The sequence below is a fragment of the Streptomyces sp. NPDC101234 genome (genome assembly GCF_044767525.1).
Classification (GTDB): domain Bacteria; phylum Actinomycetota; class Actinomycetes; order Streptomycetales; family Streptomycetaceae; genus Streptomyces; species Streptomyces sasae.
The window spans coordinates 337,427-393,722 of record NZ_JBIWOA010000001.1 but is presented as its reverse complement, the minus strand read 5'-3'; the positions used below and the strand labels follow the sequence as shown (position 1 = coordinate 393,722).

The window sequence follows — 56,296 nt, the reverse complement described above, 5'->3', positions numbered from 1 at the left end:
CCGGAGCAGTTGCTGAGCGAGACGGTACCGGCGAAGTTGACGGTCACCGCCGCGGCCGCCTTGGCCTGCGGCGCGGCGACCGCCGGTGCCACGCCGATCCCGGTGATGGCCAGGGAGGCGAGCGCGGCGACGAGAGGCTTGTTCATGTGGGGGTCCCCTCTATACGACGAGGGTGACCGGAGATCTTCCGGCCACCCGCATTCTTGTCATGCACATTCTCAACACAACAAGGTGCGGGGGCAAGATGCTGTTTCCGGTCGACCGGAGCCGCCGGGACCTCCTGACACGGATGACGACGAACCACCGCGGCCGGTTGGCCGGTTGACCGGTTGCGTCACCCGGCCCAGCCCGGCCCGAACGGGGCGACCCGCACGGCGCCGGCCTCATGGCCCCCCAACGCCCCCCAACGCCCCCTAACGCCCCCTGCCGCCACCCCTCCCGTGCCCCCAGCCGTGCCCGCCGTACGTCGGGGTCGTGGTGACGGCGGTCGGCGAAGGTGTCCCACTCGCACTGCGGGTCGGGACGGTGCTCGGCGAGGGGTTCGCCGATGCCGACGACCCGGCCGTGGCCGTGGCGGCGGACCCGGATGCCGCGCCGGTCGCCGGCGACGCCGCGTCCGACTTCGGGGACGGGGTGACGGACGCGCCGCGCGGGCTCTCCTGCGGCGACTGCGACGACTCGCCTGCCGTGTGCTTCGTACGGTTCTGCTCGCCCCGCGTGCCGTCCGGCGACGAGGAGAAGGCGAAGCCGGCGATCAGCGCGGCCACGGACGCGGCCCCCACCGCCCCCACGGCGACCGCCACATGCTTCGCACGCGGGCCGCCCGTGCCACGAGCCGCCGCCCGGCGCCGCTCCGCCCGGCCCGGCCCCGGTGCGGCGGGCGCGATCCGGGGCAGCTCGCTCGTCTCGTCGTATGCGTTGAGCCAGCCGTGCGCGAACGCCGGATCCCGGTACTCCTCGTACTCGGGGGCCGGTCCGCCCTGGTGCTGGTAAACGCTGGGCGCTCCGGTCTCGTCCTCGGCAGGTCTCGGCATGGACGCGAATTCTAGGGAGGGTGGGCACCTTTGAGACAGCTACCGGCGATAACAGGCCAAATCATCGGGTCGTATTCATGTCCCACCAGTGCTCCTCCCGTGTCTCACGTGGTGGAAAACACGACCCGACGGGCGTTACCGCACCGTAAGCTCACGGACATGCAGGTGATCCAGTCGACCAAGCTCGCCAATGTCTGTTACGAGATCCGGGGCCCGGTTCTCGAGGAGGCGATGCGGCTTGAGGCGGCGGGACACCGCATCCTCAAGCTCAACACCGGAAACCCGGCCGCCTTCGGTTTCGAGTGCCCGCCGGAGATCCTGGAGGACATCCTCCGCAACGTCTCCACGGCCCACGGCTACGGCGACGCGAAGGGCCTGCTGGCCGCCCGCCGCGCGGTGGTCATGCACAACCAGACCATCGGCATCGAGACCGACGTCGAGCACGTCTTCATCGGCAACGGCGTCTCCGAGCTGATCGTGATGGCGATGCAGGGGCTGCTCGACGACGGGGACGAGGTGCTGGTCCCGGCGCCGGACTACCCGCTGTGGACCGCGGCGGTCTCCCTCTCCGGCGGTACGGCCGTGCACTACCGGTGCGACGAGCAGTCGGACTGGATGCCCGACCTCGCCGACATCGAGCGCAAGGTCAGCGACCGCACCAAGGCGATCGTCATCATCAACCCGAACAACCCGACGGGCGCGGTGTACGACGAGGCGATGCTGCGCGGGCTGACCGACATCGCCCGCCGCCACAACCTGCTGGTCTGCTCGGACGAGATCTACGACAAGATCCTCTACGACGACGCCACGCACACCTCGACCGCCTCCGTCGCCCCGGACCTGCTCACACTCACCTTCAATGGCATGTCCAAGGCCTACCGGGTGGCCGGCTACCGGGTCGGCTGGATGTCCATCTCCGGTCCCCGCGCACACGCCGACTCCTACATCGAGGGCCTGACGATCCTCGCCAACATGCGACTGTGCGCGAACATGCCAGGTCAGCACGGTGTCGTGGCCGCGCTGAGCGGTCGCCAGACGATCACCGACCTGGTGCTGCCGGGCGGGCGGCTGAAGGAGCAGGTGGACACGGCGTACGAGCTGCTCACCCAGATCCCGGGCGTGAGCTGCGTCCGGCCCAAGGGCGCCCTCTACCTCTTCCCGCGCCTCGACCCCCAGGTCTTCAAGATCAAGGACGACCGGCAGATGGTCCTGGACCTGCTGCGGCAGGAGAAGATCATGGTGGTCCAGGGCAGCGGCTTCAACTGGCCGGAACCGGATCACTTCCGGGTGGTGACGCTGCCGGCGATCGGCGACCTACGGGACGCGATCACACGGATCGGGCGGTTCCTGGACGGGTACAGCCAGCGATAGGCGCCAGCCGTAGGTAGCCGCCGGGGCACCATCCGTGAACGTGGTCAACTTTAGACGAGATCCAAGCTAGGATGGCTTCCTGTCAGAGCACAGGAGGCCATCTCCCATGTACGAACCGATCCGCACCCCTTCTTCCCACAAGGGGTCCGTCCACAGCACGATGGCCGGCACGCCTTCCGACTTCCCCCACCGGACGCGCGAGGAGGAGCTGGACATCCAGCTCGCCGGACATCTCGCGGCGCTGCTCGCCGTCACCGACGAGCTGCGGGCCCTCGCGCCGTCCACCGACCTCGACGCCGCCGCGACCCGGCTGGCCGAGCAGGTGACCCGGCTACGGAGCGGACGTACGCCGGTCCGCGCGTCGCTGACCGCGGTCCAGGAACCGGCCGCACTCCACGAGCGCGCGCACGCGCTCGCCGGCCGCGCCCTCGTCGTCGCCGCGTCCCGCGCGGACACGGCGGCGGCGATCCTCGCAGCGGAGCGCATGGACGCACACGCGGCAGCCACAGAACTCACAACGACAGGCTGACCCGCCCACCGGCCACCCACCGCCAAGCCGACCCGAACCGCCCACCGACCACAGCCGGGCCGACCACCGGCCACCCACCACCGCCGGCCGACCCGAACCAACCAACGGCCACCCACCGCCTGGCCGGCCCGAACCGGCTACCACCGGGCCGACCACCGGCTACCCACCACCGCCGGCCGATCCGACCGCCTCTGCCGGTCCACCCCTCCCCCGAACGGCCCCGGTCCGCGCGCTCCCGCAGCGACGCGCGGACCGGGTTGCCACAACCCCCTCCCCTCTCCACAGCGCAGCCCTCTCCCCTCCACCTCCACAGCGCAGCCCCCTGCGCCCTCCGCAGCACAGCGCTCCTCCCCCTCCACAGCCCCGCCCTCTTCTCCGCCGCGACAGATCTCTTCCGCCGCGACGGCGATCAGCCACGACGGCGCAGTCCGGCGGTGCCGATCCGGCCGTGGTTCCGCGGTGCCGTGGTCCCGCGGTGCCGCGGCTCCCGGCATCGCCGGACCACGCTGCGACGGCCGCGCGCCGTTGGCGTGGGTGGTGCTGCCGGCGTCGGCCCCGCCTCTCACCCGCCCCCTCCCCGCCGCACCCCTGATCGATCTTCGTGGCCCCGTTGTATTCCGGGACGTCCGATTCACCCCCCGTTCACCCTGGTCGCCCAGGAACGTGGGGTTCCGCGAGCACGCTCCCCCGCGTGAGACGTATCGCGGGAATCGTCCTCGCGGTGCTGCTGATCGGTGGCGTGGTGGCTGCCGTCGTCGCAGGCCGGAACGGGGATGGCAAGGGCACGGCAACGAAGACCGTGCGCGGTGTGATCGGTTCGGAGAAGTCGGACTTCTTCGCCGATCCCGATGTGGTGAAGGCCCTCGCCGCCAAGGGCTACACCGTGAAGACGGAGTCGTCGGGGTCCTGGGCCATGGACGGCCTGGACCTGAAGGGGTACGACTTCGCCTTCCCCTCCAGCTCGGCGCCGGCCGACCAGCTGGCCGCGAAGTACCACGCGCGCCAGCCGCTCCCCCGGCCCTTCTACTCGCCCCTGGTCGTCGTGGCCCACCGCAGCGCGGCCGACGTCCTGGCGGCGAACGGCCTCGCCGTGCTCGACGGCAAGGGCCGGGGCACCCTGAGGATGGCCGCCTATCTGGACGCCGCCCGGCACGACCGGACCTGGCAGCAGCTCAAGGGCGCCACCGTGCACGGGGAGTTGACCGGGACGCTCTACATCACGAGCACCGACCCGGAGACCTCCAACTCCGGCGCCCTCTACCTCGCCGCCGCCTCCTACGTGGCCAACGGCGGCCAGGTGGTGGCCAGTACCGCCGACGTCGCCAGGACCGCCCCGCTGCTGCACAAGCTCGTCAGCGTCCAGGGCGCCCAACAGCCCAGCAGTGACTCGGTGTTCCGGGACTTCATCAGCGGCGCGGGCAACCCGCTGGTGTGCCTGTACGAGTCGCAGGTCGTCTCGCTGCTCGCCGACCGGCACGGCGCCGACGACCTGGTCGTCCTCTATCCGGACACCACGGTGAACAGCGACCACACCATCGTGCCGCTCGACGACGCCGGCCGGGCGCTCGGCGAACTCCTCAGCACCGATCCGACCCTGCGCAAGCTCGCCGTGCGGCACGGTTTCCGGCCGCAGGGCGATTCCGCCGAGTTCGTCAGTGCCACCGCCGGCCAAGCCGCCTACCTCAACCAGACACTGACCGGCGTCCGGCAGGCGCCCGTGCCCACCTACGCGGTGCTGCACGAGATGGCCCGCCGGGCGCGCGGCTGACGGGGGGATCCTGTGAGCAACTTCGACAAGATGGTGCCGAGCGGCGGTGAGCACCCGCCCACCCTCAGCGGTGAGGACGTGTTCACGCTGACCCCGCCGGAGGCCGTCGCGCCCGTGCCGCGGGAGAAGGCCGGCGGACTCGTGCCCGTCGACGACGGCGTCCGTACGGACATGGCGCGCAAGGCCGACGACTACGTCCGAGGCCTCGCCGCCCTGGACGCACGGTCGCCGGAGTTCGCAAGCAAGGTCGGCGAGATCACCGGCCTCGGCGCCGGCGAGATGCGCACCGCCGCCTCGCAGTCCAACCGCATGCTGGAACGTGCGGTGCGCAGCCTGCCCGACAAGGGCGGCGACGCCCAGGCCAAGGTGGCCGGCTCGCTGGTCGAACTCCGCCGGGTCGTCGAGGACCTCGACCCGCGCGACCTGCCGACGGGCAAGGGCCGCAAGTTCCTCTCCCGGCTGCCGGGCGGGAACAGGCTCCGCGACCACGTCGCCAAGTACGCCTCAGCGCAGGGGACGTTGAACAAGATCGTGGGGTCGCTGCGCGGCGGCCAGGACGAACTCCGGCGGGACAACGCCGCGTTGCAGACCGAGCGGGTGCGGCTCTGGGAGACCATGGGCAAGCTCCAGGAGTACGTCGTCCTCACCCAGGCCCTGGACACCGCCGTGGAGCAGCACATCACCCGGCTCCCCGACCCCCAGGAGGCCGACGCCCTGCGGTCGGACGTGCTCTTCCCGGTCCGGCAGAAGCACCAGGACCTGCTCACCCAGCTCGCGGTGTCCGCACAGGGCTACCTGGCGATGGACGTCGTACGGCGCAACAACGACGAACTGATCAAGGGCGTCGAACGCGCCGCCACCACCACGGTCTCGGCGCTGCGGATCTCGGTGATGCTGGCCTCCGCGCTCGACAACCAGAAGAAGGTCATCGAGCAGGTCAACGCGTTGCGCGGGACGACCGAGGACCTCATCCGGGGCAATGCCGAGATGCTCGCGACCCAGAGCGGCGAGATCCAGCGCATCGCCGCCGACCCGGCCGTAGGCGTCGAGACCCTGCGCGCCGCCTTCCAGCAGATCTACCGCACCCTCGACGCCATCGACAGCTACAAGGCGCAGGCGACCGAGGCGATGGCCGGCACCGTCCAGTCCCTCACCGACGAACTCCAGCAGGCGAGCGCCTACTTGGCGCGCAGCCGCTCGAAGGGCGCACTGGAGGACGGCCTCGCATGAACAGACGCACGCTGCTCGCCCTCCTGGCGACGACGGCCGTCGTACTGACCGGCTGCACCTCCCAGGACCACGACGACGACTCCACGGCGCCGAAGCCCGGCACCCTCCGGGTCCTCGCCTCCTCCGAACTCAGCGACATGAGCGCCGTCTTCGACCGGGTCCGCAAGGACACCGGTGTCACGGTCCGTCCCACCTACATGGGCACCCTGGACGCCGTGGACCTGCTGGCCAAGGGGCAGGCGGACGGGAAGTACGACGCGCTCTGGCTGTCCTCCGACGACTATCTGCGGTTGCGCCCCGAGGCGGCGAAGAAGGTCGTCTCCGAGACCTCGATCATGTCCAGCCCGGTCGCGATCGGCGTGAAGACGGCCACCGTGCAGTCCCTCGGCTGGAAGCCCGCCGACGTCACCTGGTCCCGGATCGAGCAGGCCGTGGAAGCCGGGAAGCTGACGTACGGCATGACCGACCCGGCCCGCTCCAACTCCGGTTTCTCCACGCTGGTCTCGGTGGCCTCCGCGCTCTCCGGGGCCCAGTCGGCGCTCACGGACGGCGACGTCACCAAGGCGACCCCCCGGCTGAAGAGGTTCTTCAAGGGCCAGACCCTGACCTCGGGCTCCTCCGGCTGGCTGGCCTCGGCCTACAAGCGGCGCGGCAACGTCGACGCCCTGCTCAACTACGAGTCCGTCCTCATGGGCATCCCCGGCCTGACGGTGATCCGTCCGACCGACGGTGTGGTCACCGCCGACTACCCGCTCTCCTCCCTGGCCGCCACCTCCTCGGCCACCCGCGAGGACGTCCGCAAGGTGACGGAGGACCTGCGCACCACGGCCGTGCAGAGAATCGTCACGGACACCACGCACCGCCGCCCGGTGGTCGCCTCCGTCCCGCCCGCCTCCGGCCTGGACACGACCCGCCGCCGCGAACTCCCCTTCCCCGGCAGCCGGTCCGTGGCCGACGGGCTCATCTCGGCGTACGAGAACGACCTGCGCAGGCCCTCCCGCACGGTCTACGTCCTGGACACCTCGGGCTCGATGGAGGGCGACCGGCTCTCCCGCCTGAAGAAGGCCCTCACCGGCCTCACCGGCGACTTCCGCAACCGCGAGGAGGTCACCCTGATGCCGTTCGGCTCGGACGTGAAGAGCGTGAGCACCCACGTGGTCGACGACAAGGCCGACCTCGACGCGATCCGCAAGGACACCGACGCCCTGAACGCCGACGGCAACACGGCGATCTACACCTCTCTGGAGAAGGCGTACGCCCAGCTGAACCCCTCCCAGGACACCTTCACGTCGATCGTGCTGATGACCGACGGCGAGAACACCACGGGCGCCAAGGTCGGTGACTTCGACGACTTCTACGGCAAGCTCTCCGCCGACCGGCAGCAGATCCCCGTCTTCCCCATCCTCTTCGGCGACTCGTCCCGCGCCGAACTCCAGCACATCGCCGCCCTGACCGGCGGCCGTCTCTTCGACGGCCGGCAGGACTCCCTGGACGGCGCCTTCGAGGAGATCCGTGGCTACCAATAAGCTCCTCGGCTACCTGGAGTCCCGCAAGAACCTCACCGGCTCGGCGGGCGGCCTTCTCGGCCTGGTCCTGACCTTCACGGACGTGGCGGGCCCGTACTGGCCGGTGGTGGTGGCCGGCCTCTACGGCGCGGGCGCGCTGATCGCCCCGCCGGAACGCCCGCCGCTGCCGGACTTCCCCACCCCGTCGGCCCAGCTGGAGGAGGTCCGCGCCGACTTCCGCAAGCTGGAGACCTACCTGGCGGAGGTCGGCCTGCCGGCCTCCACCGAGGCCCGCCTGACCGAACTGACGGACCTGCTGACGGCGTTGCTGGACCCCGGGTGGGCCTCCGAACTGCTCGCCCAGGACCCCGAGGGCGTACACGTCCTCTCGCGGGCGGTACGGCAGGACATCCCGGAGGCGGTCGACAGCTTCGTACGGACAAGGTGGTGGACCCGCCTGACCCCCGGCCAGGAACCCCCCGAACGCCACTTGGAACGCCAGCTCACGGTCCTCAAGGAAGAGGCGGAGCACCTGGCAGCAGCCCTGAGGGACACAGAGGCCAGACGCCAGGAATCCCACACCCGCTACTTGGAAGAAAGGGGCAACTGAACGCCCCTGAAAAGGGGCGCGGGGCTGTGTCGATGTGCGGCTACCGCCGCGTGGGCGCGACCGGCCCCCACCGGCCGCAAGCCAAAAACGCACCCCCACAGGCGAAGGCCTGCCGCCGCCAGAGCTCCCGTCGGGGCGGACGGAAATAGGCGACGACAGGCCCACAAGCCCCGCACCCCATTGTGCGCGGCCTCGCCGGTTCACACCGCGGCCGGTCGTGACGATCGCTGGTCAGGGCACTCCCCCACTGCCTTAGGGGCGTGGGAGGTACCCCCAGGACCGGCCGCGGAGATCGAACGGGAGTTATCCCAGCCGCTCGACCAGCGCCTGGTACTCGTCCCACAGCTCCTTCGGCGTGTGCTCACCGAAGGTGTTGAGGTGGTCGGGGATCAGCGAGGCCTCCTCCCGCCAGACCTCCTTGTCGACGGTCAGCAGGAAGTCGAGGTCGCTGTCGGCCAGGTCGAGGCCGTTGGTGTCCAGGGCCTCGCGCGTCGGGAGGACACCGATCGGCGTCTCCACACCGGCCGCCTTGCCGTCCAGCCGCTCCACGATCCACTTCAGGACACGGGAGTTCTCGCCGAAGCCCGGCCAGACGAACTTGCCCTCGTCGTTCTTGCGGAACCAGTTGACGTAGTAGATCTTCGGCAGCTTGGCCGCGTCCGCGGACTGGCCGACCTTGATCCAGTGGGCCATGTAGTCGCCCATGTTGTAGCCGCAGAACGGCAGCATGGCGAACGGGTCGCGGCGCAGCTCGCCGACCTTGCCCTCGGCGGCGGCGGTCTTCTCCGAGGCCACGTTCGCCCCCAGGAACACGCCGTGGTTCCAGTCGAAGGACTCGGTGACCAGCGGTACGGCGCTGGCCCGGCGGCCGCCGAAGAGGATCGCCGAGATCGGCACGCCCTTCGGGTCCTCCCACTCCGGCGCGATGATCGGGCACTGCGCGGCGGGGACGGTGAAGCGGGCGTTGGGGTGGGCGGCGGGCTCCGCGGACTCCGGGGTCCAGTCCCGGCCCTTCCAGTCGGTGAGGTGGGCGGGCGTCTCCTCGGTCATGCCCTCCCACCAGATGTCGTCGTCGTCGGTGAGAGCGACGTTGGTGAAGACGGCGTTGCCCCAGAGCGTCTTCATCGCGTTGGCGTTGGTGTGCTCACCGGTGCCGGGCGCGACGCCGAAGAAGCCGGCCTCGGGGTTGATCGCGTAGAGGCGGCCGTCCGCGCCGAACCGCATCCAGGCGATGTCGTCGCCGATGGTCTCGACGGTCCAGCCGGAGACGGTGGGCTCCAGCATGGCGAGGTTCGTCTTGCCGCAGGCGCTCGGGAAGGCCGCGGCGACGTACTTGGACTCGCCCTGCGGAGGCGTGAGCTTGAGGATCAGCATGTGCTCGGCGAGCCAGCCCTCGTCGCGCGCCATGACGGAGGCGATGCGCAGGGCGTAGCACTTCTTGCCGAGCAGGGCGTTGCCGCCGTATCCGGAGCCGTAGGACCAGATCTCGCGCGACTCGGGGAAGTGCGAGATGTACTTGGTCTGGTTGCACGGCCAGGGGACGTCCGCCTCGCCCTCCGCGAGCGGGGCGCCGAGGGTGTGCACGGCCTTCACGAAGAAGCCGTCGTCGCCGAGTTCGTCGAGGACCGCCTGGCCCATGCGCGTCATCGTGCGCATGGAGACGGCGACGTACGCGGAGTCGGTGATCTCCACGCCGAGCGCGGAGAGCGGGGAGCCGAGGGGGCCCATGCAGAACGGGACGACGTACATCGTCCGGCCCTTCATCGAGCCGCGGAACAGGCCCTTCTCGCCGGAGAAGATCTCCCGCATCTCGGCGGGGGCCTTCCAGTGGTTGGTCGGGCCCGCGTCCTTCTCCTGCTCGGAGCAGATGAAGGTGCGGTCCTCGACCCGGGCGACGTCGGTCGGGTCGGAAGCCGCGTAGTAGGAGTGGGGGCGCTTGATCGGGTCGAGCTTCTTGAAGGTGCCCTTCGCCACGAGCTCTTCGCACAGTCGCTCGTACTCGGCCTCGGATCCGTCACACCAGACCACGCTGTCCGGTTGCGTCAGTTCGGCGATCTCGTTGACCCACGAGATCAGTTCCTGATGGTTGGTGGGGATGACGGTGGGAGCCGCGATGTCGCGCGCCACGATTGCTCCTAAATGAGGGATTTTTGATCTTGCGGCCCTGTTTCAGGCCTTGTTGCCCCGTGGGGGCTGCGACCCGGATGCTTCGTAGCCGCTCATCCGGTGCCGACCGCACTCATTTGATCCTCCGACTCGATCTCCCATCTGTCCAGAGGGAGTCACAGATGAGCGACGTGAGGAAGGCCACGGTTTCCGTGTTTTCCTGCGTTTCTTTGCGTCCACGTTGAGTTCAACTGGAGATCTTTTTGCACGCCCCTGCCTGTGCAACAGGCGGGCATGAGACGATGAGTGCGGTCGAGTGGTCGTCGTGCCGTACTGACGCGTAACCTACGGTTCCGTAGGTACGATGCGAGACATGACTGCGTCCGCCCCCGACGCGCCCTCGGAACCGCCGGCCGCCGGCCGTGGCTCCTCGGCGCTGTCCTCCCTGTCGCACCAGGTCAAGCCCAAGTTGCGCGGCTGGCTGCATCTGGGCATGTTCCCGGCCGTACTGATCGCGGGCCTCGTCCTCACCGCCCTCGCCGACTCACCGCGCGGCCGCATCGCCTGCGGGATCTACGTCCTGACGGCATGCCTGCTGTTCGGCGTGAGCGCGCTGTACCACCGGGGCAACTGGAGTCCGCGCATGGACGGCATCCTGCGCAGACTCGACCACGCCAACATCTTCCTGATCATCGCGGGCACCTACACACCCCTGACCCTGCTGCTCCTGCCCGGGGCGAAGGGGCTGTGGCTGCTGTGGGGCATCTGGGGCGCCGCGGCCGCCGGCATCGTCTTCCGGGTGTTCTGGGTCGGCGCCCCGCGCTGGCTGTACACGCCCTGCTACATAGCGATGGGCTGGGCGGCGGTCTTCTTCCTGCCCGACTTCATGCGCACCGGCGGTATCGCGGTCCTGGTCCTGGTGATCGTCGGCGGCCTGCTCTACAGCGCCGGCGGCGTGATCTACGGCATCAAGCGCCCGAACCCGTCACCGCGCTACTTCGGCTTCCACGAGGTCTTCCACTCGCTCACGCTGGCCGCGTTCGTCGTCCACTACGTGGGGATCTCCCTGGTGGCGTACCAGCACGCATAGCTCCACCGCCCCTCCTTCGAGTGGCCACGGCTCCCGAGCCGTGGCCACTTTTTCATGCCCTGACATCGACTCCCCATTGACAGTCTCTAGATTTTGAGAGCTACTCTCATTTCATGGCTACTGTCACTCAGCTTGAAGAGACACAGCAGAACCCCCGCCGCTGGTGGGCCCTGGGCGCCCTGGTCGCGAGCATGCTGGTGCTCGGCTTCGACATGACGATCCTCAACGTGGCGCTGCCGACCATGGCCGAGCAGCTCGGCGCCACGACCGGCCAGCAGCAGTGGATGGCCGACGCCTACGTGGTCGTCTTCGCGTCGCTGATGCTCCCGGCCGGCCTCCTCGGCGACCGCTTCGGCCGCCGCCGGATGCTCATCACCGGCCTCGCGGTCTTCCTGGCCGGGTCCGTGATCGGCGCCCTCGCCGGCGATGTGAACTGGGTGATCGCCGCCCGCGCGGTGATGGGCGTCGGCGCGGCACTGGTGATGCCGCTGGCGCTGTCCGTACTGCCCTCGCTGTTCGGACCGGCCGAGCGCACCCGGGCCGTCGGCATCATCTCCGCCGCCTCCGCGCTCGGCCTGCCGCTCGGCCCGATCATCGGCGGCTGGCTGCTCAACCACTTCTGGTGGGGCTCGGTCTTCCTGATCAACGTCCCGATGGTCGCGATCGGTGTCACCGCCTGCGTCTTCCTGCTCCCCGAGACCAGCGACCCAGCCTCCCCCAAGGTCGACGCCCTCTCCACCGCGCTCACCGCGACCGGCCTCGGCGCCCTGATCTACGCGATCATCGAGGCCCCCGACCGCGGCTGGGGCGACCCTCTGGTCATCGCCCTCTTCGCGGCGGCCGTGCTCCTGGTCGCGGGCCTGGTGCTGCGCGAACGCCAGGTCGACCGCCCCATGCTCGACATGGAGCTCCTCACCCACCGCGGCTTCCTGCTCAACGCCCTCGCGGCCACGCTCGTGATGTTCGTGCTGTCCGGCCTGATGTTCGTACTGCCCCCGTACCTCCAGGCGGTCCTCGGCAACGACGCCTTCGGTACCGGTCTGCGCCTGCTGCCCATGATGGGCGGGCTGATGATCGCCGCACGGGCCGCCCAGCCCATCGTGGCCCGCTTCGGTTCACGCGCCGTGGTCAGCGCGGGCCTGGTCGTGCTCGCCTTCGCCGCCCTCCTCGGCAGCCGTACGACCGTCCACGACGGCTACGGCTACACCGCCCTGTGGCTGTCCGTCGCCGGCCTCGGCTTCGGCTTCTCCGTCGTGCCCTCCATGGACGGCGCCCTCGCCGCACTGCCCGCCAACCGGGCCGGCAGCGGCTCCGGACTGCTGATGACCCTGCGCCAGGTCGGCGGCGCGATCGGTATCGCCCTGCTCGGCAGCCTGCTGGCCAGCACCTTCCGCGACCGCCTGGACGTGACCGGCCTGCCCGCCCCGCTCGGCCACACCGCCGGCGAGTCCGTCGTCGCCGCCCACCTGGTGGCCGCGAAGACCGGCTCCACCCACCTCGCCGCCTCCGCGAACGCCTCGTACGTCCACGGCATGGGCCTGGTCCTGATGGTCTGCGGGATCGCCGCGCTCGTCACCGCACTGCTGGCCGCCGCGTTCCTGCCCAACACACCGACCGCCCACCGCACCGAAGGGAACGAGGACCCGGCCGTGGCCCCCGCCACCGCCGATGCCGGACAATGACCAGCATGACGGCACCGCACACCTCCCCCACGCTCGGCCTGCGCGAACGGAAGAAGATCAAGACCCGCGAGGCGATCCGCACCGCGATGTACACGCTGGTCGAGGAGCAGGGGTATGACGCGACGACGATCGAGCAGATCGCGGAGCGGGCCGAGGTGTCGCCCTCGACGGTCTTCCGGTACTTCCCGACCAAGGAGGACATCGTCCTCACGGACGAGTACGACCCGATCATCATGGAGGAGCTCCGGTCCCGGCCCGCCGACGAGCCCTGGCCGGACTCCCTCCGCCATGTGATGCACCGGGCGATCACCCTGGGCATGAAGGACCCGCACGCGGTCTCCAGGCTGCGCACCCGGCTGATGGTCGAGGTCCCCGCGGTGCGCTCCCGGATGATGGAGAGCATGTCGGAGACCGGCCGGATGCTCTGCCAGGCCATCGGCGAACGCACCGGCCGCGACCCGGAGAGCCTTGAGGTCCGGGTCTACGCGATGTCCATCGTCGGCGGCCTGATGGAGACCTCGATGTACTGGGCGGAACAGGACCACGAGCCCGACTTCGACGCCCTCGTCGACCGTGCCCTCAACGTCATCGAGCACGGCCTGCCCCCCGAAAACCACTGAGGTCACGGCCGTCTCCCGTGCCATCCTGACCAGGTGAACACCGCCGAGATCCACGTCGAAGTCGCCCCCGAGCTCGCCCTGTTCGTCCCGCACGCCCGCCGCGTGGGCGTCCACCCGCTCGCCGTCGACGGCGTCTCGACACTGGGTCACGTGATCGAGTCCCTGGGCGTCCCCCTCACCGAGGTGGGCGCCCTGGTCGTGGACGGCCGCGAGGTCCCCGTCGCCCACATCCCGGCGCACGGCGAGCGGGTGACCGTACGCCCGGTCGCCCGCCCCCAGCACGTCCCCGGCGCCCCGCTCCGCTTCCTCCTCGACGTCCACCTCGGCACCCTGGCCCGCCGCCTCCGCCTCCTCGGCGTGGACACGGCGTACGAGTCGACGGACATCGGCGACCCGGCCCTCGCGACCCGCTCGGCGACGGAGCAGCGCGTGCTGCTCAGCCGCGACCGGGGCCTCCTGCGCCGCCGCGAACTCTGGGCGGGCGCCTACGTCTACAGCACCCGCCCCGACGACCAACTCCACGACATCCTCGACCGGTTCCGCCCCGAACTACGGCCCTGGACCCGGTGCACGGCCTGCAACGGCCTGCTGAGGCAGGCGACCAAGGACGAGGTGGCGGAGCAGCTGAAGGGCGGCACGGAGAGGTCGTACGACGTCTTCGCACAGTGCGAGGAGTGCGGCCGGGCCTACTGGAAGGGCGCGCACCACGACCAACTGGAGGAGATCGTGAAGCGCGCCCTTGCTTCTCAACGCCCCTGACCGAAGCGCCCCTTCAGGGGCGCTGGGGGTACCCCCGGCCGAAGGCTGGGGGAGGAACTGCGCGACCAGCCCCCACACGCCCGCAGACGACTAACGACGCACATCCCCCTTCCCACAGGCGACGCCGTCCCGATTCCGGTCAAGGCCCAGCGGATCGTCCTGCCCGTTGACTTCCAACCGCCCGTAGTGGTTCTGCCGAAGCCAAGCGCAGCGAGCCGCCGCCGTCTTCTTCACCCCCGGCGGAAACACCGTCGGCACACACACGTTGACCGACCCGTAGTGCCGATCGCACCCGGAGATGGTCGTACTGACCGGCTGCGAGGTGCGCTTCTTCCCGGCCCCCGAGGTCTTCCCCGAGAGGGAGTCGGCGAAGGCGTGCACATGCGGGCTCGCGTCCGCGCTCAGCGCGGCCGGCCCCTGCAGATGCACCCACTTGGCCACCGACGGCACCCCGTTCGCGTCGACGGCGAACAGCATGTACCACCCGGGCGGGGCCACGTCCGGGTTGCTCGTCACGTTCAGGTCGACGTTGTCGCCGTCGACGGACAGCGGCAGGTCGACGAAGCGCTGGTTCGGGTCGGAGGAGTGGGTGACGGCCGCCGGGCGGATCAACTCGGCCTTGACGATGGGGTGGTCGACCGTGATCCGCTGGGTGTCGCCGTAGTGCCACTCCGTGTTGATCATCGAAGTGATCGTCGGACGCTCGCCCTTGAGAAGGTAGGGCGGGGTGTAGATCGACACGTTGTGGTTCCAGGTGCCGTTGCCCGGGTTGTCACCGGTGGCCATCACCCGGCCGTCGGGCAGCAGGAACGCGGACGAATGGTAGCCACGGGCCTGGGGGTCGGCGGCCACCGGGTCGAAGGTGTTGCTGTCGGGGTCGTAGATCGAGGCCTCGTAGACCGGGTTGGCCCGGTTGTGCAGTCCGCCACCGGTCTCCAGCACCTTGCCGTCGGGCAGCAGTACGGCGGAGACGTACATCTTGCCCTGGCCGCCGGTCTCGGGGACCGGGCCGTTGCCCAGGTCGACCGTCCCCTGCGGGATCTGCGGCCCGGCGACGTAGGACGGGTTGGCCTGCTTGAGGTCGATGATGTCGGTGAGGCGGTTGGCGTCCGGATTGGTGTCGATGTTGCCGCCGCCGATGGTGAGCACCTTCTGGTCCTGCGCCGGGGGCAGCAGCACGCTCGCCGACTGGTCGCGCTGGTCCTTGTTCTGCAGGCCCGGGACCTGGGTGATGGTGTTGGCGCCGTAGTCGTAGATCGCCGAGCCGGTCCCCGGGATGTTGTTGCCGAAGACATGGCTGCCGGAGTAGAAGAGCCGGCCGTCCTGCATCAGGATCATCGACGGGTACAGGCCCCAGTACGACCAGGTCTGGTTGACCTGCCACAGCGCCAGCCACTTCTGCTCGGCGTCCGACCAGTACTCGGCGGTCACCGATCCGGTCGAGTCCTCGCGCAGGCCGCCGAAGGAGATGACGTCACCGTTGCCGAGTTCGGTCGCCGACGGGTACCAGTGGCCGTCGTTCAGGTCGTTCGTCCTGCTGTAGGTCTCGGTGACCGGGTCGAAGATGTACGAGTCCTTGTAGCCCTCGTAGCCGTGCGAGCCGTCCGCCGCCGGGAACGCCTTGTTGCCGCTCAGCACGAGGACACGCCCGTCCTGCAGCTGGATGTGGCCCGAGCAGAACATGTCCTTCGGCGTCGGGATGACCTTGTACGTGCCGTTCGCCGGGTCGTACACCGCGCTGGTGAAGGTGCCCGCGTCGAAGTTCTCTTCGCTGTTGCCGGAGCCCGCGATCAGCAGCACCTTGCCGTTGTTGAGGACGACGGAGTGCATGGAGCGGACCGGGTTCTGCGTGGGCAGCACGTCCCAGCGGCCGTTGGCACACTCGTCCGCGGTGCCCGTGCAGGTCGCGGGCGGGACCGGGTCGGCCACCTGCTCCATGGTGTAGTCGTCGGTGGTCGCCGAGCCGGTGCCGTAGACGGAGACACCCCAGGTGATGCGGTCGGTGCCGTCCGGGACCTGGGGCGTGCGGACCGTGGCCTGCGTCCAGTCCCCTTGCATCTCAAGGGTCTTGAGGTCGGTCCAGTACTGCCAGCCGGCGGTGGCGTCGTGCCGGAACAGGGTGATGTTCGCGTCCGGCGTGGTCGTCTTGTACCAGAGCCCGAGGTCGTACTGCTTGCCCACGGTCACGGTCGGCGCGCAGTCGGAGGTCTCCAGGATCATGGCCTTGCGGTCGCCGTCGACCCGCCGGGTCAGCGTGACCTTCATGGCCTTGGCCCCGGAGTGGGCGTCCGAGGTGGTCTCGAAGGTGAAGTCGTTGTCGCCCCAGCCGGACTTCTCCCAGCAGTACGGCATGCCGTCCGTGCCGGCGGTCTCGAAGCCCGGATCGGTGATGAGGTTGGCGGCCTGGGCGGGCTGCGGTGCGGCGAGCAGCAGTCCGGCGGTCAGGGCGCCCACCCCGAGCAGGGCCGTCCTTCTTCTGTGCGGTCTCACGCGGCTCTCCTTGCGTCCTTCTTGCGGCGCGGCAGATACACCAGCGCCTCCGTCCCCAAAAACCGCAGCACGAACGTCGTCACCAGCGCGAGCGCGGTCGCGGACAGCGCGCCCATCCCGAACCGGTCGACGAACAGGGCGATCAGCGGGATGCGCAGCACCAGGTCGGCGTTGGCGAGCAGCGCGAACCGGCCGCCCCGGTCCCACCAGCGGCGATGGGCCCGCCGGTCGCGGAACAGCAGGTGTTCGATGAGGACGAAGTTCCAGGCGACGCCGAGCTGGTTGGCGAGGATCTCGGCGGGGACGTAGTGCAGGCCGAGGCGGGTCAGCGCCCACAGCCCCACCAGGTTGGGCACGAAGCCGCTCAGCCCGATCAGCCCGAAGCCGACCATGCGGGCGACCGGCGAGGCGGTGCGCAGTCCGGCCAGATGACGCAGGAAGCGCAGGCCCTCCTGCGCGGTCGACTTGGACTCCCCGGCGAACCGGTCCTGGAAGACGAAGGGGACTTCCGCGACCTGCCGGGGCCTGCTCCTGACCGCCAGCTCAAGGAGGATCTTGTAGCCCAGCGGCTTCAGCACATCCGCCGTGACCGCGCTCCGCCGGATCGCGAAGAAGCCGCTCATCGGGTCGCTGATGCCGTGCAGCCTGCGCGGGAACAGGGACTTGGTCAGCCAGGTCGCCCCGCGTGAGACGGCCACCCGGTAGCTGCCGGCGAGCCCGGCCCGGCTGCCGCCCTTGATGTACCGGGAAGCGACGACGAGTCCGGCGTGGCTGCGCTCCCCCGTGGCCACCAACTCCGGTACCAGGGACGGCGGATGCTGGCAGTCGCCGTCCATGACGACGATCCAGTCCGAGGTGGCCGCCCGCAGCCCCTCCACCACGGCCCCGCCCAGACCGCCCACCGGCTCCTCCCGGTGCAGCACGGTCACCGGGAACGGACAGTCCTGCGCGGCCTGTCGGATGACCTCGGGGGTGTCGTCGGTGGAGTCGTCGACGAAGACGACCTCGCAGGGCAGCCGCGCGGGCACCGACTCGGTGATCTGGTGCAGCAACCGCCGTACGTTCCCGGACTCGTTGAAGGTCGGTACGACGATGGTGACGGCGCCCGGCTCGGGCACCTCGGTGGCCTTCAATCCCGGTACCGGGACGGTGTACTCGTGGCCGCTCAACGGGCACCCCCTGCGATCTGCCGGATCTCGATGCGGTCGGCGCCGGTGCCGAAGACGGCGACCGGGGTGGAGTGCCGGAGCGCGGCCCTGACGTTGGGCAGGTCGCGGGCGTCCCGTCGTACCGTCGGGGAGGCGACCACGTAGTCGAGGTCACGCCAGCCGTGCGGCAGGGTCTTGGTGACGGCCGGGTCGAGGTCGGCCTTGTAGAACCAGATGACGCCGAGGCCGGGCCGGTAGCCCTCGTGGACGAGGTCCAGCCAGAGCGCGTCGTCGACGAGGACGCGGGTGTCGGCGGGGTCGGCGACCTTGCTGCCGAGCCACTTCGAGGCCTGCCGGTAGGGCGCGTTGGCGTCGGCCGTGACGGCGGTGCGATCGCCGTCGTACCACTTCGGTACGACGTACGCCCCGGCGGCGAGGGCGAGTACCACGGCCAGCGCGTACCGGCCGCCGGTCACCGCGCGTCTCTCGCCCTCGGCGCGCCATCTGCGCAGCGTGGCGTGCGCGACGGACGCGGTGGCGCCGGCGAGGACGAGGGCCAGGAAGGGCAGCGCGCCGATGATGTACATCGCGGGCAGATAGCCGCCCGGGCGCAGGGCGACGGCGGCCAGGATGACCACGGCGAGCGCCGGGCCGGCGAGGGCGCGGGCGGTGACCGACCAGCGGTGGACGACGAGAAGCAGCAGGGCGCCGCCGAGGCCGCCGAGGGGCAGCACCCGGTCGTAGTACAGCCAGGAGTGCAGCACGCCGTAGGAGCCGGAGGAGCTGTCCAGAATGAAGCCCGAACCCGGCCTGGACATCTGGTACTTGATGCCGTCCCAGAGCGATACATGGCCGGCGCCGGGCAGCAACTCGCCCTTGAGGAGGGCGAAGAGGGGGTACGACAGTCCGGCCATGGTGCAGGCGGTGACGGCACCGGTGAGGGCGAACTTACGGGTGTCGGCGTGCCCGTGGCGCCACATGGTGACCAGCAGGGCCGGGAGGACGACGAGCATCGTCTCCTTGGTCAACACCCCGGCCGCCGCGGCGAGTCCGGCGCCGAAGTGGTGCCAGAGGTGGCGGCTGGGCGAGGCGGCGAGGCAGAAGGCCAGCAGCAGCCACATCACGGCGATGTTGTCGAGGAAGATCTCGCGCTGCAGGACGACGGAGAGCGGTGAGAGCCCGAAGAGGGCCATGCCGAGGCCGGCCGCCCAGCGGGGCAGCGAGAGGCGGCGGCCGAGGACGTAGACGAGGACCGCACTGACCGCGCTGACCAGCAGCATCGCCACGCGCATGGAGCCGACGGTCATCAGGCCGGGGTCGAGGGCGGAGGGTATCCAGGTGAGCAGGGCTATCTGGATCCAGCCGAGCGGCGGGTGGTCGTACCAGTAGGTGTAGTGGGCGAGGCCCCGGCCCTCCTGGACGGCCCAGGCCTGGGCGAGGTAGGTGCCCTCGTCGTCGCTGAGGGTCGGGTAGTCGGCGATGTTCCAGCCCTGGACGGCGAGGATCACGAGCAGCAGGACGGCGCAGAGGAGCAGGTCGGGGCGGGAGGACCGGAGCCGGAGCGGCGGGGACGTTCGGCCGGTCGAACCCGCTGTGGGCGCAGGCCGGCGCTGCGCGGGGACCGTCGGAGTGGTCACCGCGGGAAGGGTGGAGGTCACGCGGGTACGTCCTCTCGGATCGGCTCGGCCGCGGTGAGGTGCGCGCCGACGTGCGTGGTCAACTCCCAGTCGTTGCGGCCGCGTTGTTCGCGCCACACTGCGCGGATCGCCGCTCCGGCGAGGAGGACCTGGTAGAAGGGGCCGCCGACGACGAGCTTCGCGTAGTGGACGAAGCGGACCCGCAGCCCGTACTGCTTGCCGAAGTCGTGCAGGCCGACCACCTCGAAGACAAAGGTGACGGCGGCGGTGACCAGCGGCAGGAAGGTGAGGAAGGCGACGCCGACCGGAACGTCGAGGAAGAGGGCGACCGCCGCGTTCAGCGGGATGATCACGCCGGAGAAGGCCTGCAGGAACGGTGTCATCAGGGTGTACCGGGCGAGCAACCGCTGCCCGAAGCCGGGGAGTTGCTGCCAGTCCTTCTTCCGGTAGACCTGGAGGAAGCCCTGGTTCCAGCGGGTGCGCTGCTTGAGCAGCGACATGAGGGAGCCCGGGGTCTCCTCACGGGTCACCATGTCGGAGTCGTAGGCGACGACGACCTTCTTGCCGACGCTCGACAGCCGGACGCCCAGGTCGCAGTCCTCCGCGAGGCAGTCGGGATCCCAGCCGTCGGCCTCCCTGAGCACGGTCGTCCGTACGAAGACGGTGTTGCCGCCGAGCGGGATGAACCCTTTCTGCGCATGCAGATGCAGCCGGGACCGGAACCAGAAGAAGTACTCCAGGCAGTTGCGCAGGCTGTACCAGCTGGAGTGGAAGTTGATGAGCTGGACGCCCCCTTGGACGACGTCCGCGTCCGTGGTGCGGAAGGCGTGGTCGACATGGGCGAGCAGCGCAGGGTGGACCTGGTCCTCGGCGTCGAAGACCCCGACGACATCGCCGCGGCAGTGCGGCAGCGCCGTGTTCATGGCCTTCGGCTTGTTCTTCTTCTCGTGCGTGTCGACGACGACCCGGACACGCGGGTCACGCCTGGCGGCCGCTTCCGCGACCGCCGTGGTCTCGGGATCGTCGTGCCCGACGATGACGATGATCTCGAAGTCGGTGTGTGTGGACTCCAGCAGCCGCTGGATGGTGTGGTCGAGCACGGCCTGTTCGTGCCGCGCGGGCAGCAGCAGCGAGAACGACAGGTGTTCACCGCCGTCGGGTCTACCGAACCGGGTGGAGGCGAGCACTTCGGGCGTACGCCACGCGTGCATCTGCCACCACAGGGTGAAGGCCGCCATCCAGAACAAGGCGAGCGAGACGGCCGCGACGAGGACAGACGTCAGCAAGAGAAGATCCCCCCAGATCCCGAAACCCCCTGTGCGCAACGGCGAGTGACAGCCGTCGCGCCCTTGTGGAGAACCTAGGGGGGATCTGTGAAGCGCAACCCCCGATCCGATAAACAGCATGTTTCGGAACGGTGGTGCCGCAAGCGGTATCTATCAGAACAGGGGTGCATTTGCGGTCAGTTGCACCCCTGGCGAGCGACCCTCCCCGACAACTTCAGCCCCCGAGAGCCGATTTCAGCCGTTCAGGGTCGGTGGTCGGAGCGTCGCAGGTGAAGTTGCGGCAGACGTAGGCGGCCGCCTCCCCGCCGACGAGCGGCCGCCCTTCGAGCAGCGGGAACTCGTCGCTCTCCGGAGTTCCCACAGCCACGACCGCGCCGGGGGCGGTGCCCAGAAGTGCCGTGCGGTGCAGGGTGGCCGTCTCTTTGTCCTGCGCTCCCGGTCCGACGATCGCCACCTCGCGCGGCCCGTCGAGCAGCGCCTCGGCCACGGCGAGCCCCCACCCGACGAAGCGCGGCACCCGCGGCCCGAGCGTCCTGACGACCCCCAACGCCCTTTCCGCCGCGGTGCGATGAGGTTCCGAGCCGGTGTGGGCCGCATAGCTCAGCAGGGCGCCCGCGGCGGCGGTCCACCCGGAGGGCGTGGCGTTGTCGGTCGGGTCCTGGGGGCGGCGGATGAGCTGTTCGGCGTCGGAGGCGGTGTCGTAGAGGGCGCCGGTCTCCGGGTCGGTGAAGCGGGCCAGGACATGGTCGAGGAGGAGGCCGGCGAACTCCAGCCAGACGCCCTCGCCGGTCACGGACGCGAGCGCGAGGAAACCCTCGGCGACATCGCCGTAGTCCTCCAGGACGCCCGCGTTGGCGCCGGCCTTGCCGTCCCGGCTGGTGCGGGCGAGCCGTGCGTGGTCGTCGAGATGCAGCCGTACGAGGAGGTCGGCGGCGCCGACGGCGGCCTCGACCAGGTCGGGGCGGTCGAAGTAGGCGCCGGTCTCGGCGAGCGCGGCGACGGCGAGGCCGTTCCAGGCGGCGACGACCTTGTCGTCACGGCCGGGGGCGGGGCGCTGTGCTCGCGCGGCCAGCAGCCGCTGCTTGACGGACTCGATCCGCTCGGCGTCGAAGACACCTTCCTGCTGCGGGAGTTGGAGGACGGACTGACCGTGTTCGAAGGTGCCCTCTTCGGTGACCCCGAAGTACTGGGCCGCCAGGTGCGCGTCCTCATCGCCCAGTACCTCGGCGAGCTGCGCGGGCGTCCAGACGTAGTACGCGCCCTCGACATGCTTCCCGGTCCCGGTCCCGTCGTCGCTGTCGGCGTCGAGGGCGGAGGCGAACCCGCCCTCGCCGGTGCGCAGTTCACGGACCATGAAGTCGGCGGTCTCCAGAGCAACCCGGCGGGCCAGCTCGGACCCGGTGGCCCGCCACAGGTGGGCGTACGCCCGGCACAGCAGGGCGTTGTCGTACAGCATCTTCTCGAAGTGCGGCACGACCCAGTCGCGGTCGACGGAGTAGCGGGCGAAGCCGCCGCCGAGCTGGTCGTAGATACCGCCGCGGGCCATCCGCTCACAGGTGTCCACGGCCATCTGCAGCGCGCCTTCGGAACCGGTCCGGGCGTGGTGGCGCAGCAGGAACTCGACGACCATGGACGGCGGGAACTTGGGCGCACCACCGAATCCGCCGCGCTGCGCGTCGTACTCACGGGTGAGCCCCAGCAGGGCCCCGGCGAGTTCCTGCTCGCCGGGCGGCCGGTCGCCCTGATAGCTGATCTCCCGCTCGGCGAGATCACGGACGATCTTCCCGGCGACCTCGGAGACCTCGTCCCGCCGGTCGGCCCAGGCGGCCCGGACCCCCTCCAGAACCTGCCGGAAGGAGGGCATGCCGTGACGCGGGGCGGGCGGGAAGTAGGTGCCGAAGTAGAAGGGTTCGGCATCGGGCGTCAGAAACACGGTCATGGGCCAGCCGCCCTGCCCGGTGGCCGCCTGCACGGCCTCCATGTAGACGGCATCGACGTCCGGCCGCTCCTCGCGGTCGACCTTGATGTTGACGAAGTGCTCGTTGAGGTAGTCGGCGGTAGCCCGGTCCTCGAAGGACTCGTGAGCCATGACATGGCACCAGTGGCAAGAGCTGTACCCGACGCTCAGCAGGACGGGTTTGTTCGCGGCCCGAGCGGCCTCGAAGGCTTCGGCCGACCAGGGCCACCAGTCGACGGGGTTGTCGGCGTGCTGGAGGAGGTACGGGGACGTCTCATGGGCCAGTCGGTTCACCCTCCCACTCTCCCACGGGGTCGGGGGCGGCGTAGAAGCGCACGTTGACCCGGCGCGCCCCCTCGGGGACGGCGTCTTCGGGGTGGCCGTAGCGGTCCAGGAGTTCCTTGTAGGCGCGTACGAAGTCGTGGAGGTCGCTCTTCGTCATCCAGGTGCCGGTGCGCTGGACCTGGGCCCAGCCCTGCGGGCCCCGGTACTCCTGGTGGGCGCGGCGGAACAGCCGGGTGTCCATCTCGATCTTCAGCAGGGCGAGTTGCTCGGCCGCGGCGTACTCCTCCTGCGTCATCGTCGCAGGGTCGGGCGTGGTGTGGCTGAAGGGCAGGCTCCGCCACCAGCGCTCGCGCCCGCCCGACTTCTCCGGGATCTCCTCGATGAGCCGCTGCTCGGCGAGTTTGCGCAGGTGGTAGCTGGTGGTGCCGGAGCTCTCGCCGAGTTCGCGGGCGAGCACGGTGGAGTTCGCCTCGCCGTGCCGGCCGAGGTAGTCGAGGATCCGGCGGCGCAGCGGGTTGCCGAGGGACTTGTAGAGGGCGGTGCGTTCGAGGCTGGTCATTTCGGCGTGTTCGGCGGGTGCGGCGGGCTCGGGTTCTCCGGCCGTCCGGGGCGTGCCGTCGGTCATGTCGTCACCGTAACCCTGAGAACCCCGAGAAGTCCCTGATATCTGCCGAATTTTCTTTGCAGAATTTTCTCTGCGATCTAGCGTGGGGGCATGGCGGATCGAGGCATGACGGATCGAGGCATGGCGGAGCACCAGAAAGATCCGCGGAGCCGGAACAGGACAAGGGGGATCACATGTTGGAGGGGTTAACGACGACGAAGGTGCGGCAGATGAAGCGGACGAGGCGGCTGAAGAGGTGGGCACTGATCCTTCTCGGTTCGTCCGCCGTGCTGCTCGTTCCGTGGATGGCGGTGCTGGCGGTGACGCTGCCCGCCAAGACCGAGGTGCACAACTGGTCGGTGGCCTGGATAGGGCTGGACGTCCTGATGGCGGCGGGCTGCGCGGCAACAGCGGTACTGGGACTGCGGGGCGACAATCGGGCCCGGCTCACCGCTTCCGCGACGGCGTCGATGGCTGTCCTGGACGCGTGGTTCGACATCACCACGTCGGCGATGGGCACGGAACTGGTGGTGGCGCTGGGCAGCGCGGTGGCGGAGGCAGGCCTGGCGGCCGCGTGCGTGTACCTGGCGCTGTCGAAGGGCTGGGGCCGGATACCCGCCCACCCCGGCCGCACCGCCCAGTAGCCAGGAGAACCACACCGGCCCTTCGACGGGATGCCTGAGCGCCGGCCCGCGGGGTCCAGGAATCGGGGAACCACCACCGAACCCTCACCCGCCCTCTGATCGTCGCCCCCTCGCCATCACGCCCCTCGGCAAGGACACTTGTACACAAAGGAGTTGCCGCTGGAGGGGGACGGGACATGCGGGACGCCCATCGGGCGGAAGCCGACCGGTTGCTGGTGCGAGCCGTGGAGGAGGAGGTCCGCCGCTCGGGCGGCCGCGTCGACGGACAGCTGTTGCTCTCACGCGCACGTGCCGGCATGGACACGATGGCGCGGTCGGCCACCGAGGAGTACGAGTCGTACACCCACGCCCTCGACGAGACGGAGGCGGTCCGGCCGAGCTTCGGCCGACGGTACGCCAGAGACGGCGCCGGAACTCCCCTGCTGGTCGCGGCCGTCGCGGCGGTCGCCGCCACCGTCGCCGACCTCTCCCTGGGCACCGGCGCCGGTACGGCGCTCGGCGCGGGTGTGGCCGTCGGTGTCGTCGGCGCGGCGGCGACGGTCGTGAAGGTCGCCGGTTCTCACCTCCCCGCCGCCCATCACCACGCCGGCGCGGCCGGTCAGCCCGGCGGTCCCGAGCAGTTGCGGCTGCAGTGGCTGACCGCGCTGGAGGTGCGGGGCATCCGTCCGTTCCTCGATCAGCAGCGGGTGCTCAGCGCCTCCACGGGCCCCAAGAAGCAGAGCCCCGGCCTGCGTGGCGCGGACAAGAGCGCGGCGGCCCGCAGGCGTACGGTGCTGCAGCAGTCGTTCGGCCAGCTCCCCCGCCCCGACGGCCCGTTCGCCGGCCGGCAGCAGGAGCTGGCGCGGATCCGGCAGTGGGCGCAGGCGGCCCGGGCGACCACGGAGACCCGTCCGACGGTGGTCGTCCTGCACGGGGAGCCCGGCTCCGGCCGTACGGCCCTCGCGGTCCGTGCCACGCACGAGCTGAAGGACCTCTTCCGGGGTGCGGTCGTGGTGGATCTGCGCGGCGACAGCCGGGGGGAGCCGCCGCTGACCACCCGGGACGCGCTGCTGCATCTGCTCAACCGGCTGGGCGCGCCGCGCGAGCAGCTGCTGTTCCGGGAGCGTTCCTCGCCCGACCAGCAGGTCAAGCGGCTGAGCGAGCTGTACCACCAGCACCTCACGGGTCTTGCGGTGACGATCGTGCTGGACGACGCCTCGGATCCGGAGCAGGTGCGCACCCTGGTCCCGGAGCGTTCGGACAGCCTGGTCCTGGTCACGACCCGGGACCAGCTCGATCTGCCGGCGGATCTGCCGGCCTGGGTGCACCGGCTTCCGGTCACGGCGCTGGACGCGGCGGGGGCGGAGGAGCTGCTGGGCGCGGCGGCGCAGGAGGCGTCGGGGCCGTACGACGCGCAGTCCGCGGACGAGATCCGGGAGCTGTGCGGCGGGCTGCCGTTGGCGTTGCGGATCGCTGGGTCGTCGCTGGGGGCGCGTTCCCCACTGCAACTGGCCACGGATCTGGGCGCGTACGGGCCGGTCGAGCCGGTGGAGCGGGTGCTGTGGCTGCGCTACACCGACCAGTCGGAGACTGCGCGCCGGCTGTTGCGGAGGCTGGCGCTGGCGGGCCGGGCCTCGCTCGGCGCGGCGGCCGCGGCCGCCCTGCTGGCCACGGACGAGGCGGAGGCGACCCGCCACCTCGTCGTACTGGCGCAGGCCGGTCTGATCGACCATGTCCGCGGCAGCCGCTACCGGCTGCACGACCTGGTCCGCTCCTTCGCCCAGGCCCGTCTGCTGGACGAGGAGGAGCCGGCCGACCGTACGGCCGCGCAGGAGCGGCTGATCGTGAACTACGCGGAGCTGGCCGACTCCGTGCTGCGGCTGGTCGACGGCAACATGTCGACCCGCTCGGACCGGTTCAGCCCGCACGGCTTCACCTCGCTGGACGAGGCGCTGCGCTGGCTGGACGACGAGTCGAGCTTCATCACGGCGGCGCTGCGGCAGTCGGAGGGCGTCGACCAGGGAGCCGTGCAGAATCTGCTGGGCGCGCTGTGCGACTACTGCCTGCTGCGCGGCGATCTCTACCGGCTCGGTGAGATCAGCGAGCTGGCGCAGGCGGTGGACCAGGGGCTGCTGGTGCGCTCGGTGCAGTGGCGGACGGGTATCGCGGCCCGTCAGCTGGGCGAGCTGGACAAGGCCCGCACCACCCTCGCCTCGGTCGTCGATCTCTACATGGAGGCGCATCACGACGCCGGCGCGGCCCGTGCGCTGTGTTCCCTCGGCATCACCCTGCACCATCAGGGCAATCTCACCGAGGCGGCGGCCAAGCTCCAGGAGGCCCTGGACCTCCAGGCGGCCCCCGAACTGGCCACCGACCGGGCCTGGACCATGCACGCCCTGGCGGCGGTGCAGCGCGACCGTGCCCGGTTGCCCGAGGCTCTGGACCTGCTGACCCGCTCACTGGTGCTGCACCACGAGGGCGGTTCGGTGCACGGCGAGGCCTGGGCGCACTTCCAGCTGGGGCAGCTGGCGCTGCGCATGGGTGACGTACCGCGTGCGGAGCGGGAGCTGGGGGCCGCGCTGGAACGTTACGGCCGTACTCAGGACGCCCGGGGAGAGGCCTGGGCGCTGACCCAGCTGGCGCGGGCCCGGCTGGTGGACGGCGACGCCTCCCCCGCGGTCGACGGCCTCCGCCAGGCAGCGGCCCGGCACCGGGACAACGAGGACGCGCGCGGCGAGGCCTGGACGGTCTACTACCTGGGCCAGGCCCTGGAGGAGACGGGCAATCTCGACCAGGCGGTCCGCGAGCTGGAGCGCTCGCGCACCATGTTCTCCCGGATCCGGGACGTCTACGGTCTGGCCTGCGCCCGTCATCACTCGGCCCGGACCACCCGCGACCAGCGGGCGGCCCAGACCGGTTCGCTGCGCAACTCGGGCTTCGCCCGTCAGCTCCTCGTCGACGCCCGCGCCGACTTCCAGCGCATCGGCGTCGTGCACGGCGAGGCCTGGACCTGTCTGGAGCTGGCCGTCGTGGACGCCGGCAACACCCGCACCCAGCAGGCCCTGGCCCTGTGCGACGAGGCGATCACCCTGTTCACGTCGTACGGCGACCGCCGCGGCGAGGACTGGGCCCGCTTCCTGCGCTGCACCCTGCTGCCCTATGCCGCGCCCGGCGGCGTGGAGGTGGGCACCGCGGTCGCCCAGGAGGACCTGGCCCAGCTCTCCCGCACCGCGCATCCGCTGCGGGACGAGAAGCTGACCGAGTACGTCACGGCGTACGGCCTGCTCCTGGAACGCGGTGTGCAGCTGGAGTCCGGCTGGCAGGCCTGGCGCCTGGGCATGGTGCCCAGCCGGCACGCCCGTGAGGTCATGGGGGTGCCGGTGCCGGGCGGAGCGTGACGCCGGTCAGCCCTTGGGGCCGGCCGCGGGAGCCCCGGAGCCCGCCTTGGCCCCCGGGGACTCCTCGGACTCCTCGGAGTCCTTGAAGTCGACCTTCTGCATGTGCTTCGTCATGGACTTCATCAGGCCCCAGACCGCCAGGGCCATCACCGCGAAGACGATGAAACCGAGGACGCCGGGGGTGACCTTGTTCTCGTCGACCTCCTTGGCGAGGGGTACGAGGTTCGTCAGTGCCAGGCTTGCGCTTGCGCTCATGTCAGGCATTGTCGCGGATGCCCGCAAAGAGGTCGTCCTCGGGGAGGGAGGTATCGACGAGCGCCTTCGCGAGCTCGTACTCCTCGGTCGGCCAGACCTCCTTCTGGAGGTCCATCGGAACCTTGAACCAGCCGCCGTCGGGGTCGATCTGCGTGGCGTGGGCGATCAGCGCCTTGTCACGGATCTCGAAGAAGTCCGCGCACGGGATGTGCGTGGTCAGGGTGCGCTCGGTGCGCTCGAACTCGCTCCACCGCTTCAGCCAGTCCCCGTACGGCGACTCCAGGCCGCGCTCCAGCATGGCGTTGTGCAGCGCCTCGGTGCGGGGGCGGTTGAAGCCCTGGTTGTAGTAGAGCTTCTGCGGCTGGTAGACGGGGCCGTACTCGGCCTCGGGGTACTTCTCGGCGTCGGCCGCGCCCTCGAAGGCCACCATCGAGATCTTGTGGGTCATGATGTGGTCGGGGTGCGGGTAGCCGCCGTTCTCGTCGTAGGTGGTGATCACCTGCGGGCGGAAGGCGCGGATCTTGCGGACGAGCTCGCCGGCCGCCTTGTCGACGTCCTCCAGGGCGAAGCAGCCCTCGGGCAGCGGGGGCAGCGGGTCGCCCTCGGGCAGGCCGGAGTCGACGAAGCCGAGCCACTCCTGCTTGACGCCGAGGATCTCGCGGGCCTCGTCCATCTCCTTCTTGCGTACCTCGTGGATGTGCTCCTCGATGTACTTGTCGCCCTGCAGCTTGGGGTTGAGGATGGAGCCGCGCTCCCCGCCCGTGCAGGTCACGACCAGCACGTCCACCCCCTCGGACACGTACTTCGCCATGGTCGCCGCGCCCTTGCTCGACTCGTCGTCGGGGTGGGCATGGACGGCCATCAGTCGCAGCTGGTCAGTCAAGACTCAATCCTCGGTAAGTCGGCGCCCCGGTAGCTCGGGGGCGATTGAAAGGTGTCGTCCCGCAGGGACGTCGATGAGGGGTGGTGGTCGGGCGGCGGGCGGGAGGCTTCTATAGTGACCGAATCGGGGGGCGAATAATTCCGGGGTCCGGTTCCTGACGGGTCCGGGGGTGGTTCTTGCCGGGAGGACGATCATGAGTACCGCGAGCACGCGGCTGCCCGAGGGCCGTTACGGCCGCACCTCGGACGAGCGCGCCGACCGCAAGCTCAGGACCGCCGGCGCGATCCTCGGTGCCCTGCTGCTCGTCCTGGTCGGTTACTGGGCCTACCACTACGTGGTCGAGAACAAGATCAGCGCCCAGGTCGTCACCTTCGACGCCTCCGCCAACGCGGTCAAAGTACATCTCGAGGTCCACAAGGACTCCGGCGCCTCCGGCTACTGCACCCTGCGCTCCCAGGCGGCGGACGGCTCCGAGGTGGGCCGTGCGGACTTCCGGTTCACCGGTTCCGCGACCCAGATCGACAGGCTGGTCACCCTCCGTACGACGGCCCGGGGCACCACGGCGGAGCTGCTCGGCTGCCACGCCGACTGACACCAGTGGGCGTCAGCCAGAATACGTAGGGGCTGACCTGCGTTGACGCGACTCTAGCGGCTTATGTCCTCCCCCTTTCGCCGTTGAATTGTTAGGCTCGTGGTTTCGCCCATCCATGAAGGAACATGCTTCTGGGTAGGGCGATGCTTTGTATTCCCAGTACCGACGAGGAGCACCTGTGACCCAGACCAGCGAGAACGTCACCTGGCTGACCCAGGAGGCGTACAACCAGCTCAGGGCCGAGCTGGAGTACCTGTCTGGTCCTGCGCGCACGGACATCGCCGCCAAGATCGCGGCCGCGCGCGAGGAGGGCGACCTGCGCGAGAACGGCGGGTACCACGCGGCCAAGGAGGAGCAGGGCAAGCAGGAGCTCCGTGTGCGCCAGCTGACCCAGCTCCTGGAGAACGCGAAGGTCGGCGAGGCGCCGGCTTCGGCGGACGGAGCCGTCGCGCCCGGCATGGTGGTGACCATCGCCTTCGACGGTGACGAGGACGACACCATGACGTTCCTCCTGGCCTCGCGCGAATACGCGAGCTCCGACGTGGAGACCTACTCCCCCCAGTCCCCTCTTGGCACCGGTGTCATCGGTCACAAGGTGGGCGAGGACGCGGAGTACGAGCTGCCGAACGGCAAGAAGGCCTCGGTGAAGATCCTCAAGGCCGAGCCGTACTCGGGCTGACGCGGACCGAGCCCTGCCGGGGCTGACGCAGACAGACACGAGCCCCCGGCGTCCGAGTGACGCCGGGGGCATTGCCATGCCGTGCGTCACGCGGTGGCGGAGCGGTACTTGCGGACCGCCAGGGTCCGGAATATGGCGATGATCAGGACCGAGTAGATCAGCGAGGCCCAGACCGAGTGCTGCATCGGCCAGGCACCGGACTGGGACTGGCCGGGGTTTCCGAAGAGGACCCGGCAGGCCTGCACGGTGGCGCTGAAGGGGTTCCACTCGGCGATATGGCGCAGCCACGGGGTCATATGGCTGGTGTCCACGAACGCGTTCGAGATGAAGGTCACCGGGAACAGCCAGATCAGCCCGCTGGAGGTGGCCGCCTCGGGGGTGCGGACGGACATGCCGATCAGGGCGCCGATCCAGGTGAACGCGTAGCCGAGCAGGAGCAGCAGACCGAAGGCGGCGAGGACCTTGCCGACGTTGGTGTCCCCGTCCGTTCCGACGCGCCAGCCGACGATCAGGGCGACCACGGCGAGGACCACCAGGGTCAGAGCGGTCTGCACCGAGTCCGCGAGGGTGCGCCCGGTCAGCACCGCGCCGCGTGCCATGGGCAGGGAGCGGAAGCGGTCGATGAGGCCCTTGTGCATGTCGTCGGCGATACCGGCACCGGAGCTGGCCGTCGCGAAGGTGACGGTCTGCGCGAAGATGCCCGCCATCAGGAAGTTCTTGTAGTCGACGGCGCTGGTACTGCCGCCGATCTGCATCGAGCCGCCGAAGACGTAGGTGAACAGCACCACGAACATGATGGGCTGGATGAGCCCGTAAATGATCATCTCAGGAATCCGGGACATCCGGATCAGGTTCCTCTTCGCGACGACCATGGAGTCGCGGAATGACTGGGTGACGGCGTTGGCGGGGGGTGCGACCCGCACGGCGTCGCTGACGGCGCTCACTTCACGGCCTCCTTGCGGCTGTCCTTGCGGGTGTTCTTCTGGCCGCCCTGCGCGCCGCTGCCCTCGGGCTTCTCCTCGGCCACGTGTCCGGTCAGGGACAGGAAGACGTCGTCGAGGGTGGGGCGGCGCAGTGCGATGTCGTCGATCTCGATGCCCCGGGTGTCCAGCTCGCGGATGATCTCGGCGAGCAGCTTGGCGCCGCCGGTGACGGGGACGGTGAGCTTGCGGGTGTGCTCCTCGACGGTGGTGTCGCCCTTGCCGAAGCCGCGCAGCACGTCCGCCGCGGTCTGGATGTGGTCGCGTTCGTGCACGACGACCTCGACGCGCTCGCCGCCGGTGCGGGCCTTGAGCTGGTCGGAGGTGCCCTTGGCGATGACCTTGCCCTGGTCGACGACCGCGATGTCGTGGGCGAGGTGATCGGCCTCTTCCAGGTACTGGGTGGTGAGCAGCAGGGTCGTACCGCCGGAGACGAGCTGCTTGATGACCTCCCACAGCTGCTGGCGGTTGCGGGGGTCGAGGCCGGTCGTCGGTTCGTCCATGAACATCACGGGCGGCGAGACGACCAGGGCTGCCGCGAGGTCGAGGCGGCGGCGCATGCCTCCGGAGTAGGTCTTGGTGGGGCGGTCGGCGGCGTCGGTGAGGTGGAACTGCTCCAGCAGTTCGACCGCGCGGGCCTTGGCCTGCTTCGCCCTCATCTGGTAGAGCTGGCCGACCATCTGCAGGTTCTCTCGGCCGGTCAGGTACTCGTCGACGGCGGCGAACTGTCCGGACAGGCCGATGGAGCGGCGCACCGCGTCCGGTTGTTTGAGCACGTCCATGCCCGCGACGACCGCCTTGCCGCTGTCGGGGCGGAGCAGGGTCGTCAGACAGCGGACGGTCGTCGTCTTGCCCGCGCCGTTGGGTCCGAGCAGTCCGAGGACCGTGCCTTCGGGGACATCGAGGTCGACACCGTCCAATGCCCTTACGTCGCCGAAGGTCTTGACCAGCCCTTCGGCATAGATGGCGCCTGGCATATGAGTCTCCACGTCGTCGGGGATTCTTCGGATAAAGGCTGGATTCGCGGCCTTCGAGCCGCCTATGGTTTCTCGCCGGCGCGACGGCGGGCGGGCGCAGCCGTGCACCACGGCCACACGACACACCATAACGCGATGTATCGCGTTCGTCGACGGATTTCCCCGAACGAGTGAGTGAACAGATCCTGACCTGGTCGTTTCCCGCCCGGACGGGCGGCCGGGCTCAGTCGATGACGGTGTAGCCGGCCTCGCGCAGGGCCTGGCCGACCTCGATGCAGTGCGCGGGTCCCTTGGTCTCAAGGTGCAGCTCGACCTCCGCCTCCGCGAGCCCGAGCCGAGGGTCGGTCCGGACATGGCTCACGTCGAGGACGTTAGCGTCGACCACTGACAACACCCCGAGGAGCGTGGCGAGGGCGCCCGGCCGGTCGGTCAGCCGCAGCCGTACCGCCAGGTAGCGGCCCTGTGCGGCCATGCCGTGCCGCAGCACCCGCTGCATCAGCACCGGATCGACGTTGCCGCCGGACAGTACGGCGACGACCGGTCCGGCGAAGGCGCCGGGGTCACCGAGCAGTGCCGCGACCGGGCTGGCGCCGGCCGGTTCCACCACCAGCTTGGCCCGCTCCAGACACAGCAGCAGCGCGGCGGAGAGCTGGTCCTCGCCGACCGTACGGACCTCGTCGACCAGCTCCTCGACGATCGCGAACGGCACGTCGCCCGGCCGTCCGACCCTGATGCCGTCGGCCATCGTCACCGGGTTCTGCACGGTGACCGGGTGCCCGGCCGCGAGCGAGGGCGGGTACGCGGCCGCGCCCGCCGCCTGGACACCGACGATCCGCACGTCCGGCCTGAGCGACTTCACCGCGACCGCGATCCCGGCCGCGAGCCCACCGCCGCCGATACCGACGACGATCGTGCCGACCTCCGGGCACTGGTCCAGGATCTCCAGGCCGACCGTGCCCTGACCGGCGATGACATCGGGGTGGTCGAAGGGGTGGATGAACACCGCACCGGTCTCGGCCGCGTACTCCTGGGCGGCGGCCAGCGTCTCGTCGACCACCTGGCCGTGCAGCCGCACCTCCGCGCCGTACTCCCGGGTGGCGCTGATCTTGGGCAGCGGGGCGCCCTTCGGCATGAACACCGTCGCGTGCACGCCGAGCAGCGAGGAGGCCAGCGCCACGCCCTGCGCATGGTTCCCGGCGCTGGCGGCCACGACCCCGGCGGCCCGCTCCTCGGGCAGCAGCCCGGCGATCCGGACGTAGGCGCCGCGCAGCTTGAAGGAACCGGTCCGCTGGAGGTTCTCGCACTTGAGGTGGACCGGTGCCCCGACCTGCGCGGACAGATGCCTGCTGCCCTCCATCGCGGTCACCCGCGCCACGCCCGTGAGCATCTTCTGCGCACCGCGCACATCGTCCAGGGTGACGTGGCGCAAGGAGTCAGCCGTGCTGTAGCTCATGACTCAAGTCTCGCAGTTCACAGGCCGAAGGCGCGGGTGTGACCAAGCTCCGAGACCGGTTTGCGCAGCGCCGGTACGGCTCGCCCCCTGTCCGCGTACTCTGTCCCCCACCACAGCACTCTTCATGAAGTGAGCCCCCGGCCATGCCCACAACACCTGAAATGTCGATGGACATGACGACCGTCGGTGACAGCGGTCTCCTGGACACGCTGCAGCACGAGGTGGCGGTGTTCGCCCGCCGTGCCGAACAGACCCGGCTCGGCGGCGTCGGGCAGGTGCGCAACTCCATGGACCGCGCCGCGTATCTGCTGCTCAACCGCCTCGACAAGGAAGGCCCCATGGGGGTCAAGGCGCTCGCCGCGAGCATGGGGATCGACTCCTCGACGGTCACCCGGCAGGTGGCTCCGCTGGTCGACACCGGGCTCGTCAAGCGCACCTCGCACCCCGAGGACGGGCGGGCCGTGGTGCTCCAGCTGTCCCCGCGCGGGATGTCCCGGCTGGAGGAAGTACGTTCGTCACGGCGTCAGTTGATGGCGGAGTTGACGCAGGACTGGGAGCCGGAAGAGCGCGAGACGTTCTGCGCGCTGCTCACACGCTTCAACACCGCCCTTTCCGCCCGCATGGCCGTCCCCTCGGGCACGGACACCGCGCCGGCCTCCTGACCGTCCCCCGGGCACGGACCTCCGTCGGGCTGCCCGGCCTCCCACCGGCGAGGGACACATCCGTCGGCCTTCCGGGCATCCGCCGGACACAGAGACCGCCGACCACCGACCACCGGAACATCCCCCGGCACGGACGCCCCGCCCCGGCCTCCTGACCGTCCACCGGGCATGGACACCCGCCGGGCACGGAACCCTCGTGCTTCCCGAACGTGCTTCCCGCCCCCACCGCCTGGCACGGAACCCGTCTGTTTCCCGAACCCCCGGCCGGTCGCGGAGACCCCCGCCCGCGCTGAAGCATCCGCCCGGCACGGACACGCACCGGCCCCGGCACACGCGCGCACGGACGCCCGCCGCCCTCCGAGAACATCCGGCACACGCTCGTGCCGTCCGGCTCTTGACCGTGGGGCCGTCCCTGGCCTCATATGAGACCGGGCCCCGTCGGACACGTGTCCGGGTATCGGACGCGGCGGGATCCCGTGGACGGGGAGGCACGGTGCGCGATCGGCAGGCGTCCCAAGGCGCCCGCCGGGCCCGGGAGTTCGAGGCATTCGTCGCGGGCGCGGCAGGACGGCTGCTGCATGCCGCGACCCTGCTCACCGCCGAGGCCCCGGACGCCAATCCACGCGCGCGACGCCTGCTGACGCTCGCGCTCGCGCACACGTACGCGTGCTGGGACCGGCTGCGCGGCGAGGACCCGTACGACCGGGCCCGCCAGTACCTCGCACTCCGCTTCGCGAACTCCGCCTGGCACCAGTACGGCGGCCCGCTGAGCCGCGGCCGCCCGCACCCGAAGAGCGCCCTCGCCGTCCTGACGCCCCAGGAACGCCTGATCGTGGTGCTACGGCTGTACGAGGGGGTCGCCGAGGAGCAGACGGCGGCGCTGCTCGGCCTGCCCACGGACCGCGTGCACACCATCTGCGACCGGGCGACGGCCACGCTGCTGCACCCGCCCAGGAAGCCGGGCCCCAGGGTGATGGGAGCGAAGGTGGCGCCGTCGTGAACCGCACCGAACGCGAGGCCGCCGCCCGGCGGATCATGGAACGGACGCCGCCACCGGTACCGCCCGACCTCTACGGCGAGGTGGTGCGCCGGGGCAGCCGCATGCTGCGCCGCAGCCACAGGATCCGCCGGCTGCTGTGGCTGCTGCTGTGCGCGGCCGTGGTGGCGTTCACCGTCTGGGCGGTCATGGCCCACCCGTGGGTGGAGCCGCCGTCCACGACGACTCCACCCGTCATCGACTGGTGACCTAGCCCAGCGCCTGCTGCAGGTCTTCCAGCAGGTCGTCGACGTTCTCGATGCCCACGGAGAGCCGCACCAGGTCGCCCGGGACCTCCAGCGCGGAACCGGCCACGGAGGCGTGCGTCATCCGGCCCGGGTGCTCGATCAGCGACTCCACACCGCCCAGGGACTCCCCGAGCGTGAAGACCTTGGCACGGTTGCAGACCTCGACAGCCGCCTCCTCGCCACCGGTGACCTGGAAGGACACCATGCCGCCGAAGGCCTTCATCTGCTTGGCGGCGGTCTCGTGCCCCGGGTGCTCGGGCAGGCCGGGGTAGAGGACACGCGTCACGCGCGCGTGCCTGCTCAGCATGTCGGCGATCCTCGTCGCGTTCTCGCTGTGCCGGTCCATGCGCACCGCGAGCGTCTTGGTGCCGCGCAGCACCAGCCAGGAGTCGAAGGGCCCGGCGACCGCGCCCATCGCGTTCTGGTGGTAGGCGAGCTCCTCGCCCAGCGTCTGGTCGGACACGATCAGCGCGCCGCCGACCACGTCCGAGTGACCGCCCATGTACTTGGTCAGCGAGTGCACGACGACGTCCGCGCCGAGCGAGAGGGGCTGCTGGAGGTACGGCGTGGCGAACGTGTTGTCGACGACGAGCCTGGCACCCGCGTCGTGGGCGACCTGGGCGACGGCGGCGATGTCGGTGATGCCGAGCAGCGGGTTGGAGGGGGTCTCCACCCAGATCGCCTTGGTCTTCGGGGTGATCGCGGCGCGCACGGCGGACGGGTCGCTGGTGTCGGCGACGGACCACTCCACGCCCCACCGCGAGACGACCTTCGCGAACAGCCGGAACGTGCCGCCGTACGCGTCGTTGGGGATCACCACGTGGTCGCCGGGGCTGAGCAGGGTGCGCAGCAGGGCGTCCTCGGCCGCCAGACCGGACGCGAACGCGAGCCCGCGGCGCCCGCCCTCCAGGGCGGCGAGGTTCTCTTCCAGGGCGGTCCTGGTGGGGTTGGCGCTGCGGCTGTACTCGTAGCCGCCGCGCAGACCGCCGACGCCGTCCTGCTTGTAGGTCGAGACCTGGTAGATCGGCGGTACGACCGCACCGGTGAGGGGGTCCGCCGTGTTGCCCGCGTGGATGGCGAGCGTCTCGAAGTGCTGACTGATGTGCCTGTCGCTCATGAGTAGTGAGCCTAGTGCTCCCACGCGCCCGGCGCGTTTTCCACAGGACGCGCCGCCGGTTGTCCACAGCCCGGGGCACCGGTTGGCCATTTGTCGGCGCCGTCTGGTTCGCTTGACGCATGGCGATTCTCTGGGCCCTGATGGCGTTGCTCCTGCTGAGCTTCGCGCTGCTCCCCGTCCTGCGGCGGCGGCGCGGCATGATCGAGCGCGTCCACCCGGGCCACCCGGACGCCGCCGACCCGGCGGACTACGGATTCGTGCGCGAGGAGGACCTCGACGTCCGTATGCCCGGCCCCGACCAGGACCTGCTGGACGTCCTGGACATCGTGCAGCGCACCCAGGACCACCGCGCGGCCGCACAACTGCTCGCGGGCACGGAGATCGCGGGTGAGCTGCGCTGGCAGCGCGTGCAGGCCTTCGCGGGCGCGGCGGCGCTGGAGCTCCAGCAGCGCCCGGGCGGGGTCAGCGAGACGCCGGGCGGGCAGTGGCTGCGGGTGTGGCGGGCCGAGCAGCCCAAGGACGCGGGCGGCGCCGCCGTACACGCGGAGTTCCTGGTGCAGCAGGCGTGGCGGACGTCGACGCCGGGCACCGACGACTTCCGGATCATCATGGAGGAGGCCAGGGACGCGTGCGGGCAGGCGGCGCTGCTGTCCCCCGGTGACCCGGTGCCGTATGTCATCGAGCTGTCGGTGGCCCGCGGGCTGAACTACTCGCAGCCCGAGTTCGAGAAGCTGTGGCTGAAGATCCTGGACCGGGCGCCCACGCACATGGGGGCGCATCTGGCGGCGCTGCACTACTGGTGCGAGAAGTGGCACGGTTCGCGCGAGCTGGCGTACTCCTTCGCCGAGGCCGCCGCAGCGCGCGCCCCGCAGGGCTCGCTGCTGGCCGCGATGCCGTTGTTCGCGGTCTTCGAGCACCTCCCCGAGGTGAACCTGGTGGCGAGCCTCTACCAGAGCGAGGTCGTCACCAAGGCGGTGCACGGCGCGCTGCACGCCGTGCACTCGGCCCGCCAGGACGACCCGATGCTCGCCCACGTCCGGCATCTGCTGGTCTTCTTCCTGGTGCGCTCCGAACGCTGGGCGGAGGCCATGGGCGAACTGATACGCGTCGACGGGCATGTGGGGGCCCTGCCGTGGACGCTGTCCGCGAACCCGGCCGCCGAGTTCGCCCTCTACCGCGCGCTGGCCGTGGCGGGGTACGAGGCGAACGGGGGCAGTCCGGCGACGCTGCGCAGCTGAGGACGCCGGCAGAGAGATCCGGTCGTGTGCCGGCCGCGGGTGGCGGGTGGGGGCTGAGCGCGCCCGCGCGCCGGCAGCCACGCATCGAATGCAGCCCCATACCCCTTACGGAGCGCCCGAATTGGCGCCCTGACCTGCGGTACGGCATACTCCGGCATCCCCCCACAGCAGCATCACCAGCACCACCCGCACCACATACGGGCGTCCGTCTTCAGATGGCCCTGTTCGTTTTCCGTGTCGTTGTCGGTTCCCTTTTCTGGGGTCCGGTGGGGGGATCTGCCCGATGGGCGCAACTCTGCGGGCGCTGCGCGCCCTTGTTCTGCTCTGTGGTTTCTATCTGCTGAGCCTCGTCCTGCTGGCGGCGCTGGCCACGCTCGACGTGGCGGCGTTCACCTGGGCGCCCGGGGCCGCCGCCGGGAAGATCGCGATCGTCTCCCTGCTGCTGGCCATGCCGGTCGTGAGGGGCATGTTCATGCTCCGCACACCCAGGGGCGAGGGCCCGGCCGGACTCCCGGTCACGGAGGCCGACGAGCCTCGGCTGTGGGCGCTGGTGAGGGAGCTCGCGGCGGCGACGGGGACACGCGCGCCGGACACCATCGTGCTCACCGGTGATGTCAACGCGGCGGTCAGCGAGGAACCCCGGCTGCTCGGCCTGCGCCCCGGACCGCGCAGCCTCTATCTCGGCGTACCGCTGCTGACCGGGCTGACCGAGGCCCAGCTGAAGTCCGTACTCGCCCATGAGTACGGCCACTTCACCGGCGGCGACACCCGGCTGTCGGCCCTTGTCGTACGCGGCCGGGTGCAGATCGGGCGGACCGTCGGGCACTTCCATGCGAAGGCCGACGGCAAGCAGGCGGCCGAGCGCGCCCGGCAGGAGAAGGCCGCCGCCGAGCGGACCGCGAAGGGCAAGAAGGCCAAGGAGATCGACACCGCCGGCGCCGGGGTCACCTACCGGATGATGGCGGCGATCTACACGGCGTACGCGAAGCTCTACATGCGGGCCACGCTGTCGACGGCCCGCGCGCAGGAGTACGCCGCCGACCTGGCCGCCGCGCGGATCGCCGGGCGGGACGCGACCGCATCGGCGCTGCGCGAGATCCCGATCCTGGCCACGGCGCACGACTTCTACCTGGAGTCGTACGCGACGCTCGGCGTCCAGGCCCGCCGACTGCCGCCGCGCGGGCAGTTCTTCGGAGGCTTCGGCCGGATGCTGACGGCGCGTGAGGCGGAGCTGGCGAGGATGCGGGAGAAGCTGCCGACGGAGCCCAGGTCGCCGTACGACTCGCATCCGCCGATCGCCAACCGGGTGCTGCGCATCGAGGAACTGCCCGCCGACGGGCGCGACGAGGAGGCGGACGGCCCCGCGCTCGCGGTGCTGGCCGACCCGGCCCGGACGCTGGCCGCGCTGGAGGACGCGGTGCTGACGGACGAGGTACGGCAGTTCGAGCACGCGCCGGAGTGGGAGCAGTTGCTGGGCTCGTCGATGGCCGCGGGGCTGGCCTCGCTCGACACCCCGCTGCACCGGGCGCTGGCGTTCCACACCGAGGCCCCGCCGTCGCTGCCCGCGCTGCTCACGGTGATCGACGACGGTCAGCTGTGGCAGCTGGCACAGCGGCTGCCGCTGTCCGGCCAGGCGGCGGCCGCGGAGGGCCGGGCGTTCCGGGAGCTGGTACGGCCGGTGCTGCGGGACTCGTTGCAGAGCATGGTGCTGGCCGAGTTCAGTGCGCGGTCGTTGCTGCACTGGGAGTTCTCCTGGTCGCGTCCTGCGGCGGTACGGCTGCCCGGTTCGGCGTCGGACCTGGACGGCGAGGCGGGCACGGAGGCCGCGCTGGACGCCGCCGTGGACGCTGCGCTGGCCGACCGCCCCGACACGGCCCCGCTGCGCGCGCTGCTGCCCCCGGCCCCACAGCCGGCCTGACCCGGAAGCGACACCGGAAACGGTGCCGAGGGCGCCCGCGGACCTGGCCTGCCAGCCCGCGCCCGCCCGCCCCCGACATGAGCGGAATTCGGACGGCACCCGGCACGTTGTGAGGGGTGCCGCCGCGGGGCAGACACCCCGCCCCCGGGACCGACAGGGAGACCCCATGCTCTTCGGCCGCACGCCCCAACTGCCCACCGCCGAGCAGGCACTCAAGGGCCGCCCCGCGCCCATATTCAAGGTCCCCGACCGCCACACCGTCCTGGGCAACCCTCTCCAGGGCCCCTACCCCGAGGGCCTGGAGGTGGCCGATTTCGGCCTCGGCTGCTTCTGGGGAGCCGAGCGCAAGTTCTGGCAGCTCCCGGCGGGTGTGTGGACGACGCTCGTCGGCTACCAGGGCGGCCACACCGAGAACCCCACCTACGAGGAGGTCTGCTCGGGCCTGACCGGCCACACGGAGGTCGTGCGCGTGGTCTTCGACCCGAAGCTGATCTCGTACGCACGCCTCCTGCAGACCTTCTGGGAGTCCCACGACCCCACGCAGGGCTTCCGCCAGGGCAACGACGTCGGCACGCAGTACCGCTCGGCGATCCACACCCACACCCCCGAGCAGGCAGCCACGGCCGAGGCGAGCCGCGAGGCCTACCAGAAGGCCCTCACCTACTCCGGCCACCGCAAGACGATCACCACAGAGATCCTCCCGGCACAGCCCCGCCCCTTCTACCCGGCCGAGGCCTACCACCAGCAGTACCTTTCGAGCAGCAAAAACCCGGGCGGGTACTGCGGGTTGGGCGGGACGGGCGTCTCGTGCCCGGTCGGCGTCGCGCCTGTTCCCAACGAAGATGAGGGCTGACCTAACGAAGATGAGGGCTGACCTAGTCGCGCACCTGATGGCCTCGACTGTGGTGTGTGCCCGCAGATGGATACGGCCATACAAATCGACCCGACCGACACGAAGTTGCTGCCTTTGACGGTCAAGAACGCGGATCCGGCGCTGGGTGCGAGCGGTCATACGCACTGACGTGAGTGAGGCACAGGATCGGGTGGTTGAGGCGCTGGCCGGGGGTGAGCGGCATGCGGTTCCTCGGCTCGCTGACAGCGTTCCAGCCGGCGAGCAAGCTCGGCGATGGTCAAGACTGCGTCATGGCATAGCGGTGGCTGAGAGGGCGGCAGCCGGCCGACGTACTAAGGGAACAGGCAGATGCGACTCCCGACGAAAGGCGACTTCTTGATCCCGCGACGCACCGTCCCGAACCTGGTCGTAGGGCTCGCCTCCGCGTTCTTGCTGGGAGCGTGCGGCTCCTCGACCGGCACCAACCCCGCCAGCGTTGCTCCGACAGCGCCGGCCACCTCGGGTCCCGCGCCCTCCGCATCGGCTGCTTCAGCACCGGGCGACGTCAGCAGCTCCGAGAGCGGACACCCGGCCACGACCACATCCGTGATGGCCAGGTCGATGAAAAGCATTGGCATCGTGGTCACCGACGACAAGGGGCTGGCCCTCTACCGCTATGACAAGGACCAGCCGGCCCCCTCGAAGTGGACGTGCACGGGTGCGTGCACAAAAACGTGGATCCCAGTCATCGTGCAGGACTCAGTGCAGACTTCAGGGGTTGAGCACAGCCTCCTCGGTACGGTCCACCGGAACGGCATGAAGCAGCTGACCCTCGCTGGCTGGCCGCTCTATCGGTACATCGGCGACACAAAGGCCGGGCAGGTAAACGGCCAGGGGAAAGACAAAGAGTGGTACGCCGTCACCCCCTCTGGGCAGAAATCCGCCGCGACAAGCTGATCACCCACAACCTGAGACGGCGGAGACCGGCCGCTTGGTGCGAAGCGGACCACCCTCCGGTCACGTCTGCCGCAGGAGTGGAAGGGGAAGCGCTGCTCCCTCGGCCTACTGCCGAACGGTGAGGCTTTCATTGGCCTTGCCCGGGGTGGGCTATGGGCACGGCGCGAACCTGGACCGCTGTCCGTCAAAGCCTTGAGACGGTCGGCCTGCTGCGGGTCCGGCTGCACAAGTGGCTGATCCACATGTCAGTTCCTGTCGGCGGGGTTCTTCGAATTCCGGCCTTCCACTCTGGGCGTCCCGTGTGCCAGGTGTCTGCGCGGCAGGAACAGAAACGACACACCGTCAGCGTTCGACAGGCTGCTCCTCGTAAGTCCGCTGACGGTCTTTCCCATGCCTGGCGGCCCACTGGGCGCTTCCCTGCGCGACCAAAGACTTCCAGGACCTGTTCTGCTTGAATGGCATCTCGAAGACCTTGGAGAATAGCCAGGCCCCGAGTATCGAAACCGGAAGACCCAGGGCCAGCGTGAACCAGAACGTGGGCAGCCCGCTTGACACAAAGTGAGGGGCTATTCGACGAATCACGGCCATGACGATCGGAAGATGAATCAGATAAAGGCTGTAGGAGAAGTTGCCGAGACCGCGAACGGGACGTGTGGTCAACAGCCTTATCAGGAATGCGGGTTTGCCGGTGGCAACCGCGGCAAGAACCATCGTCATGGCCGGAGCGATGGCGAGATCTACCCAGAAATAATGGTTCACCGTCCAGACAGGGCCCCGGACGGCACCAAGAGCCAGGACAGGCAGGGCCGCCAGGGCAGCGAGCCATCCCCACGGCAGACGTCGAATCCTGTCCGACGCACTGATGATCCCTGCGCCTATCATGCCGGCAGCAAACACCGGGGCGAGATGCGGAGCGAGCCAGTTATCGCCCTCCACAGGGGATGCACCAGCCGCCATCAGCCCACCGGCGACCACCGGAAGCGTCACGCACACGGCCAATACCGCAGCACCCCACCGTCGACGGACAAACAGAAGAAGGGGAAACAGGAGATAGAGCTCGGACTCCACTCCGATCGACCAGAACGCACCGTTTGGAGTCGGAGCGGTGACCATGTCCTGGGCAACGAGGCCATACACCAGTACCGTCGCGCGGGTCGGTGGCCCGAAGTGCGAAGCCGGCACCACGAACCACGAAATGAGCAAACTCAGAATCAGTGCCGCCCAATACGGGGGCAGGATGCGCCAAGCGCGCCGACGCAGGAACTGGCCAACGCCGCCCGACCGCCAACCGTGACGCGCCGGGGAGATTGCCAGAGAGAACCCGGACAGCACCAGAAAGAAGACGACAGCAAGACGCCCGAACATCAAGCCGCCCAACCACGGAGGCGCCGAACTGTTGGGGTAGCCCGGGAAGGTATACAACCAGCAGTGGAACAGGACTACATACAGTGCCGCCAGGCCACGGAGGCCGTCCAGGCCCAGCACTTGCCGGCGCACATGCGTTCCGCTCGCCCTCTCCCCCTGGTCAGGAGGCGGGGTGGCCAAGTCGAGAGAGCCGCCAGCCGAACGGCTCGAATCCACTGAAATTGTTCAGCCCTTCCCCTGGTCGCCGATTGCCGTACGCCGGCGACGTTCCCTGGGCGACGCGTTGCCGCCCGCAGTACCTGGTACGTCACATCAGGCCGAGTCGTTCAACGGACGAGTCGTCACGAACGGGTACCACCATGCCCCCCTCGACCCATTCACCCCCGGTCACGGACTCGACACATCACACCCACACGCAAAACACATCTACAACACAGAAATGAGCCGAACCGGCAACCCCTTGGCCAGCTTGTCCAATCGGCGGTGACCAGCAACAACGCATTGGCGGGCTCAGCATGGACAGCGCGTCTACTGATCTTTTCAGAATGCGGTGAGCCGCGGGTCTTGTGCTCGACGGTCTGGTCGACAGGGTGTCCGAGCGCGAGCTGCTCTCGTTCCGGACGACCTGTGGGAGCGTGTGGCCCCGCTGCTGCCACCTGCTCCCGAACGGCGCCGCCGTCATCCCGGGCGGTTGCGTGTTCCTGACCGAACAGCACTCGCCGACGTCCTGTTCGTGCTGCGGACCGGTGTCGCCTGGCGGGACGTTCCGGCGGAGACCGTGGGCTGCTCCAGAGTGACGGCGTGGCGCCGGCTGCGGGACTGGACCGAGGCAGGTGTCCGGCCCCGCCTGCACGCCGCTTGCTGAGCGAGTTGCGCCGCACCGACCTGCTGAACCTGGACGACCGTGCCGTGGGCGGCTCGCACATCCGGGCTCTCAAGGGGGGATCACGTCGGCCCCTCGCCCGTCGACCGCGCCCGCCCCGGCTCGAAGCACCCCTTGATCGTCGACTGCCACGGAACCCCGCTCGCCGTCACGCTCACCGGCGGCAACCGGCACGACGTCACCCAGCTTCTGCCCCTGCTGAACACCATCCCATCGATCCGCGGACTGCGAGGACGCCCCCGCCGCAAGCCCCGGCGCCTGTACGCCGACCGGGCCCGACTTCGACAAGTATCGCCGCCTGCTGTGGAAGCGCGGCATCAAGCCCGTGATCGCCCGACGCGGCGTCGCCCACGGCTCCGGACTGGGCAGGGTCCGCCGGGTGGTCGAACGTGCCTTGGCCTGGCTGCACCAGTTCAAACGGCTCCGCACCCGCTACGAACGACGCGCTGATCTCCACCAGGGCCTGCTCGAACTGGCTTGCAGCCTCATATGCCTCCGCCGCCTCCGAACCGCATTCTGAAACGATCAGTAAATCATCGCTGCCGGTCACGCCAACTCCCCCTATGTCTGCAGGAGTTCTTATGACACCTGGAGTAGAGAGCTACCACCAGCAACACCTCGACAAGAACCCGGCGGGTTACTGCGGCCCGCCCACGGCGCAGGAGGTGTTCGTCTCCATGATGCGCGCGCGGATCGCCCCTGCGCTGCGGGCGCTCGGGTTCAAGGGCTCGGGGCAGGTCCTCGAACTGCCCCACCCGGCGTCGTGGGCTCTCCTCCGTTTCCAGAGGTCCGCGTACAACACGGCGGGGCATGTCGAGTTCACGGTCAACGTCACCGCTACCGGCAAGACCTCCTGGGCGCAGGCTCGTGAGCGCCTGCCGCACCTGCCCGCCCGGCCCGACCCGAACGTCGTGTACGGCCCGGCAGCCTGGCACAGCCGCATAGGAAGCCTCCTTCCCGCGGCCCAGGACACCTGGTGGACGATCTCCCCCAAGAGTGATCCGAGCCGCACGGCCGGTTCCGTCATGGCCGCGATCACCGGCTACGCGCTCCCGGCCATCAGGGAACAGCTCCCTTCATGACGACCGAGCCGAGACACTGTCAAGTAGCGGTGGTCCCGGTGTCCGGGTGAGCATCGGGTGATGCCAGGCGTGCGTACGAAGGAAGTCCGGCCATGTGCAGCCGCCGTCGTGTCGGCGTCACGGCCGGCGTGTACGTGGGACGTACACCCGAACGCGCAAGGCGCTCAGGGACGTTCGCCTCCGTGGCACGAGCCTGTACGCGGAACTGCTCCGGGGCTCTCAGGACCAGACGCAGTTCGCTGGGCAAGTTGGTTGGCCACAACCTCATGCTGGTACACGCCCCCGACACCGGTCCGACTGGATCGTGCATAAGTACCCCAGGGGGCCTCAGTCGTCATGGGCGACCGGCTCGGCGTCGGCGTCCAGTGCGTCGAGCACTGCGTCGCCGTTCGCCCTCGCCCACTCGGTCAGCATGTGGATCGGTTCGATCAGCGTCGCACCCAGCGGAGTGAGCTCGTACTCGACGCGGGGCGGCACCTCGGCGTAGGCGTGGCGGCTGATGAGTCCGTGCGCCTCGAGCCGGCGGAGTGTCTGGGTGAGCATCTTGCGGGAGATGCCGCCGATCAGCCCGATCAGCTCGCCATGGCGCACCGGGCCCTTGCTGAGGCCGTAGAGCACGACCACCGTCCACTTGTCGGCGATGAGCTCGACGGCCAGACGCGCCGGGCAGTCGGCGAGAAAGGGATCGCCGGGACCGAAACCGCTCATGGCGGCAAAGGTACCCCCGCCACGGGTACCTGCTGGTTCCCGTCGGAAACCTAGCCTGGGTCCTCTCCCCCTCCCAACAAAGCCAGGAGAGTCATGCGAGTCATCACCCAGCAGACGCTCGGCGGTCCCGAGGTGCTCACCATCGTGGACGCGCCCGAGCCCCAGCCCCTTCCGACCGAGGTTCTGGTCCGTGTCAAGGCGATCGGGCTGAACCCGCTGGAGGCGCGCCTGCGCGCCGGTGAGTTCCCGCTGCTCGGCCGGCCGCCGTTCGTCCTCGGCTGGGACATCAGCGGTGTGGTCGAGGAGGCGCCGCAGACGTGGCGGTTCCGGCCCGGCGACGAGGTGTTCGGGATGCCGCTGTTCCCGCGGGCGGCGAGCGCGTACGCCGAGGTCGTGTCGGCGCCGGCGTTGCACCTGGCGCGCAAACCGGCCTCGCTCTCGCACGTCGAGGCGTCGGCCCTGCCGATCGTCGGGCTGACGGCGTGGCAGGGCCTCGTCGACCTCGGCGGCGTGACCGAGGGCGACCGTGTCCTGGTCCATGGCGGTGGTGGCGGGGTCGGCCATGTCGCGATCCAGATCGCGAAGGCGCTCGGCGCGCACGTGATCGCGACCGCCGGCGGGAGCAAGCGGAAGTTCGTCGAGGGGGTCGGCGCCGACGAGGTGATCGACTACACGACGGTCGACTTCACCGAGGCGGTCCGCGACGTCGACGTCGTGCTCGACACGATCGGCGGCGACACCGTGGAGCGGTCGCTCGAAGTGCTCCGCCCGGGCGGTCACCTGGTGACGGCGGTCGCCGAGGAGGATGCGGAGCTCATCGCCAGGTACGAGGCGGCCGGCATGCGCTTCAGCGGCATCGCGGTCGACCCCGATCCGATCGCCCTGCGAGGTCTCGTCGAACTCGTCGAACAGGGCAGGCTCCGGGTCCATGTGCAGGAGACGTTCCCGTTCGAGCGTGTCGCCGACGCACACCGACTGCTCGACGGCGGTCACCTCCAGGGCAAGCTCGTCCTCACGGTCTGACGCCGTCGTGGGGCCTCGCCGTCCCGATTCGACAAGGACACAGGACAAAGGCGGGAGGCGGGAGCGGGGCCGGGGGGGCAAGCTGAGCGCCCCTTTCGGGGCGGGCTGAGGGGGCGGCGTTCCCGACAAAATCAGTGGCCGCCCGAACCGGCCGACCCCAAGCTGTACGGCATGGACCAACCGCAACGCGGGATCCGTGCGGCCTACGGGGACTCCACGATCACCGTCTACCAGGCGTACTCCCCGGAGATCGGGCTGCCCGCCGTCCGCGAGGGTCGTTTCCCCGCCGTGTGGAAGCTCGACAGGATGACATGAGTCATCAAGCCGCGTTCACAGACCTCTGCCGGTGTCTGGCGGCGAAGCTACGGTGCCGCCCCGCGATGTCACCCGTCGAATCGGCTCCACTCGACGGGGACGTCGGCCAAAGGGGCGAGAGCACTGCGGTGTGTGGCGCCGGCCCAGGCGCTGAACCCGTTGTCGCCTCCTTCGTCTGAGACATGCAGGACGAGTCCGGGAGCAACGTAGAAGCGCGTGGGGGCCCAACGTCAGAACGGGCGCAGGGGCACGGGGAGAGGAGTCCCTCGGTGAGTCGGTCGACCTGCTGCGCGGTGAGTTGGCGAGGGAGTACCAGGTAGTCGGCGCCCATGGAGGCTTCGTAGAGCGAGAACTGGATGAGGAAGCCGCTGAGGGGTTCCTGCTCGGCGATCGGTGATTCGTCGTATTCACGGAACCAGACGGTCGGATCAGCTTCGGGGCCGTCGAGTGTCCACAGCAGCGACCAGAAGAATCCTCCCTGGTTCTCTTCGCCGAAGGCGAGCATCTCCCCCTTGGGGTCGGTCTGAAGCTTGGGAAGGGGAAGGACTCGGTTCTGCGCTCCCAGACGGCGTGGGCGGTGCTGTGCCAGTCGGTACAACTGCTTCAGTCCATCGGGCAGGTCCAGGGGAGATGCCGGTACTGACAGTGGCTCAGCAGTCTCAGACGCAGCGGGATACCAGCCGGTGATGAACTGTGCGAGCGCACTGGCTCGGTCGCCGTTCACATGTCGGAGCCACTCCAGGTTCGGGAGATCCACCGGAGGGAGAGGAGGACGGACACGGTCCGCGTCCGGCTTGCTCGAGGGCGAATGAAGCCGAAAGGCGCAGTCGGTGAGAACGTGTTCGATATGGCCCGGATGGCGCATCGTCCTGGCCCGAGTCAGGGATCCGGTGCCGAGATACACGAGGCCTTCCGAGTTCCGCACCGCCAGATGAACAGGCAACTTCGCGTCACCTGTGCCTCGCTCCCATCGCTCTTCCAGTACTCCAGCCGTAGATCGTGATCACGGATGGGAAGGTCAGGCCCGGGACACTCCGAGGAACCGCAGCACGGCCAGGACGCGGCGGTGGTCCGCGTCGACCACGGGCAGGTCAAACTTGGCGAAGATGTTGTTGATGTGCTTGGCCACGGCGCTCTCGCTGACCACCAGCGCCTGCGCGATGCCGGCATTGGAGCGCCCCTCGGCCATCAGGCCGAGCACCTCCCGTTCGCGGGGGGTGAGCCGCGCGAGCGGGTCGCTGTCGCGGCGCAGCAGCAGTTGGGCGACGACCTGCGGGTCCAGGGCCGTGCCCCCGTCCGCCACCCGCCGTACCGCCGCCACGAAGTCGGCGACATCGGCAACCCGCTGCTTGAGCAGGTAGCCCACACCGCTGGTGTTCGCGGACAGCAGGTCAGCCGCGTACCGCTCCTCCACGTACTGCGAAAGCAGCACCACCGGCGTCCCCGGCCAGCGCCGGCGGATCTCCATCGCCGCCCGCACCCCCTCGTCGGTGAAGCCGGGCGGCATCCGGACGTCGATCAGGGCGAGTTCGGGCCGGTGCTCCGCCACTGCCGCCAACAGCCCTTCCGCGTCGCCGGCTTCGGCGGCGACCTGGAACCCGCCCATCTCCAGCACCTTGGTCAGGCCGACCCGCAACAACACCGAGTCCTCGGCGATCACCGCGCGCACGGCAGCTCCGCAGTGATGGTGGTGGGCCCCCCAACGGGGCTGCTGACGTGGAAGGCCCCGTCGAGGGAGCCGACCCGCTTGGCCAGCCCGGCCAGCCCCGTGCCGGCGGCGGCGTCGGCACCGCCAAGCCCGTCGTCGGTAACGCGCACTCGCAGCACCTCGCCGACCTGCCGGACGGTCACCTCTGCACGCATCGCGTTGGCGTGCTTCGTCGCATTGGTCAGCGCCTCCGAGATCACGAAGTACGCGACCGACTCCACGCTGGGCGCCACCCGCTCCTCCAGATTGACCCGCAGCCGCACTGGCAGGGGCGTGCGCGCAGCCAGCCCGGACAACGCCGCGTCCAGACCTCGGTCTTCGAGCACGGCCGGGTGCAGCCCCCGCACCAGGTCATTGAGTTCGGCGATCGCCTCCTTCGCCTCCAGGTGCGCTCTCGCGATCACCTCGCGGGTGTCACCCGGCAGGTCCGGGCGGGTGGCAATGGCCAGACCCAGGTTGACCGCGAGAGACACCAACCGCTGCTGGGTGCCGTCGTGCAGGTCGCGCTCGATCCTGCGGCGCTCCGCGTCGACGGCCTCGATCAAGTCGGTCCGGCTCACGGCCAGCTGATCGACCCGCTCCTGGAGCCGCTGCGCCCGGCTGGGCCCGAGCAGGCCCAACGCCAGCCGCGCCTCGGCCCGGGCTACTGCCCGCGCGGTCCAGGGCAGGGCGCACAGGAGGAGGAGTCCAGCCGCTGTGTAAACCGGCAGCTGGGTCAGGTAGCCGAACCAGTGCTGGCGAATTCGGGTTGGCAGCGCCCATGCCCAGGCGTAGACGATGACGCCCGCCAGGCCCGCCGCCGCCAGCGCGACCACCAGCAGCTCCAGCAGCGCGAGCAGCGGGCCCAGCAGGAGGTGGTAGCCGACCTTGCGCCAAGGCCGCGTCGCGGTGAGCCACCGGGCGGCCGAGGCCCACGTCCATTTCCCCGGCGCGGTGGGGGTGAGCCGGGGGACGTCCACACCGATGAGCGCCTGGTAGCGGGCCCGCTGAACGGCCGTCAGCACCGGGGTGCCGAGCAGGATCAGGGCGGCCGACACGGACACCGTCCGGAGCCAGTTCCCCGTCTCGGCGGTAATCGTCGCCGCCCAGCTCCACACGGGCACCAGCGCCAGGTGCGGCGGCACACCAGCGGCCAGAAAGCCGGTGTCCCGCCGTGCCCGAAGGACCGTGCGACTCAGCCCCGCTGGAATCGTCATGGCACGACGCTAGGGCACCGCAGGAGGACCGTGCCATGAAACGTGTACCCGATCTCATGGTGAACCTAGTAGTACCTTCTGCGTGTGCGGGCGATCCCCCCGACGGCCCGCACACGCGGAAGCGCCCCGGCCGAGCACGACGGCCCAGGTGCATGCCTCAGACCTGGTACTCCAGTGAGAGTTCTTCGTTTTCCCTGGTCAGCGTCCTGATGGTCGGGAGTGTAGCGGGGCTGCGCCGGGGCGGAGGAGTGTTCGCGGGGATGTCGCGCGAACGAGTGGCCGCGCCGCATGTCTTGGCAACGACGGGGGTGTCCCTGGTGGTGGCGGCGCCAGGTGGACCAGGTCAGGGTGTGGTCGCGGGACGCAGGACGGTGGCGGGGTCGAGTTGCCGGCAGACGGCGAATCTCGGCCGGGGTGAGGTCCACGAGGTCGGGCGTGTCCCGGGTGCTTGCCCCTTTTTTCGCTCCTGGGCTGCCATGACTACGAGGAACGCGTGGGCGAGCATGGTCAAGGTGATGTGCCGGTACCGGCCCACGAAGCGCCGCACTTCGTACTGGTCCGGGCCGCACTCGTTCTTCGCGCTCTGGAAGGACTCCTCGTTCTTCCAGCGCGAGCCGGCGATCCGGACCAGGTCCGCAAGGGCGGCGTCCAGGGGTGCGAATGCGAGGTAGAAGGCGATCTCTTCGGGCCTGGTGATGCTGCGACGGGCCGGCATCCAGCGCTGGTGGGTGTGTTGGTCGCCGTCGAACTCCCACACCACCGGGAGGCGGGCGGCGGCCCAGTCGTAGACGCGCTCGCCCTTGGCACCCGGTCCGGCGGGCAGCGCCCAGGCGTACAGCGGCAGTGACGTGAACAGCGCGCCGAGGGCCCAGGATCCGAGGACGGTCAGCGCGCCGAGTGCCACGAAGGGGCCGGCCGGCACGTGGTAGGCGAGCTGGCGCCAGAGTGCCTCCGAGCGGAGCGTCTCGGCTATCCGGTGCCGGCTGCGCCAACTGCCGGAGGCGGTGGGGGTCGCGACGATGTCGATGCCCAGCAGGGCGGACAGTCTGCTGCGCTGAAGCCTGGCCAGGACCGGTGTGAACAGCGGCTGGGCCGCGTTGCAGGGCGGAGGCAGGCCGGATCTCCTCGCGGTGTCGCCGGATAGGGAAGGCGTACCTAGCACCACCATCAAGTCGGATAGGAGCGTTACTGCCTCGGGCACGCGCGAACGACATGCTGATGTTGTGCCCGAGGGGCGGGCACGGGAGGGAGTCAGGTGTCATGGCGAGCACTCAGCTGACCGGCGTTCATTCGCTCCGTCTGGTCCGCGTGGACGCCGGTTCGGGCTCCGGTGTCCCGCGGATCCTTCCGAAGGCCGCGGCCGCTTCGACGTTCCCCCTGCTGCTTCGCCGGGCGGCCACGGTCCTCACCGTGCTCGGGCTGGCGATGATTCCCTGGCTGGTCTTCCTGCGCACCGGGCTGCCGGCCACCGCTCAGGCCTCGCACTGGGCCTGGACGTGGACGGGTCTGGACAGCTTTGAGGCGCTCGGCCTGCTCTCCACCGGACTGCTCCTCAGGCGCGGCGACCGCCGGGCCTGCCTGACCTCCGCCGCGACCTCGGCCCTGCTGCTGGTCGACGCCTGGTTCGACACCATGACGGCTGCCCCGGGTTCGGACTTCAAGCTGGCGGTGCTGATGGCGGTCTTCGCCGAGTTGCCGCTGGCGGTGGCCTGCGCGGTTCTCGCGACCCGGACCTTCCCTCGGCCGGGCCGCTGAGCGGAAGAGCTCGTGACGTGATCGGCGCTTGCGGTCCGGTCCGTTTCGGGAAGTCCCCGGCCTGCCGCAACGGCGGTCCACGAGCGGTTCGTTCGGCCCGCTCGGGTCGACTGCCGACAAAGTCGGCGCCGGCGCAAGCAGATTGCACACAAACACAACTGATTGACCATCAGAGATGCTTCGATCATCCAATCGGACATTTATGGAGGAATTATGAGGCATTCGCGGGCATTGATCGGCGCGGGCGCTGCCGCCGCCGTCGCCACCTGGTGGTTCACCGACTCCGCGCCGTACCCGTACTCTCAGCGCTGGCTGCTCGACCTGCCGCTGCCGTTCCTGACCCTGAAGCGTCTGGACCACGTGCTGCAGGCCCGGGAGGGCGAGAGGATCCTGGAGATAGGCCCCGGAACCGGCCTGCAGTCGCTGCACGTCGCACCGCAGCTGGGCCCGAACGGCCAGCTGGACATCGTGGACATCCAGCAGGAGATGCTCGACCACGTGGGCCGCCGGGCCAAGGAGCGGGTTGTCGACAACATCGTGCCGAACTGCGCCGACGCACATGAACTTCCTTTTGCGGATGGCTCGTTCGATGCGGCTTACCTGGTGACGGCGCTGGGCGAGATCCCGGATCCGGCGCGTACGCTGGCCGAGCTGCGCCGGGCGCTGAAGCCGTTCGGGCGGCTGGTGGTCGGCGAGTTCTTCGACCGGCATCAGATCCGGCCGTCCTCGCTGATCAGCCTGGCGGAGGGAGCCGGGCTGCGGGTCGCCCGGCTGTACGGTCCGCCGTTCGCGTACTACGCGGTGCTGCGTCCGATCGACGCCTGACGCCGCTCGGCCCAACTGACCCGGCTCGCGCTGTCCATCTCGCCTTGGTCGAGCCAGGAGCACAGCACTGAGCGCATGTTGCTCGACAAGTCGGCGGGAAGACCACGACCGGCTGCAAGCGGCCGGAAGCCCGCGTAGTTGCGGACGCCGAAGAGAAGGCCGAAGGCCGTGTAGTCGGTCTCGTCGTACAGCGGCCACAGATCCATGGCCGTCACCCACGGCTCACCGTCGTGATCCTCGGTGCCGGCGTAGGGATGCCGGAACTCGATCCCGCCGTAGATGTCCGTGCCCACGGTGGGTGACCCTAACGGCCATGGTCCGCACGTCGCACTGCAATATCGGCGACCAGCGGCGGGGTAGTTCAGCTCTCGATAGATGTACAGGCTGCAGGATCCCGCGTACCTGCCGGATGGTCACGGTCAAGGTCTGTGAGCCAGGTCTGGCATGGGTCATCGAGCCGTGCTTGCAGACCTCGACCACGCTGCCGGAGCGGTCTGGGGAAGACGGTCGGCCAGGCGGGAACGGGACGGTCTGTGGGAAGGTACGGCATGACCCACTATCTGCGGTTCTTCTTCGAGGCCGGCGTGGACACCCCGCTGTGGCCGGAGGACATGGCCAGTCCGTATGGCTATCCCTGCGACCTGGCGCGCCTCCCGATCAGGCCGGAGACACGGGCCGAGCTGGCCAGGTTGAGCGAGTGGTACCAGTCGTCGATCGACTGGGGCTCTCCGTCGGATCCGTCGCCGTGGTCCGACGAGGAGCTCCAACAGTTCAAGCAGCAGGCAATCAGCACACTGGAAGTGTTGCGTCGAGAGCTGGGTGCGGGCTGGGCCGTCCGGGACGAGAGCCTGCTCTGAGACCTGAGGGGACGTCAGAGGTGCCGTCAAAGACGCGGGGATCCTGAAAGCCCCGGCGAAGCTGCTGCCGCGAGGGTGTGCCCAGTTCCACCATTGGTTTGTCGACGCGACCTGACCTGGTCCGTCAGGCGGCTTTCGCAGGCCCCGTCCGTACCAGCCGTCCGGTGGCGTGCCTGGGCGAGAGGCCACAGGCCCTCGTCGATCTGCGTCGGTCCTGCTACGTATCGCTGAACACGGCCTCCAGGCAATACATGAAGGCTCAGGTCAACCTCCTGCATGCGCTGCAGACGGGCGCTGGCGTCGGCCTTTGCCTGGAGCAACTCGAAGCCGGTCGCACCGCCCAGCGGGCCAGCTACGCCGAGGCCGAGATGGTGGTGCCTGACCAGGTGCTCGCGGCAGCCACGGCTGCCGGCCAGCGACTCAACGCAGGCTATGGACAGCTGAAGCGCATGTCCGCGATCGCCCCGTACGACCTGGAGGAACTGAGCGCCTTCGCGGCAGACATCAATGACTCTCGGAGTCAATTGGCCGTGAGGCAACGACGGATGCGTCTGGACTCGGGCGTCGACAGTAGTACGCGGGTCGTGGGTGTGGACCCACCTGGCAACGGGCCCAGTGGGTGACGGAGTCGGCTCGGGCCCGGCTCCGCTCACGAAGGGTCTGCGCGCAGGGCTTGATGTCGGTCAACAGCGCGGTTCGCGGACTCCCGGACTCGAGGGAGCCTCCTGAGTTGCCAGAGGCCCGTATCAACACAGTTGGGTGCATCCGCCGAAGTATGGATCATGGGTGCGTGATGAAGTGGACGAAGGACGGGCCTCCGGTCGACCAGCCGGTTCCTGAGCCGGAGCTTTCCCCGTACCAGCAGGCGATGAGGCAAAGACTCCTCGCCGCCCCGGTGGTAGAGGCCCCCGAGCCCTGGCGGCGCATCGCGTACGCCCCGGTCGGTGGGCTTCTCGGTATCGGCTTCACCTCGCATCCCCGCACCGGCCAGGACCTGGTGATGGTCGTCTCGCACGACGGTTACGGGCTCTTCCACGCCGTCACGGGGGAGAAGATCGCGCGGGATCGTGACCCGGACGCCGAGGACGACAACCGTGACGCGGATCCCGCCGAGTGGTGTCCTGGGCTGGGACCGGTCGCCGGAAGCAGGGTGCGCGTCGCAGGGCTTTTCGGTGGAGGACTGCACACCGCCAGCGGAGACGGTTGGAAGTTGGAGGTCGTTGCCCCGGCCTGGCCGAACGAGCGTGTCCTGCTCTCACGCGACGGCGGTCTGCCGCACTCCGGTCCGCACGGGGAGCGCTGGTGGCACATCTTCCACTCCTACTACTCCGAGCTCCGTGCCGCTGGATTCTCGCCCTCCGGCAGGACCCTTGCCGTAGCGACGAGCAGCGACCTGTCCCTCTGGACTCGCGACGCCGGCCACAGCCGCGGTAGTGGCGACTGACGATCAGCCGCGACCTGGGAGTTGAGGTCGTCGGCCTGCTGACCCTCTTTGACCACCAGGCGCAGCCTACGAGGTTCCAGGTATGGCCCATTGGGTTGTTCGGCAGCCGACTACGGGGATGTGAACCGCCTCCGCAAAATGGTTCGTGAGCGCGGCTTGACGTGGGTCAAACCGTCGTTCCGGTGGATGATGTACCGCTGTGGCTGGGGTGCCGAGGAGGGGCAGCAGACCGTTCTCGCTGTCGAGATCACCCGGGACGGCTTCGACTGGGCGCTGCGGCACGCGAGTCTGTCGAGCTACGCCCGCGGGGTGCATCCCGACCGAGCCGCCTGGCAGCGGGAGTTGAAGCGTGCGCCCGCTCGTGTGCAGTGGGATCCCGAGCGGGATCTGCACCTGCAGCCCCTGCCGTACCGGTCTCTGCAACTCGGCCTCTCCGGCGAGGCCGCACGACGCTACGCGGACGAGTGGACCGTCGCCATCCGCGACGTCACGCCACTCGCGCACGAGATCCACGCCCTCGTCCGCAGTGGTGACGAGCAGACGGGTCGCGTACAAAGGCGCCTCCTCCCCGGTGTGGCCGTGATGTGGTGGGCCAACGCGCTCTTCGGCATGCGACCGCGGGGCGCGGGGGATTCGTGGGGTGGGCTTGCACCGGGTCATCGATCCGGTTCGGCAGAGCCTTGCCCGTCGCCGACGTCGAAGAGCGAGGACCGGAGGGATGCGCGCGGATGGGCCGCGCCATGCTGACCGGTGGCTGTCTCCGACCGTGCAATACCCTCTCGACCCATGTCTGACCTGCCCGATCACACCAGTGCGATCATCGACGCGATAGTCGATCACGTCGGCCGCTCGACGCTTCCGTTCCAGCGGGCCATCCGCGAGGAACAGCACGCGACGGCCTTCTGGTTCAACGAACTCGTGGAGACGACCTCCGAGGGCGAGGTCGTCCGGCAGTACCTCGTGACCGCCAGTGAGCCGGCCCGCGTCGAGTTGGCCGAGTTCACCCTGCGCCCCGAACTGTGCGCACCCGCGATGAGCGCCGAGAAGCTGATGATGCTCGACTTCGCGGAGCGGTGGACCCATCTCGGCGATCTGGGAGTGGCGGTCATGCCCTCCGCCGGGCTGCACGCACACGGCGCCCGCAAGGGCTGGCACTGGACGACCGACGAGATCACCGACGGCATCGCGGCCACGGAAGGGGACATCGCCGACCTCGGTGAGCCGCCGGTCCCGGCCTATCTGCTGGGTCACGTCGACGACGGGGACGTCTCCCGAGAGCAGGCGGTCGTGATCGGCCGGATCACACGCTCGGACGACGGCGGCATCCGGTGGATCGGAGACCTGCCACGAGGGTGCGTGGGCGCACCGGTGTTCATCGGCGTACCCCTCGGCGACAACAGTTTCAAGCTGGTGTGCGTCGGAGTGACACTCCCCGCGGGCGACCACCACACCATTGCCGCCTTCGACCGCATCCGCGCCGCCTTGAAAGCCTTCCCGCCGGACAGCACGTCAGCCCCTGACGGGGCCGGAACCGGTCCTCGGCCGGGCGAGCAGAAGCGGCGCTGGTGGCAGCGGC

The 56,296-nt window shown here is 69.8% G+C and carries 51 protein-coding genes and 3 pseudogenes (2 of these 54 cut by a window edge); 32 read left to right on the top strand and 22 right to left on the bottom strand.

Annotated features, from left to right (window positions below):
• Together ACIRR9_RS01890 and ACIRR9_RS01885 are read right to left on the bottom strand one after the other, a co-directional pair.
• Positions 1–146, bottom strand: the 5' end (the start) of a protein-coding gene (locus ACIRR9_RS01890; protein ID WP_365340123.1) for a serine protease. It extends 688 nt beyond the left edge of the window; the window shows 146 of its 834 coding nt (coding positions 1–146); it begins with the start codon at positions 144–146; its stop codon lies off the left edge, out of view.
• A 267-nt stretch (positions 147–413) separates the two neighbouring features.
• Complete coding sequence (locus ACIRR9_RS01885; RefSeq protein ID WP_403746523.1) at positions 414–1,034, bottom strand: hypothetical protein; 621 nt, start codon at positions 1,032–1,034, stop codon at positions 414–416.
• 159 nt (positions 1,035–1,193) lie between these two features.
• On the opposite strand from ACIRR9_RS01885, the gene ACIRR9_RS01880 reads away from it, so the two are divergent.
• From ACIRR9_RS01880 to ACIRR9_RS01855, 6 genes are all read left to right on the top strand, one after another.
• Positions 1,194–2,405, top strand: a complete 1,212-nt coding sequence (locus ACIRR9_RS01880; RefSeq protein WP_403746522.1) for a pyridoxal phosphate-dependent aminotransferase — start codon at positions 1,194–1,196, stop codon at positions 2,403–2,405.
• 106 nt (positions 2,406–2,511) lie between these two features.
• The gene (locus ACIRR9_RS01875; protein WP_403746519.1) at positions 2,512–2,934 is read left to right on the top strand and encodes a hypothetical protein; all 423 of its coding nucleotides are present in this window, start codon (positions 2,512–2,514) and stop codon (positions 2,932–2,934) included.
• Positions 2,935–3,625: 691 nt separating this feature from the next.
• Entirely contained in the window at positions 3,626–4,702 is a 1,077-nt protein-coding gene (locus tag ACIRR9_RS01870; RefSeq protein WP_403746516.1) for a hypothetical protein, read from the top strand.
• A gap of 30 nt (positions 4,703–4,732) precedes the next feature.
• A complete protein-coding gene (locus ACIRR9_RS01865) occupies positions 4,733–5,932 on the top strand; it encodes a toxic anion resistance protein (protein WP_365340290.1) in 1,200 nt (399 codons plus the stop codon).
• Positions 5,929–7,458 carry a substrate-binding domain-containing protein gene (locus ACIRR9_RS01860; protein ID WP_403746513.1) on the top strand — a complete coding sequence of 510 codons (1,530 nt, stop codon included), beginning with the start codon at positions 5,929–5,931 and terminating at the stop codon, positions 7,456–7,458. Before ACIRR9_RS01865 ends, ACIRR9_RS01860 begins: the two co-directional genes overlap by 4 nt.
• Positions 7,445–8,047: a hypothetical protein gene (locus ACIRR9_RS01855; protein WP_403746510.1), complete on the top strand. Its 603-nt coding sequence runs from the start codon at positions 7,445–7,447 to the stop codon at positions 8,045–8,047. The genes ACIRR9_RS01860 and ACIRR9_RS01855 overlap by 14 nt, the downstream gene beginning before the upstream one ends.
• 303 nt (positions 8,048–8,350) lie before the next feature.
• Here the strand turns inward: ACIRR9_RS01855 and ACIRR9_RS01850 are convergent, their stop codons facing one another.
• The gene (locus ACIRR9_RS01850; RefSeq protein ID WP_403746507.1) at positions 8,351–10,174 is read right to left on the bottom strand and encodes a phosphoenolpyruvate carboxykinase (GTP); all 1,824 of its coding nucleotides are present in this window, start codon (positions 10,172–10,174) and stop codon (positions 8,351–8,353) included.
• A gap of 352 nt (positions 10,175–10,526) precedes the next feature.
• Here ACIRR9_RS01850 and ACIRR9_RS01845 point away from each other — a divergent pair, with 352 nt between their 5' ends.
• The 4 genes from ACIRR9_RS01845 (at position 10,527) to ACIRR9_RS01830 (ending at position 14,304) form a co-directional block, all read left to right on the top strand.
• Positions 10,527–11,243, top strand: coding sequence for a hemolysin III family protein (locus tag ACIRR9_RS01845; protein ID WP_384559735.1), 717 nt, complete (start codon positions 10,527–10,529; stop codon positions 11,241–11,243).
• Between the two features lie 113 nt (positions 11,244–11,356).
• Complete coding sequence (locus ACIRR9_RS01840; RefSeq protein WP_403746504.1) at positions 11,357–12,925, top strand: MFS transporter; 1,569 nt, start codon at positions 11,357–11,359, stop codon at positions 12,923–12,925.
• Entirely contained in the window at positions 12,922–13,545 is a 624-nt protein-coding gene (locus ACIRR9_RS01835) for a TetR/AcrR family transcriptional regulator (RefSeq protein ID WP_403746502.1), read from the top strand. The genes ACIRR9_RS01840 and ACIRR9_RS01835 overlap by 4 nt, the downstream gene beginning before the upstream one ends.
• A 33-nt stretch (positions 13,546–13,578) precedes the next feature.
• Positions 13,579–14,304, top strand: a complete 726-nt coding sequence (locus ACIRR9_RS01830) for a Mut7-C RNAse domain-containing protein (RefSeq protein ID WP_403746501.1) — start codon at positions 13,579–13,581, stop codon at positions 14,302–14,304.
• A gap of 90 nt (positions 14,305–14,394) precedes the next feature.
• Here the strand turns inward: ACIRR9_RS01830 and ACIRR9_RS01825 are convergent, their stop codons facing one another.
• The 6 genes from ACIRR9_RS01825 to ACIRR9_RS01800 form a co-directional block, all read right to left on the bottom strand.
• On the bottom strand, positions 14,395–16,794 hold the full coding sequence (locus ACIRR9_RS01825) for a galactose oxidase-like domain-containing protein (protein WP_403746498.1): 2,400 nt from the start codon (positions 16,792–16,794) through the stop codon (positions 14,395–14,397).
• Positions 16,791–17,963: a glycosyltransferase gene (locus ACIRR9_RS01820; protein WP_403746496.1), complete on the bottom strand. Its 1,173-nt coding sequence runs from the start codon at positions 17,961–17,963 to the stop codon at positions 16,791–16,793. Before ACIRR9_RS01820 ends, ACIRR9_RS01825 begins: the two co-directional genes overlap by 4 nt.
• Positions 17,960–19,600 (bottom strand): ArnT family glycosyltransferase, encoded by a 1,641-nt coding sequence (locus tag ACIRR9_RS01815; protein ID WP_403746493.1) that lies wholly within the window; start codon positions 19,598–19,600, stop codon positions 17,960–17,962. Before ACIRR9_RS01815 ends, ACIRR9_RS01820 begins: the two co-directional genes overlap by 4 nt.
• Positions 19,597–20,865, bottom strand: coding sequence for a glycosyltransferase (locus tag ACIRR9_RS01810; protein ID WP_403746491.1), 1,269 nt, complete (start codon positions 20,863–20,865; stop codon positions 19,597–19,599). Before ACIRR9_RS01810 ends, ACIRR9_RS01815 begins: the two co-directional genes overlap by 4 nt.
• A gap of 214 nt (positions 20,866–21,079) precedes the next feature.
• Positions 21,080–23,116, bottom strand: a complete 2,037-nt coding sequence (locus ACIRR9_RS01805; RefSeq protein WP_403746488.1) for a thioredoxin domain-containing protein — start codon at positions 23,114–23,116, stop codon at positions 21,080–21,082.
• Complete coding sequence (locus ACIRR9_RS01800; RefSeq protein ID WP_403746486.1) at positions 23,097–23,732, bottom strand: ArsR/SmtB family transcription factor; 636 nt, start codon at positions 23,730–23,732, stop codon at positions 23,097–23,099. Before ACIRR9_RS01800 ends, ACIRR9_RS01805 begins: the two co-directional genes overlap by 20 nt.
• A gap of 209 nt (positions 23,733–23,941) precedes the next feature.
• Between ACIRR9_RS01800 and ACIRR9_RS01795 the strand changes: the two genes are divergently transcribed.
• Positions 23,942–24,355 carry a hypothetical protein gene (locus tag ACIRR9_RS01795; RefSeq protein WP_403746484.1) on the top strand — a complete coding sequence of 138 codons (414 nt, stop codon included), beginning with the start codon at positions 23,942–23,944 and terminating at the stop codon, positions 24,353–24,355.
• 176 nt (positions 24,356–24,531) lie between these two features.
• The gene (locus ACIRR9_RS01790; RefSeq protein WP_403746482.1) at positions 24,532–27,732 is read left to right on the top strand and encodes a tetratricopeptide repeat protein; all 3,201 of its coding nucleotides are present in this window, start codon (positions 24,532–24,534) and stop codon (positions 27,730–27,732) included.
• A gap of 6 nt (positions 27,733–27,738) precedes the next feature.
• On the opposite strand, the gene ACIRR9_RS01785 is transcribed toward ACIRR9_RS01790, so the two are convergent.
• Both ACIRR9_RS01785 and mca read right to left on the bottom strand, forming a co-directional pair.
• Positions 27,739–27,996, bottom strand: coding sequence for a hypothetical protein (locus tag ACIRR9_RS01785; protein ID WP_384559756.1), 258 nt, complete (start codon positions 27,994–27,996; stop codon positions 27,739–27,741).
• On the bottom strand, positions 27,989–28,870 hold the full coding sequence (gene mca / locus ACIRR9_RS01780) for a mycothiol conjugate amidase Mca (protein ID WP_365340163.1): 882 nt from the start codon (positions 28,868–28,870) through the stop codon (positions 27,989–27,991). The genes ACIRR9_RS01785 and mca overlap by 8 nt, the downstream gene beginning before the upstream one ends.
• A gap of 193 nt (positions 28,871–29,063) precedes the next feature.
• On the opposite strand from mca, the gene ACIRR9_RS01775 reads away from it, so the two are divergent.
• Together ACIRR9_RS01775 and greA are read left to right on the top strand one after the other, a co-directional pair.
• Complete coding sequence (locus tag ACIRR9_RS01775; RefSeq protein WP_123974522.1) at positions 29,064–29,462, top strand: DUF4307 domain-containing protein; 399 nt, start codon at positions 29,064–29,066, stop codon at positions 29,460–29,462.
• 178 nt (positions 29,463–29,640) lie between these two features.
• Positions 29,641–30,141 (top strand): transcription elongation factor GreA, encoded by a 501-nt coding sequence (gene greA / locus ACIRR9_RS01770; RefSeq protein WP_365340167.1) that lies wholly within the window; start codon positions 29,641–29,643, stop codon positions 30,139–30,141.
• Between the two features lie 86 nt (positions 30,142–30,227).
• On the opposite strand, the gene ACIRR9_RS01765 is transcribed toward greA, so the two are convergent.
• The 3 genes from ACIRR9_RS01765 to ilvA form a co-directional block, all read right to left on the bottom strand.
• Positions 30,228–31,085, bottom strand: a complete 858-nt coding sequence (locus ACIRR9_RS01765) for an ABC transporter permease (RefSeq protein WP_365340169.1) — start codon at positions 31,083–31,085, stop codon at positions 30,228–30,230.
• On the bottom strand, positions 31,082–32,098 hold the full coding sequence (locus tag ACIRR9_RS01760) for an ATP-binding cassette domain-containing protein (protein WP_403746477.1): 1,017 nt from the start codon (positions 32,096–32,098) through the stop codon (positions 31,082–31,084). Before ACIRR9_RS01760 ends, ACIRR9_RS01765 begins: the two co-directional genes overlap by 4 nt.
• Positions 32,099–32,321: 223 nt before the next feature.
• A complete protein-coding gene (ilvA, locus tag ACIRR9_RS01755) occupies positions 32,322–33,551 on the bottom strand; it encodes a threonine ammonia-lyase (RefSeq protein ID WP_403746475.1) in 1,230 nt (409 codons plus the stop codon).
• Between the two features lie 161 nt (positions 33,552–33,712).
• Here ilvA and ACIRR9_RS01750 point away from each other — a divergent pair, with 161 nt between their 5' ends.
• The 3 genes from ACIRR9_RS01750 (at position 33,713) to ACIRR9_RS01740 (ending at position 35,458) form a co-directional block, all read left to right on the top strand.
• Positions 33,713–34,213 (top strand): MarR family winged helix-turn-helix transcriptional regulator, encoded by a 501-nt coding sequence (locus tag ACIRR9_RS01750; protein ID WP_403746472.1) that lies wholly within the window; start codon positions 33,713–33,715, stop codon positions 34,211–34,213.
• A 493-nt stretch (positions 34,214–34,706) separates the two neighbouring features.
• Positions 34,707–35,213, top strand: coding sequence for a sigma factor-like helix-turn-helix DNA-binding protein (locus ACIRR9_RS01745; RefSeq protein WP_365340177.1), 507 nt, complete (start codon positions 34,707–34,709; stop codon positions 35,211–35,213).
• On the top strand, positions 35,210–35,458 hold the full coding sequence (locus ACIRR9_RS01740; protein ID WP_384559767.1) for a hypothetical protein: 249 nt from the start codon (positions 35,210–35,212) through the stop codon (positions 35,456–35,458). The genes ACIRR9_RS01745 and ACIRR9_RS01740 overlap by 4 nt, the downstream gene beginning before the upstream one ends.
• 1 nt (position 35,459) lies before the next feature.
• On the opposite strand, the gene ACIRR9_RS01735 is transcribed toward ACIRR9_RS01740, so the two are convergent.
• Positions 35,460–36,614, bottom strand: coding sequence for a cystathionine gamma-synthase (locus ACIRR9_RS01735; protein ID WP_403746469.1), 1,155 nt, complete (start codon positions 36,612–36,614; stop codon positions 35,460–35,462).
• 119 nt (positions 36,615–36,733) lie between these two features.
• Here ACIRR9_RS01735 and ACIRR9_RS01730 point away from each other — a divergent pair, with 119 nt between their 5' ends.
• The 3 genes from ACIRR9_RS01730 (at position 36,734) to msrA (ending at position 40,623) form a co-directional block, all read left to right on the top strand.
• Positions 36,734–37,852: a hypothetical protein gene (locus ACIRR9_RS01730; protein WP_403746466.1), complete on the top strand. Its 1,119-nt coding sequence runs from the start codon at positions 36,734–36,736 to the stop codon at positions 37,850–37,852.
• Positions 37,853–38,135: 283 nt separating this feature from the next.
• Positions 38,136–39,770, top strand: coding sequence for a M48 family metallopeptidase (locus tag ACIRR9_RS01725; protein ID WP_403746464.1), 1,635 nt, complete (start codon positions 38,136–38,138; stop codon positions 39,768–39,770).
• A 166-nt stretch (positions 39,771–39,936) separates the two neighbouring features.
• Positions 39,937–40,623, top strand: a complete 687-nt coding sequence (gene msrA / locus ACIRR9_RS01720; RefSeq protein ID WP_403746462.1) for a peptide-methionine (S)-S-oxide reductase MsrA — start codon at positions 39,937–39,939, stop codon at positions 40,621–40,623.
• 332 nt (positions 40,624–40,955) lie between these two features.
• Here the strand turns inward: msrA and ACIRR9_RS01715 are convergent, their stop codons facing one another.
• A complete protein-coding gene (locus ACIRR9_RS01715; protein WP_403746459.1) occupies positions 40,956–41,234 on the bottom strand; it encodes a hypothetical protein in 279 nt (92 codons plus the stop codon).
• A 7-nt stretch (positions 41,235–41,241) separates the two neighbouring features.
• Here ACIRR9_RS01715 and ACIRR9_RS01710 point away from each other — a divergent pair, with 7 nt between their 5' ends.
• Positions 41,242–41,559: a hypothetical protein gene (locus tag ACIRR9_RS01710; protein WP_403746458.1), complete on the top strand. Its 318-nt coding sequence runs from the start codon at positions 41,242–41,244 to the stop codon at positions 41,557–41,559.
• 342 nt (positions 41,560–41,901) lie between these two features.
• Here ACIRR9_RS01710 and ACIRR9_RS01705 read toward each other — a convergent pair whose 3' ends face one another.
• Positions 41,902–43,044: an acyltransferase family protein gene (locus tag ACIRR9_RS01705; RefSeq protein ID WP_403746455.1), complete on the bottom strand. Its 1,143-nt coding sequence runs from the start codon at positions 43,042–43,044 to the stop codon at positions 41,902–41,904.
• Positions 43,045–43,549: 505 nt separating this feature from the next.
• Between ACIRR9_RS01705 and ACIRR9_RS01700 the strand changes: the two are divergent.
• Both ACIRR9_RS01700 and ACIRR9_RS01695 read left to right on the top strand, forming a co-directional pair.
• Positions 43,550–44,327: pseudogene (locus tag ACIRR9_RS01700) on the top strand (IS5 family transposase).
• A 61-nt stretch (positions 44,328–44,388) separates the two neighbouring features.
• A complete protein-coding gene (locus ACIRR9_RS01695; protein ID WP_403746453.1) occupies positions 44,389–44,889 on the top strand; it encodes a DUF4304 domain-containing protein in 501 nt (166 codons plus the stop codon).
• A gap of 327 nt (positions 44,890–45,216) precedes the next feature.
• Here the strand turns inward: ACIRR9_RS01695 and ACIRR9_RS01690 are convergent, their stop codons facing one another.
• Positions 45,217–45,597 (bottom strand): winged helix-turn-helix transcriptional regulator, encoded by a 381-nt coding sequence (locus tag ACIRR9_RS01690; protein WP_403746451.1) that lies wholly within the window; start codon positions 45,595–45,597, stop codon positions 45,217–45,219.
• A gap of 93 nt (positions 45,598–45,690) precedes the next feature.
• On the opposite strand from ACIRR9_RS01690, the gene ACIRR9_RS01685 reads away from it, so the two are divergent.
• Positions 45,691–46,620 (top strand): NADP-dependent oxidoreductase, encoded by a 930-nt coding sequence (locus tag ACIRR9_RS01685; protein ID WP_403746450.1) that lies wholly within the window; start codon positions 45,691–45,693, stop codon positions 46,618–46,620.
• Between the two features lie 171 nt (positions 46,621–46,791).
• Positions 46,792–46,932, top strand: a pseudogene (locus tag ACIRR9_RS01680) (DUF4291 family protein); the annotation flags it as partial.
• Positions 46,933–47,953: 1,021 nt separating this feature from the next.
• Here the strand turns inward: ACIRR9_RS01680 and ACIRR9_RS01675 are convergent.
• From ACIRR9_RS01675 to ACIRR9_RS01665, 3 genes are all read right to left on the bottom strand, one after another.
• Positions 47,954–48,604, bottom strand: coding sequence for a response regulator (locus ACIRR9_RS01675; RefSeq protein ID WP_403250774.1), 651 nt, complete (start codon positions 48,602–48,604; stop codon positions 47,954–47,956).
• Positions 48,592–49,839, bottom strand: coding sequence for a sensor histidine kinase (locus tag ACIRR9_RS01670; RefSeq protein WP_403746447.1), 1,248 nt, complete (start codon positions 49,837–49,839; stop codon positions 48,592–48,594). Before ACIRR9_RS01670 ends, ACIRR9_RS01675 begins: the two co-directional genes overlap by 13 nt.
• A 343-nt stretch (positions 49,840–50,182) precedes the next feature.
• Positions 50,183–51,040: a hypothetical protein gene (locus ACIRR9_RS01665; RefSeq protein ID WP_403746436.1), complete on the bottom strand. Its 858-nt coding sequence runs from the start codon at positions 51,038–51,040 to the stop codon at positions 50,183–50,185.
• Between the two features lie 59 nt (positions 51,041–51,099).
• Between ACIRR9_RS01665 and ACIRR9_RS01660 the strand changes: the two genes are divergently transcribed.
• Complete coding sequence (locus tag ACIRR9_RS01660; RefSeq protein ID WP_403746434.1) at positions 51,100–51,594, top strand: hypothetical protein; 495 nt, start codon at positions 51,100–51,102, stop codon at positions 51,592–51,594.
• Positions 51,595–51,807: 213 nt separating this feature from the next.
• Positions 51,808–52,419: a class I SAM-dependent methyltransferase gene (locus ACIRR9_RS01655; RefSeq protein WP_403746431.1), complete on the top strand. Its 612-nt coding sequence runs from the start codon at positions 51,808–51,810 to the stop codon at positions 52,417–52,419.
• On the opposite strand, the gene ACIRR9_RS01650 is transcribed toward ACIRR9_RS01655, so the two are convergent.
• Positions 52,389–52,712, bottom strand: a complete 324-nt coding sequence (locus tag ACIRR9_RS01650; protein WP_403746429.1) for a hypothetical protein — start codon at positions 52,710–52,712, stop codon at positions 52,389–52,391. The two genes, ACIRR9_RS01655 and ACIRR9_RS01650, sit on opposite strands and share 31 nt — an antisense overlap.
• A 255-nt stretch (positions 52,713–52,967) precedes the next feature.
• Between ACIRR9_RS01650 and ACIRR9_RS01645 the strand changes: the two genes are divergently transcribed.
• The 5 genes and pseudogenes from ACIRR9_RS01645 to ACIRR9_RS01625 all read left to right on the top strand — a co-directional run.
• Positions 52,968–53,276 (top strand): hypothetical protein, encoded by a 309-nt coding sequence (locus ACIRR9_RS01645; protein ID WP_403746427.1) that lies wholly within the window; start codon positions 52,968–52,970, stop codon positions 53,274–53,276.
• A gap of 251 nt (positions 53,277–53,527) precedes the next feature.
• On the top strand, positions 53,528–53,899 hold the full coding sequence (locus ACIRR9_RS01640; protein WP_403746425.1) for a hypothetical protein: 372 nt from the start codon (positions 53,528–53,530) through the stop codon (positions 53,897–53,899).
• Between the two features lie 170 nt (positions 53,900–54,069).
• On the top strand, positions 54,070–54,720 hold the full coding sequence (locus ACIRR9_RS01635; protein WP_403747023.1) for a hypothetical protein: 651 nt from the start codon (positions 54,070–54,072) through the stop codon (positions 54,718–54,720).
• A gap of 138 nt (positions 54,721–54,858) precedes the next feature.
• Positions 54,859–55,290 (top strand): annotated as a pseudogene (locus ACIRR9_RS01630) (DUF4291 family protein); the annotation flags it as partial.
• Positions 55,291–55,506: 216 nt separating this feature from the next.
• Positions 55,507–56,296, top strand: partial view of a hypothetical protein gene (locus ACIRR9_RS01625; RefSeq protein WP_403746423.1) — the 5' portion only. 8 nt of this gene lie beyond the right edge of the window; the window shows 790 of its 798 coding nt (coding positions 1–790); its start codon is at positions 55,507–55,509; its stop codon lies off the right edge, out of view.

What these genes read in the sequence shown, in the direction of transcription:
- ACIRR9_RS01885 (WP_403746523.1), bottom strand. Translation starts at nt 1,034, where the DNA reads ATGCCGAGACCTGCCGAGGACGAGACCGGAGCGCCCAGCGTTTACCAG.
- ACIRR9_RS01880 (WP_403746522.1), top strand. Translation starts at nt 1,194, where the DNA reads ATGCAGGTGATCCAGTCGACCAAGCTCGCCAATGTCTGTTACGAGATC.
- ACIRR9_RS01875 (WP_403746519.1), top strand. Translation starts at nt 2,512, where the DNA reads ATGTACGAACCGATCCGCACCCCTTCTTCCCACAAGGGGTCCGTCCAC.
- ACIRR9_RS01865 (WP_365340290.1), top strand. Translation starts at nt 4,733, where the DNA reads ATGGTGCCGAGCGGCGGTGAGCACCCGCCCACCCTCAGCGGTGAGGAC.
- ACIRR9_RS01860 (WP_403746513.1), top strand. Translation starts at nt 5,929, where the DNA reads ATGAACAGACGCACGCTGCTCGCCCTCCTGGCGACGACGGCCGTCGTA.
- ACIRR9_RS01845 (WP_384559735.1), top strand. Translation starts at nt 10,527, where the DNA reads ATGACTGCGTCCGCCCCCGACGCGCCCTCGGAACCGCCGGCCGCCGGC.
- ACIRR9_RS01840 (WP_403746504.1), top strand. Translation starts at nt 11,357, where the DNA reads ATGGCTACTGTCACTCAGCTTGAAGAGACACAGCAGAACCCCCGCCGC.
- ACIRR9_RS01835 (WP_403746502.1), top strand. Translation starts at nt 12,922, where the DNA reads ATGACCAGCATGACGGCACCGCACACCTCCCCCACGCTCGGCCTGCGC.
- ACIRR9_RS01800 (WP_403746486.1), bottom strand. Translation starts at nt 23,732, where the DNA reads ATGACCGACGGCACGCCCCGGACGGCCGGAGAACCCGAGCCCGCCGCA.
- ACIRR9_RS01795 (WP_403746484.1), top strand. Translation starts at nt 23,942, where the DNA reads ATGAAGCGGACGAGGCGGCTGAAGAGGTGGGCACTGATCCTTCTCGGT.
- ACIRR9_RS01790 (WP_403746482.1), top strand. Translation starts at nt 24,532, where the DNA reads ATGCGGGACGCCCATCGGGCGGAAGCCGACCGGTTGCTGGTGCGAGCC.
- ACIRR9_RS01785 (WP_384559756.1), bottom strand. Translation starts at nt 27,996, where the DNA reads ATGCCTGACATGAGCGCAAGCGCAAGCCTGGCACTGACGAACCTCGTA.
- ACIRR9_RS01775 (WP_123974522.1), top strand. Translation starts at nt 29,064, where the DNA reads ATGAGTACCGCGAGCACGCGGCTGCCCGAGGGCCGTTACGGCCGCACC.
- ACIRR9_RS01760 (WP_403746477.1), bottom strand. Translation starts at nt 32,098, where the DNA reads ATGCCAGGCGCCATCTATGCCGAAGGGCTGGTCAAGACCTTCGGCGAC.
- ilvA (WP_403746475.1), bottom strand. Translation starts at nt 33,551, where the DNA reads ATGAGCTACAGCACGGCTGACTCCTTGCGCCACGTCACCCTGGACGAT.
- ACIRR9_RS01750 (WP_403746472.1), top strand. Translation starts at nt 33,713, where the DNA reads ATGTCGATGGACATGACGACCGTCGGTGACAGCGGTCTCCTGGACACG.
- ACIRR9_RS01735 (WP_403746469.1), bottom strand. Translation starts at nt 36,614, where the DNA reads ATGAGCGACAGGCACATCAGTCAGCACTTCGAGACGCTCGCCATCCAC.
- ACIRR9_RS01730 (WP_403746466.1), top strand. Translation starts at nt 36,734, where the DNA reads ATGGCGATTCTCTGGGCCCTGATGGCGTTGCTCCTGCTGAGCTTCGCG.
- ACIRR9_RS01725 (WP_403746464.1), top strand. Translation starts at nt 38,136, where the DNA reads ATGGGCGCAACTCTGCGGGCGCTGCGCGCCCTTGTTCTGCTCTGTGGT.
- msrA (WP_403746462.1), top strand. Translation starts at nt 39,937, where the DNA reads ATGCTCTTCGGCCGCACGCCCCAACTGCCCACCGCCGAGCAGGCACTC.
- ACIRR9_RS01715 (WP_403746459.1), bottom strand. Translation starts at nt 41,234, where the DNA reads ATGCTTTTCATCGACCTGGCCATCACGGATGTGGTCGTGGCCGGGTGT.
- ACIRR9_RS01695 (WP_403746453.1), top strand. Translation starts at nt 44,389, where the DNA reads ATGACACCTGGAGTAGAGAGCTACCACCAGCAACACCTCGACAAGAAC.
- ACIRR9_RS01690 (WP_403746451.1), bottom strand. Translation starts at nt 45,597, where the DNA reads ATGAGCGGTTTCGGTCCCGGCGATCCCTTTCTCGCCGACTGCCCGGCG.
- ACIRR9_RS01685 (WP_403746450.1), top strand. Translation starts at nt 45,691, where the DNA reads ATGCGAGTCATCACCCAGCAGACGCTCGGCGGTCCCGAGGTGCTCACC.
- ACIRR9_RS01670 (WP_403746447.1), bottom strand. Translation starts at nt 49,839, where the DNA reads ATGACGATTCCAGCGGGGCTGAGTCGCACGGTCCTTCGGGCACGGCGG.
- ACIRR9_RS01660 (WP_403746434.1), top strand. Translation starts at nt 51,100, where the DNA reads ATGGCGAGCACTCAGCTGACCGGCGTTCATTCGCTCCGTCTGGTCCGC.
- ACIRR9_RS01655 (WP_403746431.1), top strand. Translation starts at nt 51,808, where the DNA reads ATGAGGCATTCGCGGGCATTGATCGGCGCGGGCGCTGCCGCCGCCGTC.
- ACIRR9_RS01645 (WP_403746427.1), top strand. Translation starts at nt 52,968, where the DNA reads ATGACCCACTATCTGCGGTTCTTCTTCGAGGCCGGCGTGGACACCCCG.
- ACIRR9_RS01640 (WP_403746425.1), top strand. Translation starts at nt 53,528, where the DNA reads ATGAAGGCTCAGGTCAACCTCCTGCATGCGCTGCAGACGGGCGCTGGC.
- ACIRR9_RS01635 (WP_403747023.1), top strand. Translation starts at nt 54,070, where the DNA reads ATGAAGTGGACGAAGGACGGGCCTCCGGTCGACCAGCCGGTTCCTGAG.